General features: G+C 64.5%; 50 protein-coding genes, 2 tRNA genes and 1 pseudogene (1 of these 53 running past the window's edge). 34 read left to right on the top strand and 19 right to left on the bottom strand.

Annotation, left to right across the window (positions count from 1 at the left end):
- Positions 1–4: 4 nt before the first annotated feature.
- On the bottom strand, positions 5–961 hold the full coding sequence (locus tag ING15_RS07850; protein WP_269812738.1) for a zinc ABC transporter substrate-binding protein: 957 nt from the start codon (positions 959–961) through the stop codon (positions 5–7).
- Between the two features lie 137 nt (positions 962–1,098).
- On the opposite strand from ING15_RS07850, the gene ING15_RS07855 reads away from it, so the two are divergent.
- From ING15_RS07855 to ING15_RS07885, 7 genes are all read left to right on the top strand, one after another.
- Entirely contained in the window at positions 1,099–1,992 is an 894-nt protein-coding gene (locus ING15_RS07855; RefSeq protein ID WP_206454238.1) for an ATP-binding cassette domain-containing protein, read from the top strand.
- On the top strand, positions 1,982–2,809 hold the full coding sequence (locus ING15_RS07860; protein WP_206454239.1) for a metal ABC transporter permease: 828 nt from the start codon (positions 1,982–1,984) through the stop codon (positions 2,807–2,809). Before ING15_RS07855 ends, ING15_RS07860 begins: the two co-directional genes overlap by 11 nt.
- Complete coding sequence (locus ING15_RS07865) at positions 2,806–3,216, top strand: Fur family transcriptional regulator (protein ID WP_206454240.1); 411 nt, start codon at positions 2,806–2,808, stop codon at positions 3,214–3,216. The genes ING15_RS07860 and ING15_RS07865 overlap by 4 nt, the downstream gene beginning before the upstream one ends.
- A 166-nt stretch (positions 3,217–3,382) precedes the next feature.
- The gene (locus ING15_RS07870; protein WP_206454241.1) at positions 3,383–4,363 is read left to right on the top strand and encodes a TRAP transporter substrate-binding protein; all 981 of its coding nucleotides are present in this window, start codon (positions 3,383–3,385) and stop codon (positions 4,361–4,363) included.
- A gap of 80 nt (positions 4,364–4,443) precedes the next feature.
- A complete protein-coding gene (locus ING15_RS07875) occupies positions 4,444–4,977 on the top strand; it encodes a TRAP transporter small permease (protein WP_206454242.1) in 534 nt (177 codons plus the stop codon).
- Between the two features lie 9 nt (positions 4,978–4,986).
- On the top strand, positions 4,987–6,258 hold the full coding sequence (locus tag ING15_RS07880) for a TRAP transporter large permease (RefSeq protein ID WP_206454243.1): 1,272 nt from the start codon (positions 4,987–4,989) through the stop codon (positions 6,256–6,258).
- 129 nt (positions 6,259–6,387) lie between these two features.
- A tRNA-Pro gene (locus ING15_RS07885) sits at positions 6,388–6,464 on the top strand.
- Between the two features lie 273 nt (positions 6,465–6,737).
- Here the strand turns inward: ING15_RS07885 and ING15_RS07890 are convergent.
- The 14 genes and pseudogenes from ING15_RS07890 to ING15_RS07955 all read right to left on the bottom strand — a co-directional run bounded on the left by ING15_RS07890 (position 6,738) and on the right by ING15_RS07955 (position 20,842).
- Positions 6,738–8,333: a gamma-glutamyltransferase family protein gene (locus tag ING15_RS07890; protein WP_206454244.1), complete on the bottom strand. Its 1,596-nt coding sequence runs from the start codon at positions 8,331–8,333 to the stop codon at positions 6,738–6,740.
- 33 nt (positions 8,334–8,366) lie between these two features.
- Positions 8,367–9,875 (bottom strand): tripartite tricarboxylate transporter permease, encoded by a 1,509-nt coding sequence (locus ING15_RS07895; protein ID WP_206454245.1) that lies wholly within the window; start codon positions 9,873–9,875, stop codon positions 8,367–8,369.
- 18 nt (positions 9,876–9,893) lie between these two features.
- Positions 9,894–10,415, bottom strand: a complete 522-nt coding sequence (locus ING15_RS07900) for a tripartite tricarboxylate transporter TctB family protein (protein WP_206454246.1) — start codon at positions 10,413–10,415, stop codon at positions 9,894–9,896.
- A 35-nt stretch (positions 10,416–10,450) separates the two neighbouring features.
- Positions 10,451–11,413: a Bug family tripartite tricarboxylate transporter substrate binding protein gene (locus tag ING15_RS07905; protein WP_206454247.1), complete on the bottom strand. Its 963-nt coding sequence runs from the start codon at positions 11,411–11,413 to the stop codon at positions 10,451–10,453.
- Positions 11,414–12,070: 657 nt separating this feature from the next.
- The gene (gene phnN / locus ING15_RS07910; protein ID WP_206454248.1) at positions 12,071–12,751 is read right to left on the bottom strand and encodes a phosphonate metabolism protein/1,5-bisphosphokinase (PRPP-forming) PhnN; all 681 of its coding nucleotides are present in this window, start codon (positions 12,749–12,751) and stop codon (positions 12,071–12,073) included.
- Entirely contained in the window at positions 12,741–13,868 is a 1,128-nt protein-coding gene (locus tag ING15_RS07915; RefSeq protein WP_206454249.1) for an alpha-D-ribose 1-methylphosphonate 5-triphosphate diphosphatase, read from the bottom strand. The genes phnN and ING15_RS07915 overlap by 11 nt, the downstream gene beginning before the upstream one ends.
- Before the next feature lies 1 nt (position 13,869).
- On the bottom strand, positions 13,870–14,553 hold the full coding sequence (locus tag ING15_RS07920; RefSeq protein ID WP_206454250.1) for a DUF1045 domain-containing protein: 684 nt from the start codon (positions 14,551–14,553) through the stop codon (positions 13,870–13,872).
- A gap of 2 nt (positions 14,554–14,555) precedes the next feature.
- The gene (locus ING15_RS07925; protein WP_232845630.1) at positions 14,556–14,756 is read right to left on the bottom strand and encodes a PhnE/PtxC family ABC transporter permease; all 201 of its coding nucleotides are present in this window, start codon (positions 14,754–14,756) and stop codon (positions 14,556–14,558) included.
- Positions 14,757–14,902: 146 nt separating this feature from the next.
- Positions 14,903–15,097: pseudogene (locus ING15_RS19445) on the bottom strand (phosphonate C-P lyase system protein PhnG); the annotation flags it as partial.
- Between the two features lie 157 nt (positions 15,098–15,254).
- Positions 15,255–15,551, bottom strand: a complete 297-nt coding sequence (locus ING15_RS07935; protein WP_206454251.1) for a hypothetical protein — start codon at positions 15,549–15,551, stop codon at positions 15,255–15,257.
- A complete protein-coding gene (gene nrfD / locus ING15_RS07940) occupies positions 15,548–16,597 on the bottom strand; it encodes an NrfD/PsrC family molybdoenzyme membrane anchor subunit (protein ID WP_206454252.1) in 1,050 nt (349 codons plus the stop codon). The genes ING15_RS07935 and nrfD overlap by 4 nt, the downstream gene beginning before the upstream one ends.
- Complete coding sequence (locus tag ING15_RS07945; protein WP_206454253.1) at positions 16,594–17,442, bottom strand: 4Fe-4S dicluster domain-containing protein; 849 nt, start codon at positions 17,440–17,442, stop codon at positions 16,594–16,596. Before ING15_RS07945 ends, nrfD begins: the two co-directional genes overlap by 4 nt.
- Complete coding sequence (gene fdh / locus ING15_RS07950) at positions 17,439–20,624, bottom strand: formate dehydrogenase (protein WP_206454254.1); 3,186 nt, start codon at positions 20,622–20,624, stop codon at positions 17,439–17,441. Before fdh ends, ING15_RS07945 begins: the two co-directional genes overlap by 4 nt.
- On the bottom strand, positions 20,621–20,842 hold the full coding sequence (locus ING15_RS07955; protein ID WP_206454255.1) for a hypothetical protein: 222 nt from the start codon (positions 20,840–20,842) through the stop codon (positions 20,621–20,623). The genes fdh and ING15_RS07955 overlap by 4 nt, the downstream gene beginning before the upstream one ends.
- Before the next feature lie 509 nt (positions 20,843–21,351).
- Here ING15_RS07955 and ING15_RS07960 point away from each other — a divergent pair.
- Positions 21,352–21,615 carry a cyclic nucleotide-binding domain-containing protein gene (locus ING15_RS07960; RefSeq protein ID WP_206454256.1) on the top strand — a complete coding sequence of 88 codons (264 nt, stop codon included), beginning with the start codon at positions 21,352–21,354 and terminating at the stop codon, positions 21,613–21,615.
- A gap of 243 nt (positions 21,616–21,858) precedes the next feature.
- Here the strand turns inward: ING15_RS07960 and ING15_RS07965 are convergent.
- Positions 21,859–21,932 (bottom strand) — tRNA-Cys (locus tag ING15_RS07965).
- 364 nt (positions 21,933–22,296) lie between these two features.
- On the opposite strand from ING15_RS07965, the gene ING15_RS07970 reads away from it, so the two are divergent.
- From ING15_RS07970 to ING15_RS08010, 9 genes are all read left to right on the top strand, one after another.
- Complete coding sequence (locus ING15_RS07970) at positions 22,297–23,469, top strand: peptidase C39 family protein (protein WP_206454257.1); 1,173 nt, start codon at positions 22,297–22,299, stop codon at positions 23,467–23,469.
- An 11-nt stretch (positions 23,470–23,480) separates the two neighbouring features.
- Positions 23,481–24,935: a RimK family protein gene (locus ING15_RS07975; RefSeq protein WP_206454258.1), complete on the top strand. Its 1,455-nt coding sequence runs from the start codon at positions 23,481–23,483 to the stop codon at positions 24,933–24,935.
- Between the two features lie 118 nt (positions 24,936–25,053).
- Complete coding sequence (locus ING15_RS07980; protein ID WP_206454259.1) at positions 25,054–25,710, top strand: protein-L-isoaspartate O-methyltransferase family protein; 657 nt, start codon at positions 25,054–25,056, stop codon at positions 25,708–25,710.
- 162 nt (positions 25,711–25,872) lie between these two features.
- Positions 25,873–27,327 carry a TolC family outer membrane protein gene (locus ING15_RS07985; protein WP_456298352.1) on the top strand — a complete coding sequence of 485 codons (1,455 nt, stop codon included), beginning with the start codon at positions 25,873–25,875 and terminating at the stop codon, positions 27,325–27,327.
- Between the two features lie 177 nt (positions 27,328–27,504).
- On the top strand, positions 27,505–28,536 hold the full coding sequence (locus tag ING15_RS07990; RefSeq protein WP_206454261.1) for a PopZ family protein: 1,032 nt from the start codon (positions 27,505–27,507) through the stop codon (positions 28,534–28,536).
- A gap of 145 nt (positions 28,537–28,681) precedes the next feature.
- A complete protein-coding gene (locus tag ING15_RS07995) occupies positions 28,682–31,522 on the top strand; it encodes a valine--tRNA ligase (protein ID WP_206454262.1) in 2,841 nt (946 codons plus the stop codon).
- A 424-nt stretch (positions 31,523–31,946) separates the two neighbouring features.
- Positions 31,947–33,176: a long-chain fatty acid transporter gene (locus ING15_RS08000; RefSeq protein WP_232845631.1), complete on the top strand. Its 1,230-nt coding sequence runs from the start codon at positions 31,947–31,949 to the stop codon at positions 33,174–33,176.
- A gap of 260 nt (positions 33,177–33,436) precedes the next feature.
- Positions 33,437–35,161 carry a dihydroxy-acid dehydratase gene (gene ilvD, locus ING15_RS08005; RefSeq protein ID WP_206454264.1) on the top strand — a complete coding sequence of 575 codons (1,725 nt, stop codon included), beginning with the start codon at positions 33,437–33,439 and terminating at the stop codon, positions 35,159–35,161.
- Positions 35,148–35,981: a tetratricopeptide repeat protein gene (locus tag ING15_RS08010; protein ID WP_206454265.1), complete on the top strand. Its 834-nt coding sequence runs from the start codon at positions 35,148–35,150 to the stop codon at positions 35,979–35,981. The genes ilvD and ING15_RS08010 overlap by 14 nt, the downstream gene beginning before the upstream one ends.
- 36 nt (positions 35,982–36,017) lie before the next feature.
- Here the strand turns inward: ING15_RS08010 and xth are convergent, their stop codons facing one another.
- Together xth and erpA are read right to left on the bottom strand one after the other, a co-directional pair.
- The gene (xth, locus tag ING15_RS08015; protein WP_206454266.1) at positions 36,018–36,812 is read right to left on the bottom strand and encodes an exodeoxyribonuclease III; all 795 of its coding nucleotides are present in this window, start codon (positions 36,810–36,812) and stop codon (positions 36,018–36,020) included.
- 9 nt (positions 36,813–36,821) lie between these two features.
- A complete protein-coding gene (gene erpA, locus ING15_RS08020) occupies positions 36,822–37,163 on the bottom strand; it encodes an iron-sulfur cluster insertion protein ErpA (protein ID WP_206454267.1) in 342 nt (113 codons plus the stop codon).
- Positions 37,164–37,269: 106 nt separating this feature from the next.
- Here erpA and ING15_RS08025 point away from each other — a divergent pair, with 106 nt between their 5' ends.
- From ING15_RS08025 to ING15_RS08080, 12 genes are all read left to right on the top strand, one after another.
- Positions 37,270–38,484 carry a deoxyguanosinetriphosphate triphosphohydrolase gene (locus ING15_RS08025; protein WP_206454268.1) on the top strand — a complete coding sequence of 405 codons (1,215 nt, stop codon included), beginning with the start codon at positions 37,270–37,272 and terminating at the stop codon, positions 38,482–38,484.
- 104 nt (positions 38,485–38,588) lie between these two features.
- Positions 38,589–40,340 (top strand): arginine--tRNA ligase, encoded by a 1,752-nt coding sequence (argS, locus tag ING15_RS08030; RefSeq protein ID WP_206454269.1) that lies wholly within the window; start codon positions 38,589–38,591, stop codon positions 40,338–40,340.
- A 90-nt stretch (positions 40,341–40,430) separates the two neighbouring features.
- Positions 40,431–42,329, top strand: coding sequence for an SPOR domain-containing protein (locus ING15_RS08035; RefSeq protein ID WP_206454270.1), 1,899 nt, complete (start codon positions 40,431–40,433; stop codon positions 42,327–42,329).
- A 119-nt stretch (positions 42,330–42,448) separates the two neighbouring features.
- A complete protein-coding gene (gene nagZ / locus ING15_RS08040) occupies positions 42,449–43,471 on the top strand; it encodes a beta-N-acetylhexosaminidase (RefSeq protein ID WP_232845632.1) in 1,023 nt (340 codons plus the stop codon).
- Between the two features lie 238 nt (positions 43,472–43,709).
- Positions 43,710–44,834, top strand: a complete 1,125-nt coding sequence (locus ING15_RS08045; RefSeq protein WP_206454272.1) for an ABC transporter ATP-binding protein — start codon at positions 43,710–43,712, stop codon at positions 44,832–44,834.
- A 44-nt stretch (positions 44,835–44,878) separates the two neighbouring features.
- Positions 44,879–45,121 carry a twin-arginine translocase TatA/TatE family subunit gene (locus ING15_RS08050; RefSeq protein ID WP_206454273.1) on the top strand — a complete coding sequence of 81 codons (243 nt, stop codon included), beginning with the start codon at positions 44,879–44,881 and terminating at the stop codon, positions 45,119–45,121.
- An 86-nt stretch (positions 45,122–45,207) separates the two neighbouring features.
- Positions 45,208–45,783: a Sec-independent protein translocase protein TatB gene (tatB, locus tag ING15_RS08055; protein WP_206454274.1), complete on the top strand. Its 576-nt coding sequence runs from the start codon at positions 45,208–45,210 to the stop codon at positions 45,781–45,783.
- Positions 45,780–46,586: a twin-arginine translocase subunit TatC gene (gene tatC, locus ING15_RS08060; RefSeq protein WP_206454275.1), complete on the top strand. Its 807-nt coding sequence runs from the start codon at positions 45,780–45,782 to the stop codon at positions 46,584–46,586. Before tatB ends, tatC begins: the two co-directional genes overlap by 4 nt.
- Positions 46,587–46,646: 60 nt before the next feature.
- Entirely contained in the window at positions 46,647–47,930 is a 1,284-nt protein-coding gene (gene serS, locus ING15_RS08065; RefSeq protein ID WP_206454276.1) for a serine--tRNA ligase, read from the top strand.
- Positions 47,930–48,685, top strand: coding sequence for a 5'/3'-nucleotidase SurE (surE, locus tag ING15_RS08070; protein WP_206454277.1), 756 nt, complete (start codon positions 47,930–47,932; stop codon positions 48,683–48,685). Before serS ends, surE begins: the two co-directional genes overlap by 1 nt.
- Complete coding sequence (locus ING15_RS08075) at positions 48,682–49,332, top strand: protein-L-isoaspartate(D-aspartate) O-methyltransferase (RefSeq protein ID WP_206454278.1); 651 nt, start codon at positions 48,682–48,684, stop codon at positions 49,330–49,332. The genes surE and ING15_RS08075 overlap by 4 nt, the downstream gene beginning before the upstream one ends.
- Before the next feature lie 173 nt (positions 49,333–49,505).
- Positions 49,506–50,651, top strand: coding sequence for a M23 family metallopeptidase (locus ING15_RS08080; protein ID WP_232845634.1), 1,146 nt, complete (start codon positions 49,506–49,508; stop codon positions 50,649–50,651).
- Between the two features lie 377 nt (positions 50,652–51,028).
- Here the strand turns inward: ING15_RS08080 and ING15_RS08085 are convergent, their stop codons facing one another.
- Positions 51,029–51,916 carry an ATP-binding protein gene (locus ING15_RS08085; RefSeq protein ID WP_206454280.1) on the bottom strand — a complete coding sequence of 296 codons (888 nt, stop codon included), beginning with the start codon at positions 51,914–51,916 and terminating at the stop codon, positions 51,029–51,031.
- A 130-nt stretch (positions 51,917–52,046) separates the two neighbouring features.
- Between ING15_RS08085 and yajC the strand changes: the two genes are divergently transcribed.
- The 5 genes from yajC to ING15_RS08110 form a co-directional block, all read left to right on the top strand.
- Positions 52,047–52,388, top strand: coding sequence for a preprotein translocase subunit YajC (gene yajC / locus ING15_RS08090; RefSeq protein ID WP_206454281.1), 342 nt, complete (start codon positions 52,047–52,049; stop codon positions 52,386–52,388).
- Positions 52,389–52,527: 139 nt separating this feature from the next.
- On the top strand, positions 52,528–55,107 hold the full coding sequence (gene secDF / locus ING15_RS08095; RefSeq protein WP_206454282.1) for a protein translocase subunit SecDF: 2,580 nt from the start codon (positions 52,528–52,530) through the stop codon (positions 55,105–55,107).
- Positions 55,108–55,114: 7 nt separating this feature from the next.
- Complete coding sequence (locus ING15_RS08100) at positions 55,115–55,504, top strand: Mth938-like domain-containing protein (protein ID WP_206454283.1); 390 nt, start codon at positions 55,115–55,117, stop codon at positions 55,502–55,504.
- Positions 55,505–55,510: 6 nt separating this feature from the next.
- Positions 55,511–56,341: a phytoene/squalene synthase family protein gene (locus ING15_RS08105; RefSeq protein WP_206454284.1), complete on the top strand. Its 831-nt coding sequence runs from the start codon at positions 55,511–55,513 to the stop codon at positions 56,339–56,341.
- Between the two features lie 68 nt (positions 56,342–56,409).
- Positions 56,410–57,671, top strand: partial view of a DUF4153 domain-containing protein gene (locus ING15_RS08110; RefSeq protein WP_206454285.1) — the 5' portion only. Its footprint extends 658 nt past the window's final position; the window shows 1,262 of its 1,920 coding nt (coding positions 1–1,262); it begins with the start codon at positions 56,410–56,412; its stop codon lies beyond the right edge, outside the window.

Below are 57,671 nucleotides of genomic sequence, written 5' to 3' on the forward strand. Positions count from 1 at the left end.
CGTCTCAATTTTCCGACGAAAGACAGTCTGTCAGCGACGCCGCGAGGTTGCCGATCAGTTCGAAATAGAGCTCCGGCCCATCCTTCAGCGCCGCGCCTTCCGGGTCGAGCATGCCGGCCTTCGCCTCGGTGCCCTCGATGACCACATCGACAAGCGCCGGCTCAAATTGCGGCTCGGCGAAGACGCAGGTCGCGCCGACCGCCTTCACCTTGGCCTGAAGTTCGGCGATCCGTCGCGCGCCCGGGGGCGTCTCCGGGCTGACGGTGATCGATCCGGCGGCCGGCATCGCGAAGCGGCGCTCGAAATACTGATAGGCGTCGTGGAAGACGATGAAGGGCCGACCCCTCACGCCGGCGAGGTCGGCCTTGATCGTCGCGATCAGCGCGTCGAGCCGCACCTCGAGCTTGTCGGCGTTGGCCGTATAGGTCTCGGCATGGACCGGGTCGGTGGCGATGAGCGCCGTCTCGATCGCGCCGACCATCGCCTTTGCATTGACCGGGTCGAGCCAGACGTGCGTGTCGAAGGCGCCGCCATCGTCTTCGTGCGCGGCCGCGCTGGCGGTTTCGCCCTCGTGCGCGTCGGCCTCGAACGGTCCGCCCTCGCGCAGCGGCAGCCTCTCGACGCCCGGTGCATCGACCAGCTCAACGCTTTTCGCTGTCGCCCCGAGCGTTGCGAGCGGCTTGACCAGAAACGCCTCCAGATAAGCGCCGGCCCAGAAGACGACATCGGCGGACTGAAGCGCCGCGGCCTCCGACGGCTTCATCCGATAGGTATGCGGCGAGCCGGCCCCCTGAACGATCAGCATCGGTTCGCCGACACCCTCCATGACACCGGCGACGAGCGAATGGATCGGCTTGATCGAGGCGACCACGGCGGGCGCGGAGCCAGAGTCGCCCGCCTGGGCGGCGGGTGTGAGGGTAGACAGGGCAGCGGTGAGGAGGAGCAGGCGGAGCATCGGCATGGCGGGGTCTTTCTGGACGATACACATTTCGGCGCGCTCGGGCACCGGTGTTGATATGTTATGTCATTACATATCGATTGTGTAATGCTATAACGTTTGGCATAAGTCTCCGCAAGCCATCGTTTTTCGGGCATCGAATGACCACTCGTTCCTCTTTTGACGACTCGACCCTGGTCGCAATGCGCGGCGTCGGCGTGCGCCGCTCCGGCGGCTGGATGGTGCGCGGCGTCGACCTGACGCTACGCCGAGGCGAGATCGTGACGCTGATCGGCCCAAATGGCTCCGGCAAATCAACGACCGCCAAGACCGCGATCGGGATCTTGAAGCCCGACGAGGGCACGGTCCGTAGGGCGAGCCGGCTGACGGTCGGCTACGTGCCGCAGCAGCTGAGCATCGACTGGACGCTGCCGCTCAGCGTCGAGCGGCTGATGACGCTGACCGTCCGGGCGTCGCGCGCGGCGATCGCCGATGCGCTGCACCGCGTCGGCATCGCCCATCTCGCCAAGGCCGAGGTGCATCGTCTGTCCGGCGGCGAGTTCCAGCGGGCGCTGCTTGCCCGCGCGATGATCCGCAAGCCGGATCTTCTGGTCCTCGACGAGCCGGTCCAGGGCGTCGATTTCAGTGGCGAGATCGCGCTTTACGATCTGATCTCCGACTTACGCGATGCGGCGGGCTGCGCGGTATTGTTGATCTCGCACGATCTGCATGTGGTGATGGCCAAGACCGATACGGTGATCTGTCTCAACGGCCATGTCTGCTGTGAGGGGACGCCGCAATCGGTTGCCAATTCGCCGGCGTATCAGCGCATGTTCGGCCCGCGTGCGGCGGAGACGCTGGCGATCTATTCGCACCATCACGATCACACCCATCTGCCGGATGGGCGGGTGCGTTTCGCAGACGGCACGATCGGCGACGAATGCAGCACCCCGAAAGGCGGTGACGGGTCCGATCATGCTCACGATCAGGGCCATGACCATGACGAGCCCGCATCCCATCGTCCGAAGGATCGGGAGCCAGCCGATGTTCGATGATTTCTTCGTCCGCGCCGTGGTGGCCGGCATCGGCATCGCGCTGGTCGCCGGCCCACTCGGCTGCTTCGTCGTCTGGCGGCGCATGGCCTATTTCGGTGATACCATGGCTCACTCGGCGCTGCTCGGCGTGGCCCTGTCGACGGCCTTCGAGATCGACCTGATGCTCGGCGTCTTCGCGGTCGCTGCTGTGGTCGCCGTTGCCCTCGTGCTGCTCGAGCGGCGCGGCGCGCTGTCGACCGACGCGCTGCTCGGCATCCTCTCCCATTCCACGCTGGCGCTGGGGCTGGTCATCATTGCCTTCATGACCTGGGTGCGGATCGACCTGATGGGTTTCCTGTTCGGCGATATCCTGGCGGTCTCGCGCTTCGACCTGGCCGCGATCTTCGGCGGCGGCGCCATTGTCCTCGCCGGTCTGGCGATGCTTTGGCGCCCGCTGCTCGCCGCTACCGTCAGCACCGAACTCGCCGAAGCCGAGGGGCTTCGGCCGGAACGCGCGCGATTTCTCTTCATGCTGCTGATGGCGGTGGTCATCGCCATCGCCATGAAGATCGTCGGCATCCTCTTGATCACCGCGCTGTTGATCATCCCGGCAGCGACCGCGCGGCGCTTCGCTTCGACGCCGGAGATGATGGCGCTCCTTGCGGCGTTCATCGGCGCGGCTGCCTCGACCGGTGGCCTCTTCGCCTCGCTGAATTTCGACACGCCGTCCGGCCCGTCGATCGTCGTCGCCGCGCTTGCGCTGTTTCTTGTCAGCCTGCTGCCGGTACCGGCATTTGCCGACCGCCGGGCGGAACCCGCCGGAAAGGCGCCACAGTGACCGCAGCGTCGAAACTGACGCGGAACCAGAGCCTCGTCTTCGACGCGCTGAGGGCGGCGGACGAGCCGCTGAGCGCCTATACGATTCTTGACCGACTCCGCGACGACGGATTTCGCGCGCCGCTGCAGGTTTATCGCGCCCTCGATACGCTTCTCGATCGCGGACTCGTCCACCGGCTCGACAGCCTCAAGGCGTTCGTGCCCTGCGCCCATCCCCACGATCATCACGAGAGCGCGACGATCGCCTTCGGCATCTGCGGGCGATGCGCGCGGGTCTGGGAGTTTTCCGACGCGATCGTCGAGGAGCGACTGCGCGGCTGGGCCAAGGCCGAGGGGTTCTGCCCGCAGCGCACCGCGATCGAGATCAGCGGCCTGTGCGCAGATTGCGCCCGCGCCGGCATGGCTTGATATAGCATTTCTTGCCGCTTCCATTCTGCCTTGACCCTTCGCGGCAACGGCCACGGCGGATCGCCTTGACAGGGTAAGGTCTTCTCCCGCAAATCCGCTCCATCACGCGGCCCTACGGACAAGGGAGGAGCCCTGTTCGGCATTTGCCGCCACGACGGGAGGAATCATGACGATCAGAACGCTAACCGCCGCCGGACTAGCCGCGCTTGCCGCCGTCTGGACAGTAACGACCGTCGATGCCGTCGAGCTGAAGCTCGGCTATTCGCTGTCCGAAACCTCGCATTATGGCGTTGGCGCCACGGCGATGGCCGAAGAACTCGAAAAACTCACCGACGGCAAATTCACCGTCAAGCAATTTCCGGCGAATGCCCTCGGCGGTGAGCGCGAGATGGTCGAGGGAGCCCAACTCGGCACGGTCGACCTGGTCATCACCTCGACCGGTCCTGTCGGCAATTTCGTGCCGGAGACGTTGATCACCGACATTCCGTTCCTGTTTCGCGACTACGACCACGCCCATGCCGTCCTCGACGGGCCGATCGGCCAGGAATTGCTGGACAAGTTCCCCGACAACGGCCTGATCGCGCTTGCTTGGGGCGAGAACGGCTTCCGCAATCTGACCAATTCCAAGCGGGCGGTGACAACGCCCGAGGACGCCGAGGGCCTGAAGATCCGCACCATGGAGAACCAGGTGCACATGGAGGCCTTTTCCGAACTCGGCGTGCTGCCGACGCCGATGGCCTTTCCTGAGCTGTTCACCGCGCTACAACAGGGCACCGTCGATGGCCAGGAAAACCCGATCGGCGTGATACTCTCGGCCAAGTTCGCGGAGGTTCAAAAGTACCTGTCGCTGACCAACCACGTCTATTCGCCGGCCCTCATTCTGATGTCGCCGACGGTCTGGGACGGCTTGAGCGACGAGGAGAAAGAGGCCTTCCGCGAAGCCGCCAAGGCGGGCGCCGCCGCGATGCGCGAGAAGGTTCGCTCCGACGCCGATTCGGGCGTGGCCACGCTGAAGGAGGCGGGCATGGAGGTGACCGAAGGCGTCGATCGCGCCGCCTTCGAGAAGGCGCTCGAGCCTTTGATGGCCAAATACGCCGAGCGGTTCGGCCAGGACAAGCTCGACGCCATCCGCGGCACCGGCAAGTGACGGATTTGTAAGACCACGACAGTGGCCGGACGGCGACGTCCGGCCACTGTCGTCTTCGACACCAGCAACAAGGGCCGTCGATGCTTACTGTTCTGCGCGCCATCGATCGCTGGGTCCTGCGTCTGTCGTTATGGACAGCCATGGCGCTGCTCGCGCTCATGTCGGTGATCACCTTCTGGCAGGTTCTGACCCGCTTCGTGCTGGAGCGACCGTCGACCTGGTCCGAGGTAACGGCGCGCTCGCTGATGATCTGGATGGTCTATCTCGGCCTGGTGGCGTGTCTGCGCGCCGGCTCGCTGATCTCGGTGGATCTTTTGATCGCGCGCGTGCCGCCGGCGTTTCGCAAATTTCTCGCGATTGCTATTGCCGGTGTCACGCTCGGTGTCCTCGGTGTCATGGTCTGGTACGGTTGGGCGATGACCGAGCGCACCGCGCGCCAGACGATCGCGGGCGTCAGCGATCCGTTCTTCGGCCAGAAGATATCCATCGGCTTCGTCTACGCGGCGATACCGGTCGGGGCGGCGCTGTCGATCGTCGCGACGCTCGCCCGCCTCGCCGAGGAACTCACAGGTACCCTGGTTCATCGGCAGGGTCCTGCCACGCACGACGTCTGAGAGACATCGATGTCCAGCTTCATGCTTCTCGCCCTCGTCGGCTTCTTCGCGCTCGGCCTGCCGATCGCGATCGCGATCGCCGCCGCCTCCATCGGCGGCATCGCCATCTTCACCAGCCTACCGCTGCTCGTCGTCGCGCAGAAGCTGATGACGACGCTGGATTCCTTTCCGCTGATGGCGGTGCCGTTCTTCATTCTCGCCGGCAACCTGATGGAAGCCGCCGGCATTTCCGGCCGCCTCGTCGAATTCGCCAAGACCATGGTCGGTGGCATCAGGGGTGGGCTCGCCGCATCCTGCGTGCTGACCTGCATGATCTTCGCCGCGGTCTCGGGCTCCTCCGTCGCCACGACCTTCGCGATCGGCGCGATCGTTATCCCGGCAATGACCAAACACGGCTATCCGACCGGCTTTGCCGCCGCGCTGCAGGCGACGTCGGCCGAACTTGGCGTGATCATCCCGCCGTCGATCCCGTTGATCCTCTACGGCGTCAGCGCCGAGGTCTCGATCGGCGATCTGTTCATCGCCGGTCTCGGGCCCGGTCTGCTGATCGGGCTCGCGCTCATTCTCTTCGTCTATTTGTGGTGCCGCAAGAACGGTTGGGGCGAGCGCGATCACGAAGGCCGGCTGCCGTTCTGGCAATCGCTGAAGGCGGCGTTCCTGGCCCTGCTGATGCCGATCGTCATCATCGGCGGCATCTATGACGGTATCTTCACGCCGACCGAGGCCTCGGTCATCGCGGTGTTCTACGCCCTGTTCATCGGCATGGCGGTCTACCGCACGATCAGCCCGCGCGATCTTCTGCCGGTTCTGCACCGCTCGGTGATCTCCTCGACGATCATCCTGTTCGTCATCGCCGCCGCCGGGCTGTTCTCGTTCTTGATCACCAGGGCCGGCGTGCCCGCCGCGATCGGCGAATGGCTCGGCACCGTCATGGACGAGCCGGTCTATTTCCTGCTCGCGGTCAACGCGTTCCTGTTCGTCGCGGGGATGTTCATCGAGACCTCCGCGGCGATCATCGTGCTGGCGCCGATCCTCGCCCCGGTGGCGATCTCCTTTGGCATCGATCCGGTGCATTTCGGCCTGATCATGGTCGTCAACCTCGCGCTCGGCATGATCACGCCGCCCTTCGGCGTCAATCTCTTCGCCGCCTGCCAGGTCGCCGGCATTCCATTCGAGCAGATCGTGCCGCGGCTCTTGCCCTTCGTTCTCGTCATCATCGCCTGTCTGCTGGTGATCAGCTACGTGCCGGCGATCTCCGTCGGGCTGCTGACGCTGTTGTGAGGGCCGGGATGCCGGCGCGGGCGTGCAATGCGCCAGCGCGCGTTGGGGCAAATGTCGATCGGGCCGACGAAATCGCAATGATCGCTTGCGGCGCGGAGGCGGCCCCGTTATATACCGCGCCGCAGGTCACGGAGTGTAGCGCAGCCTGGTAGCGCACCTCGTTCGGGACGAGGGGGTCGCAGGTTCGAATCCTGCCACTCCGACCAGCATTTCCCCGTATACGGCCCGGAGACATGGGTAAAAGCCTGTATCTGAGGCAAGAGCGACAGGCTGTTACCGAAAGGGTTGCGAGGCTTCGATTCCTGGTCAATTGATCCGGGCTCGCGAGCCATGACACTGGCGAGTCCGGTTCTCGAACGCCTTGCCGGCGATCCCGGGCCCTAGGTCGAGACGCGGATGTTTTCCGATGCATGCCGACGCGGCCGCGGGCTATATTGCTCGGCGGATTGCCGCACCATCGGACACAGGGATCAAGCGCCTTAATAGCCGACCGCCTGGCCGTCTTTGCGCGGGTCGGAGCCGGCCACATAGCCGCCGTCGATACGATGGACGATCTGTGCGCCGCCAAAACCGAACGCGACGGCGTCGCCTGTGTCGCGGACCACGCGATGCCCTTTCTTCTCAAGGGCCGAAAGCACGGCGTCTCCCGCCGCTGCCTCGACCGCCACTTCGAGCCCCTCCATCGCCCGCCAGCGTGGCGCATCGATCGCCGTCTGCGGGTCCTGTCCCCAGAGCTGAGTGCGCAACACCATCTGCACATGCCCTTGCGCCTGGATCGGCCCGCCCATGACACCGAAGCTCATCAATGGCTGACCATCCTTCATCACGAAGCCCGGAATGATCGTATGGAACGGCCGCTTGCCGCCGGCCACCTCGTTCGGATGCCCCTTGGCCAAGGAGAAACCATGTCCGCGGTTCTGCAGGCTGATCCCGGTTCTGGGGACGACGACGCCGGAGCCGAAGCCGGAATAATTCGACTGGATAAACGAGACCATCATGCCGCTCTCGTCACCCACCGACAGATAAACCGTACCGCCATGCTTCGGAGCGCCGGCCTTGAAATCCTGGGCCCGAGCGGGGTCGACCAGCTTTGCTCGCTCGGCGAGATAGTCTTGATTCAGAAGATGGGCCTCTTCGACCTCGCGCATGTGCCCGCGATCGGCGACGAACGCCCACATATCGCGGAAGGCGAGCTTCATCGCCTCGATCTGCAAGTGCAATGCCTCGACGCTGTCGGGATCGAACCGCTCGATGCGGAGATGCTTCAAAATGCCGAGCGCCATCAGAGCGGCGATGCCCTGACCGTTCGGCGGAATCTCGTGCAGATCGACCTCGCCGAAGCGCTGCTGAATCGTTCCGCACCAGTCGTTCTCGTGCGCGGCAAGGTCCTCCTCGGTCACGGCGCCGCCATGCTCTTTCGCGAATGCCGCGATCCGGGCCGCAAGTTCCCCGCGATAGAAGGCCTCGCCCTTGGTCTCGGCGATCAGCCGCAGGGAACGCGCGAGATCGTCGCTGCGAAAGAGCGTGCCGGCGGCGGGCGTATGTCCACCTGGCATGAAGTGCTCGGCGAAGCCCGGCTGCTTGTGGAGAATTTCGCCACCCCTCGCCCAGAGCTCGGCGATGATCGGCGAAACCAGAAAGCCGTTCTCGGCATAGCCGATCGCCGGCTCCAGTAGGGCCTCGAACGGCAGTTTGCCGAACCGCGCCGACAGGTCCCGCCAGGCGGAGACGGCACCGGGAATGGTGACGCTTTCCCAGCCGCGCATCGGCATCGCATCATGGCCGGCGAAGCGATTGGGCGTCCACGCCGCCGGGCTGCGGCCGGAGGCATTGAGGCCATGCAATTCCGCGCCATCCCACAGGATCGCAAAGGCGTCGCTGCCGAGTCCGTTGCCGGTCGGCTCCACGACGACCAGCACGGCTGCTGCCGCGATTGCCGCGTCGACGGCGTTGCCGCCCCTGGCGAGCATCGAAAGCCCGGCTTGCGAGGCGAGAGGCTGCGAGGTCGAGACGACATTGCGGGCGAAGATGGGCGAACGGCGGGACGCATAAAGCGCGTCATGGCGATAATGCATGGGTGAGGTTTCCTCGCGGTGATATTGCCGACGTCAGGACTGACTCGGCGCCAGCATGCTCTTGCGGCCCTTCACGTAGGCGCGTGCGCTCCAGACGATCGACAGAACCGCTGCGACCAAAAGAAGGGCCGAGATCGGGCGGGTGAAGAAGGTCGTCCAATCGGCGTCGCTCATCAGGGCGCGGCGCAAATTGGTTTCCGCGATCGGACCGAGGATCACGCCAAGCACCAGCGGGGCCAACGGGTAGTCCAGCTTCTTCAGGACATAGCCCAGCAATCCGACGAAGCCGAGCAGATAGACATCGGTGATGCGATTGTTGAGCGCAAACGCGCCGACCACACAGAAGACGGTGACCACGGGGACGATCACAAATTTCGGAATTTCCGTGACACGCAGGAAGAAGCGCATCGTGGTGAGGCAGATGATCAGCATCATCAGGCTCGCCACCACCATAGCAATGAACATGCCGTAGACGAGGTCGCCATGTTCCATGATCAGACGCGGACCGACACTGATCCCATGCACCATTAGCGAGCCCATCAAGATGGCGTCTACCGCCGACCCGGGGATGCCGAGCGCGATCAGCGGGATCAGGCCGCCGCCGGAGGTCGCGGAATTGCCGGCCTCCGAAGCAACGACGCCGTCTGCGATTCCGGTACCGAATTTTTCCGGAGTCTTCGATGCCCGCTTGGCCTGGTCGTAGGTCAACAGGTTGGCGATCGAGCCGCCGGCCCCAGGAACGGCGCCGACGAAAACGCCGAGAAGCGAAGATCTCACGAGGTTGCCGGGGCGCGCCAGGACTTCCTTCATGACGGTCCATGTGTGGAAATCGATCCGGCCCGAGATCAACGCGGTATCCTCCTTGACCGCCGCGGGATTCTCGAGCTCGCTCATCAACTGGCTGATCGCGAAGATCCCGATCAGCACCACGATGAACGGCAGGCCGGGCGCCAGCATCTCGATATCGAAGGTGAAGCGCGGCCGCCCCATCATCGGGTCCGGCCCGATCACCGCAATCGCAAGACCGATGACGCCGGCGATCAATCCGCGCAGCAGCGACGCGCCGACCAGACTGGCGACGATCGTTAGGGCGAAGACGATCAGCGAAAAATATTCCCAAGGTCCCAGCCGAACGGCAACGATCGCTAGCGGCGGGGCGGCGACGATCAGCACGAGCGTCGACACGATCGTCCCGAAGAAAGAGGCCCAGATGCCGAGCGAGAGGGCGCGGCCGGGCTCTCCATTGCGCGCCATTGGAAAGGCGTCGAAGGTCGTGGCGACCGACGAGGGCGTGCCGGGAATGCCGAGCAGCGCCGCCGAGATGAGCCCTCCGGTGTAGCCGCCGACATATACCGACAGCATCACCGAGATGCCCTGCAGCGGCGGCATGGTGAAAGTCAGCGGCAGCGTCAGGACGATCGCCATGGTGACGGTGAAACCGGGAATCGCGGCCGCTATGATACCCGCCAGCGAGCCGAGCGCCATGTAGAGAAGCGTGTCGGGGGCCAATACCTGGACAAGCCCGAGCAGAAAATCGTCCATCTACGAAGTGCCTCGCGCTCAGCCCAACAGGCCGCGGGGGAGAAAAACGGTAAAGCCTTCGGCAAACAGCCAGTTCAGACCGAAGGAAAAGATGACGGCCACCACGAGCCCGGTCACGATTGTCCGCCGGTCGCGCGGCGCAACGATCAATTGCGCGACGAGCAGGAAGAGGAAGGTCGCGATCGAGAAGCCGAGCGTCCGCAGGCCGGCGAGGTAGAGGCCGAAAGCCAGGAAGACGAGGAGCACCAGCCGGTGCGCCACGATGAAGGCGCGGATGCGGGCGGCCAGGCCATGCGGCCTTCCCCAACGCGACAAACGTCGAGCCGACAGGGCGATCGCGATCACGCACAAGGCGGCTAGTAAACCCATGACGAGCTTCGGGAACGCGCCCGCGCCAAGCGGCTCCCATCGCGAGACCGGCAGGCCGATAGCTGCGACATACAATCCGGCGGCCGCGATCAGGAAGATGACGTAGGAGACGAGCTTGGCGACCTCGCTGGCGACGTCATCGTCCGAAATCTTCGGGGACGCCGCAAACACGGCATCCCCGTCAGAGGTTTTCTCGTCCGGAACGATCATCCCGCGAGACGGCCCACCAGGCGATCGATCGTCGCATCGAGTTTTTCCAGGTATGTCCGATACTTTTCCTGGCCGCGGAAATCGACCTCGGCGCCGGCATTGTTGATCTGTTCGACGAAGGCCGGGTCCTGCGACAGCTTCTCGAGCGCCGATTCAAGCGTATCGCGCGCCTCTTTCGGCACCCCCTTCGGCATCACGATACCGCGGGTGATCGTCAGTTCGAGATCATGGCCGAGTTCCTTCAGCGTCGGAACGTCGGGAGTGGCGTCCAGGCGCTCGGCCGCGCCGGTCGCCAGGAACCGCAGATCGCCGTTTTTGACGAATTCCAACGACGAGGAGATGTCGCCGATGGCCGCGTCGAGATTGCCGCCGACAAGGGCCCGAATACGCTCACCGGTTCCCTCGTAGCCAACATAGGACAGCTCGATGCCCGCCGCGTCCTCGATCATCGCCGCGTGCAGATGCGGGACGCCGCCGAGCGTGACGCCGGTCTTGATCGCGCCGGGATTTTCCTTGGCGTAGGCCACGAACTCCTCGAATGTCTTCCAAGGGCTGTCGGCGCGCACGACCAGATATTGCGGCGACGACGTCATCAGCGCGATCGGGTCGAACGTATCCCAGTTGATATCCGTCAGGCCCGTCTTGTTCGCGACCGGCAGGCCTTCATGGATCTGGCTGATCGTATAGCCGTCGGCGTCGCGCTTGCTGGCTTCGGTCAGGCCGACGGTCCCGCCGACGCCCGGCATGTTGATTACCGCCAGGGGCTGGCCGAGATATTGCTCGGCATTGTTGGCGACGATCCGCATCAAGGTGTCGCTGCCGCCGCCGGGACCCCAGGGGACGATGAACTCGATAGCCCGCTCAGGATAGTCCTGAGCCTGCGTGGCTGTGACCAGACCTGTCAGCGTCGAAAGCGATACCGCGCCCGCGATAACCAGATTCTTCAGATTGACCAGCATGATTGTATCTAACTTTCTCTCTCCGGAAGGCCCGCCGGCCGTTGTGCGCCGGCGACGTCCAGTGATCTCTGTGGGAATGGGCGACTGGCTGCATGGTCAGCACCGTCCCGGCTACAGGTGACAAGAAGCCTAAGTGGTATACCTGATATTGGCAAGCCATGCTTGCTGGACTCCAGGCTCTCGATGTCTCGCCAATGCAGCCGTTCGCTTTCGATGTCGACCATGCTTTCCGGCTCGCAGAGTCAGATTCAAGAATTCGCGAACAGGTCGAATATCTTGCGATGCGTCTCGTTAGCTTGCGGATGCTGGAACGGGGGCCCAAGCCGCTTTCGGTGGATCGCTCCCATCTATATCATTGTGCCGCCGTCACGGTTCTGTAAGTCGGCCCATGGATGAACACGATCGGTATCGGGTCAGGTGAATCTGGTACCAGGGGATGCTGCGTCCTTTGGTCGTTTCCCGGGGAAGCGCAGCCCGTTTCGCGCACTACGGATTCCGGTGCCTTCATCATCGTTGAATGCCCAGCCGAAAAGGCTATGGGTGCAATTGCTGTTTCCCAACGAGCCGGTTCTGAGCAAGCAGATCGTTTGCGCGACCCGGAATGGCCGTGCGCCTCGGCCCGATCATATATCCCGTAAGCCGATCCAGTCAGGTGCTTCATAGATCGTCGATTTTTGGAACGGGCGAACTGGCGACCACTGACCCGGGCAGCGTGGCCGGCGCGTTGTCGCCGACCCGTCGCAGGATGGCAACAAAGGCGGCGGCCGCCGCGTCGATCGCCCCGGCATTGTCAATGCGATGGATCGCTTCGACCCCGAGGGGCACGTCGAGCGTCGTCTGGCGTCGTAGTCGCCGGTCGATCTCCTCCGGGGACTCCCGGCCTCGCGCGGCGATCCGCTCGACGAGCAGGTGGCGCGGGGCGGTGATTTCGATGACGTAAAGGCGGGGGAAGCGTTCCGCCGCGTTTCGCAAAGCGCCGCGCGAGATGTTGGCGACGACGGCTTCGCCGGCCTCCAGGCGTTTCGAAATCTCGGTCGGCAGGCCATAGGAGAGGCCGTGCGCCGACCACGTCAGGCAGAAGGCACCTTCTGCCTCGGCCATGGCGAACGCCGCTGGCGTCAGGCTGTCATGATCTTCCGCCTCCGCGAGCGCAATGCGGGTGACGACGCGGCGGGGGAAGAAGAAGCCGGTGTCCGGAGCGAGCGTCGCGGCGGCGATCGCCAGCAGCGAATCCTTGCCGACGCCGCTTGGTCCGACTACCGCGACGAACGGCCCGGGCAAACCGTTTTCGACAGGAGCCACCGCGCCGCGTTGGCCGGCGCCGGTGTCAGGCGACACGGTGATCCTCCCGCCAGACCGAGCGGACCACCGGCGTCGCGCGGATGCGCACGAGATCGGCGCGCAGGCCCTCGGCGATCGCGCCGCGATCGGTAAGGCCGACGGCTTCGGCCGGGTTTTGGCTCACCAATCGGATGGCATCCGGCAGATCGGCCGCGCCCTGATCGGCGAGATGAAAGACCGCCTGGAGCATCGAAAATGGCACATAGTCGGACGACAGCACGTCGAGGACGCCGAGGCGCAGGAGTTCGATCGCCGAGACATTTCCCGAATGCGAGCCGCCGCGCACGATGTTCGGCGCGCCCATCAGCACATGCAGGCCGGCCTCGCGCGAAGCCCTGGCGGCCGCGACCGTCGTCGGAAACTCGGCGACGCTTGTGCCGAGCGCGATCGCTTCGTCCACATGGGCGGACGTCGCGTCATCATGGGAGGCGACCGCGATGCCGCGCACGCGGCAGCGGTCGGCGATCGCAAGGCGGCTTTGCGGCGCGAATTTCGCCGATTCGGCCCGCCGCCTGGCACTGAAGGCCGCGAACTCGCGGTCCGACAGTCCCAGCTTGCCCTGATAGTAGATGCGATAGGCGTTCAGATCGGCGAACTGCCGCTGGCCCGGTGCGTGATCCATCAGCGAGACCAGTTTGAGCCGCGGATTCGTTTCGATCTTGTTGAAGCCCTCGACCACGTCGCTCGCCGATACCTCGCATCTGAGATGAATGTGATGGTCGGCGCGCACGCGGCCCTCCACGACCGCCCGGTCGATCGCGTCCGCCATCTCGGCCATGTCGCCGGAGGTCAGCGTGGCGTTCTCGTCGGTGCCGACCCGCAGCGCGTCGAAGACGGTGGTGATGCCGGAGGCGGCGATCTGCGCGTCATGGGCCTGGATCGCCGCCATCTTGTTCCACAAGACCTTCGGGCGCGGGATGTAATGACCCTCGATATGATCGGTGTGCAATTCGACGAGGCCGGGGATGACCGTGTCCCCGTCCATGTCCTCGCCGGATGCCGCCGGACCGTCGCAGATTGCTGCGATGCGGCCGTCGCGGATGACGACATGGCCGTCGATCACCCTGTCCGGAAGGACGATGCGGGCGTTCGTGAGAATTGTTTCGTCGGGCATGTCAGCGGTCTTCGATGGGAGGGCGGAACGGATGGAGAGAATGCAGGTGGAAGGGGCCGCCGGGCTCCGGCTCGATAAAGATGCCCAGCCGGTCGACCGAAAGCGGCGCGCCGTCGACATCGGCGAAGCGCTCGCGCAGCCTGGCCTCGACGCTGGCCCTTTCGTTTGCTTCGACCGGACCCGTCAGGGTCATATGGAAGCGGAAATCCTTCAGGACATTGGGATAACCCCATTCCGTCAGGTTCTCACGCTGGCGCTCGCTCAACCGGTCCGGCCGGCGCCTGCGGTATTCCTCGTCCGTCAGCGGCGCCCGCCATGGGTCGAAGGTCCGCACGACAGTCTCGGCGAGTTCGCTGAGCGCCGGGGGAGAGCGTTCGGGGACGAAGGCGAAGAACGGCCCGAGGGCGGCGATGACGAGGCGGTCGATCGCCACCGGCTCGCGCGAGGCGCAGAAGTCGGCGAGGCTGGCGTCGAGGTCGGCGAGATCGGCGCCGTCGGCGAAACGGAAGGGCGCCTTCATGGTCGCATGGAAGCCATAGCGGGCCGGCTCCGCGACCAGCCTGTCGATCGCCGGATCGCTATCTCGGGTCGGCTCGCCGTCGAAGGCGCCACGGCCAAGCCACTGGACGGCGGCGCGTGTCAGCGCGGCGTCGGCCGGCGGGGTGAAGAAGATCGCCGCGCGCATGGTCAGGTGACGAACCGGCGCAGCTGCTGGGACAGAAGATCGGTCAAGATGACGGTCGCAACCACGATGATGAGAATGGCGGCGGATTGCGGATAATAGAAGCCGCGGATCGATTCGAACAACACCTGGCCAATGCCGCCGGCACCGATGACCCCCAGCACCGTCGCCGCCCGCACGTTGCCGGCGGTCCTTTCCTCGCGCATCAGTCGTCTCCCCGCACCATGATGAAGAAATCGACGCGGGTCGCCTCGGTCTCCTCGGCGGATTTCAGATCGGCCTCAGCTTTTCGGCGCAAGGTCGGTTCGAACACCTCGGCCGCGATCGCGGCGTGCCAGTCGGCGCGCTGTCAGCCGGCGTCGAAGAACGCGGCCAGCCGCGCATGGTCGGTGTCGCGGCCGAGCACCATCGCGTGGCCGACTTCGCCGGACGCGAGGCGCACGCTCGCCCTGGCAACGCACGCCTCGCCCAGATTGAAAGGCGCGCCGCCGCCAATCCGGCCGCGCCGCATGACCAACCCGGCTTCCGGCGCGCGCAGCGTCGTCGCCGGCTGCGACGACCTTCGCGAGCATTTCGGGAAGGAGGTCAAGCACGAGGACGAAACGAGCAATAAGCCGTCGGTACGATGACGGGCTGGGTCCGGCTGGTGGCGACGGTGTGGTCGCTGTTTCCAGTGGTGACGACGTCGTCCTGCCAGTAGCAGCCTACGCGCCGTCCAGCATCTGCCGCAGGCCGTCGCGCGTTTGTTCGAAGCGGTTGTGGTGCAGGCCGCTCAGCGGGAACTCTCCGCCGTAGGCGAGGCTCAGGAGCACATTCGCCTTGTCGAGGTAAGTCTTAGAGGCGGTCCCCTCGCGGTGCATCTTCAGCGCGCGGTCGCGAAAAGCAAGGATCGAGAGCGTGGCGGCCTGGATCTCGGCGTGGGATGCGTCGGCTCCGCGCTCGAGCACGTGATCGAGCCGGGCAATCGCCTCGTGAACATGCCGCTGCAGCTCGGCGTTCATTTCGAGCGTCCCGTGAGGCGGCGGCGCTGCGTCCCCGGCAGGTGCCGCGGTTGCGCCAGCGAAAAGGCCGCCTCGGGTCGACTTGCCGCGCGCTTGCCGGTGTCGAGGATGCTGTGGCGCATCACGAAGCTGCCGGCGAGGACCGCGAGCGATCCCGCGACCGCGGCGGCCGGTGCCCGGCGCCCGGCAGCGTAGCTCAGCGCGTAAGCCGCGAGCGGGATGGCGCCGGCGATAACCAGGTCGGCCGCCTCCGACTTGCGCGCGGAATCGGCAACGGCCGGCTCGACGCCCGTTTGGCGGCGGCGGCGGCCGGCGGCGAGGGTGGCGCCGATATGGGCGAGAGTTGCTGTGACGGCGACGTCCTCCAGCCGCTCCGCAATGCGCTTTCGCCCGCCCGCCCGCTCACCCAGCGCCAGTGCCGCCGCCCCGGCTGCGACGGCGGAGGTCGCGAACTGCGCGCCGAGGCCGCCCGGCGCGGCGGCCCAGTACGGGTTAGACGTGGCCGACATCAGCGCCGCCGTATAAGTGGCGGCCCCTGCACCACTCACCGCCGCGCCGACTTGTGCCCCATCGGCGACGCGGCGCAGCGGGGGGTGACGGCGCACGGCGGGAAGGTCGCCGAGGGCGGAGATTGTCGTGGCGAGGCCGAACGCGCCGAGGATATAGGTGCCGAAGGACATGGGCGAGGTGGGGCGCAGGATACGCAGCATGTTGTACCAGCGTCGCGGCGTCTTCAAGTCCGCGACCAGTAGCGCCGAGCCGGTGGCCATCCCGGCGAGACCGAGGAGGTTGGCATTGCGCCGGGCGGCGCGGAACGCCCTGCGGTCTCGGAGCGCGCCAAGGAAGGCGAGCGCCTGCGCCGCCCCAGCGGTGCCCGCGACGGCGATGTAGCCGCTGACCTTCCAGTCCCATTGCGGGTTCTTGAGCGGCGGCTGGCCGTAATAGTTTTCGCCGCGCCAGCCCCGCGGAAGGGCGCGTGCGGGATCGTCCTCCTCCGGGCCGGATCCTTGGCGGGAATTCGTGGAGTGCAACGAACGGCCGGTCATCTGCGGTCTCCGAGAAGGACGGTGGCAACGAGGGCGAGACCGGCGAAGGCGGCGAGGCCGGTGCCGAGGGCGGTGCCGATGCGCTCGGCGGGGCGCGTCGGCGCGGCGGGGAAGTTGTAGACCTCCGGCCGGTCGAGGAGCAGGAAGAAGGCGTTCAGCTTCTCGATGCCGCCGGTGGCCCCGGGGTGGCCGGGGGCGCCGTAGAGGTAGGCGTCGGTCGTGCCGCGCTCGTGCAGGGCGGCGACGCGGCCCTCGGCGCGGGGGATCAACTGGTCGATTGGGCCGAACTGGATCGAGTCGGTGGGGCAGACCTTGGAGCAGGCAGGCTCCAGACCCCCCTTCAGTCGGTCGTAGCACATGGTGCACTTGTGTGCCTTGCCGTCGATCTCGTCGAGGTCGACCACGCCGAACGGACAGGCCGGCACGCAGTAACCGCAGCCGTTGCAGATGTCCTGCTGCACGACGACGGTGTCGAACTCGGTGCGGAAGATCGCGCCCGTCGGGCAGGCCTCGAGGCATGGCGCGGGGTCGCAGTGCTTGCAGACGTCGGACGACATCAGCCAGCGGCTCTGGAACTCGGGCGTCTCGCCGTCGGGGCGGTGGTCCATCTGCTCGATGAAGGCGACGTGGCGCCAGGTGGTGGCGGAGAGGTCAACGGTGTTGTCGTAGCTCATCCCCGAGAGGCCGCCCTCCTCGGCGGGGAGCTGGTTCCATTCCTTGCAGGCGACCTCGCAGGCCTTGCAGCCGATGCAGACCGAGGTGTCGGTGAAGAAGCCGTAGGCGCGGCCAGGCTCGATCCGTGTGTCGGCGGTCTGTTCGGCCTCGTGGGGCGCATCAAAGCTCATTCGGCGGCCACTCCTCGTGTCAGGCGTCCGGCGCGGACGGCGCAGGTGAGCGACTTGTTCTCGTGCATCGACGTATTCGGGTCGCCGACCGCGGCGGTCAGGACGTTGGCGATGTCGCCCGTCGCCTCGCCCTCCCAGCCGAAATGCCAGGGCATGCCGACCTGGTAGATCCACCGGCCGTCGAACCGCAGCGGCCGCAGGCGTTCCGTCACCATGGCGCGGGTCTCGATGGCGCCGCGGGCCGTCGAGATCACGATCCAGTCGAGCGTCCGCACGCCGAGCTCATCCGCAAGCTCGGGCGGCAGCTCGGCAAACCCCTCGGGCTGAAGCTCGGCGGTGTGGGGCACGCCGCGCGTGGGCGTGCCGCCGCAATGGTGCTCGGTCAGGCGGTAGGTGGTGAGGACGTGCGGGTAGCGCGGATCGCCCGGCTCGTGCAGCGGGTTGTCATCACGGGGGAACATCTTGGCGACCGGGCTCTGCCGCTGCGCGTAGAGCGGATTGCGGCCAGGGCTCTCCACCGGCTCGTAATGCGTCGGCAGCGGCCCGTCCTTGAGGCCGGAGGGCGAGTAGATCGCGGCGCGGCCGTCCGGCATCATGATGAACGGCTCGGCGCCGCCGATCGCGTCCATGCCGGTGGCGCCCTTCTCCCAGTCCGGACGGTAGTCGGGGCGCTTCGTCGGCTCGAAGTCAATGGCGTCGGTACCCTGCCACTCGCCTTTTGTCTCGTCCCACCAGACGAGGCGCTTCTTTTCCGACCACGGCTTGCCCTCCGGGTCGGCGGAGGCGCGGTTGTAGAGGTTGCGGCGGTTGTCGGGCCAGGCGAACGCCCAGCCGAGATGGCTCCCGGGGCCGTCGGGCCCGTCGGCCTTGCGCTCACGGGTCTTGTTGAAGCCGGGATAGGCGCCGGAGTAGAGCCACGAGCCGCAGGCGGTCGAACCGTCGTCCTTCAGCTCGTTGAAGTCCTCGAGTAGGCGCTTTTCGGGCCAGGTGTAGCCGTTGATCTCCTTCAGCACCGCCTCGCCGTCGATGTCGCCCCGCTCGTTCACCAGCGGGTAGTCGAGCGTCAGCGCCTGAATCGGGCGGTCGTGCTCCTGCTTGCTGTCCGCGTAGAGCGCCTTCATCCGGCGGCCGAGGTGGTACATGAACCAGAGTTCTGAGCGGCTGTCGCCCGGACCGTCGACCACCTTGTCGTGCCATTGCACCAGACGGTGCGTGTTGGTGAAGGTCCCGCCCTTCTCGCCGGCGAGTTCGGCCGGCATCAAGAAGACCTCGGTGCCGATCTCCTCGGGGCGGATCTCGCCGTTGCGGACGGGGTGGCCCTTCTCCCAGAAGTTCGCCGCCTCGACCATGTCGGTGTCGCGCACCACCAGCCAATCGAGCTTGGCGAGCCCGCGCTGGATCATCTGGCTGTTCGAGCCGCCCATGACGACGTTCTGGCCCATCAGGAACAGGCCCTTCACAACGCCGTCGTTCATGGCCAACGTCAGCGCCAGCTGGCTGTGGTCGCCGACGATCTTGGGCAGCCAGTGAAAGCCCCACTCGTTCTCGGGCGAGACCGCGTCGCCGTAATAGGCGCGCAGGAGGCTGGTCATGTACTTGGGAAAGTTGTTCCACCAGCCGGTCGGCATGGTCTCGTCGTCGAGGAACTGGTCGTAGTGCTGCGCCTGTGGCTTGAATGCGTTTGGCTGCGGCAGGTAGCTCGGCAGCATGTTGTAGAGCGTCGGGATGTCGGTCGAGCCCTGGATCGAGCAGTGGCCGCGGAGCGCGATGATCCCCGCGCCGGGCCGCCCGACGTTGCCTAGGAGAGACTGCACGAGACCGGCCGAGCGGATCATCTGCACGCCGACGGTGTGATGGTTCCAGCCGACGGCGTAGGCAATGGCGCCGGTTTTATCTGGGCCAGAGGCTTCGGCGAGGGTGTCGGCTATCTTCAGGAACAGATCCCGCGGGCAGCCGGTCACCTCCTCGACCATCTCGGGCGTGTAGGGCGCGTAGTGCCGGCGGAGGATCTGGTAGACGCACATCGGGTGCTGCAGCGTCGGGTCCTGCCGGGGCGGCTTGTCGGTGAGGCGGCTGGTCATCTCCGAGAAGGACTCGGCGGTGTTGAGGTAATGCTCGGAGAGGGCCGAGGGGACGACCATCCCCTCGTACTGCCAGCTGTCGTAGTCGTAGGCGCCCTTCTTGGCGTTCCAGCCCGAGAAGCGGCCGTCCTCGCGCTCGGACGGGCTCTGGAAGCCGTCCTCGATGATCGTGGCGAGGTTGGTGTAGGGGATCGCCCAGTCGCGCCACCAGAGATCGTTCTCGAGCAAGTGCCGGATCACGCCGCCGAGGAACGCGATGTCGGTCCCTGTCCGGATCGAGGCGTGGATGTCGGCCAGGGCCGAGGTGCGGGTGAAGCGGGGGTCGACGTGGATGACCTTGGCGCCACGCTCCTTGGCCTGCATCACGAAGCGGAACGCGATCGGGTGCGCCTCGGCCATGTTGGAGCCCATGACCAGCACGCAGTCCGAATTGGCGAGGTCCCATTGCGGCATCGTCGCCGCGCCCCGCCCGAACGACGCGCCGAGGCCGGGGACGGAATTCGAGTGGCAGACCCGCGCCTGGTTCTCGATGAAGACCATGCCGAGGCCCGCGCCGAACACCTTCTTGATGAGGTAGTTTTCTTCGTTATCGAGGGTCGCGCCACCGAGCGAGGCAATGCCGAGGGTATGGTTCACCCGGACGCCGTTCGGCAACGCCTCGACGAAGGTCTCGTCGCGGGTCCGCTTCGTCAACTGCGCGATCCGCTCCATCGCCCAGTTCAATGGCCGCTCTTCCCACTCGGTGGAGTAAGGGGCGCGGTATTTCACCTTTGTCAGGCGCGTCGGGCTGGCGTGGAGGCTGAAGAGCGTTGCGCCCTTCGGGCAGAGCGTGCCCTCGTTGATCGGGCTTTGCGGGTTGCCCTCAACGTGGATCAGCCGACCGTCACGCGCGTACATCAGAGTCGAGCAACCGACGGCACAGTAGGGGCAGACACTGACGCCGACCCTGTCGGCCTGTTCGAGGCGCGGGCGCAGGCCGTCCGACATCTCGCTGCGGGCGGCATCGGAACGGTGGCTCTCTCCCCGGACCTGCCGCGGCAGGGACCAATTGCGCAGAAAGTGCCTTGCCCTCTGCCCCGTCCGGGGAGCTGCGCGCCTCATGGGCCTGCCTCCCTGATACAGTGGGCTGTCATCGCCTTGCGGCCGCTTTGGGCGCTGAAGATGATCTCCACCTCCGGTCCAGAAACCAGTGACTGCAGATCTTGCGGCTCCAGAGTCGCATCGCCGGCGAGGGTAAAGATGATCGACCGTCCATCACCAGTGGAGAGCCGGAACCGACTTTCCTGCACGACCGAAATTATGCCTGAGATGCGCGCCACGAGGCCTCCCTGATATCGCTTCGAAACGCACCGCCGGCCGGTGAGGTTCCGCCCCGGACGTCTGGTGCGCAATTGCGGCTCTCCCTCTGCTACGCAGTCCACCTTCGCGGGCGCGGCGCCTGGCGTCGCCACGCCAGCCGCTCCGCCGCCCTTCATGGTGCGGCTGTCGGCCAGCACTTCCCGCGCGGGCGGGGCCTTGGTGGCGGAGGCAGTCTCCCCGATCGGGAACCGCTCGCCCACTGGCACACGGGGTCAGCGAGCCGGCGCGACGCAGGGTTCTCAGCAAGGGTTGGATCATCGCGGCATCTTCGGCAACGGTCGGATCGTAACTCACCCTTATCGAGCAGCACCGGCGCCGGAAAGTCCCGGATTTCAAGGGTCAGCTAGCGTACAAAGGCGCACGAGCCGTATCTTTCCGCTGCGGGATGCCATAGGTCCAACGACCGCGTGCAGGGTCGACCAGGCGCACGCGGCTGTGAGCGCATCGGCTTCCGCCCCAGGAGCGGGCGATGCCATGCGGAATACTCCCATCGAGCCAGACAACCGTCTCTTGCGTCAGATGCCGGCGGCTGCTGCCATGGCTGTATATTTTCAACCTGCAGACGGCGCAGACGACGTTGTCCAACGCCGGCTACAATGTCGAGGCCCGGCTCACCCGCTGGCTGCTGATGTGCCACGACCGCATCGACGGCGACAGGATCCCGCTGACCCACGAATTCCTCGGAATCATGCTAGCGGTGCGCCGTTCTCCGGCCCCAGTGACGAACGCGTGACGGCGCCAACCTTTCTCGGACGGGTCGGGAGCGTCGCCGGCGCCACGATCAGCGTGTGCCAGGCGGATTCGGTTGCTTCGGGCATCGCAATCATCGGCGGGCGCAGCTACCGCGTCGGCCAGGTCGGCAGCTGCGTGCGCATTCCCCAAGGCTATCACGACCTCTACGGCGTAGTCTCTGAAGTCGGCGCCCAGGCTACGCCCAAGACGGCAACGACATCTTTAAGGGGTGCGTACAGAGGAATGGAGGCCTCGGAGGGAATCGAACCCCCGTACAAGGATTTGCAGTCCTCTGCGTAACCACTCCGCCACGAGGCCTCATCGGCGCCGTACCTACGGATTTCGTTGGGTTTCCGCAAGGCCGGAAAATTTCATCCGGAAAATCCGGTCCTTCCGCCGTCCTGACCGAGCGATCGCGGCACATTGGCGCCGCTCAGCGCGTGATTTCATAGACGCGGCATCCTGCGCCATCTCGTTGCGTGCCGGCCGTCGTCGTATCGCCAACCGACACCCGTTCCTCAGCTGGCATCCGGTCCTTTGTCGCATTCGTCTGAAATCTTCCGCAGGCTTGCATCGCCTTGTCGGCTAGGGGGCGGGAAGGGCGCGCGTCATGTCTTGCCAACCGTCGGGATTGGGCGCACGCCTAGTCAAATTCGCAGCTGAGCGTCCCGACAGACAGAAGATGATTCGAAGCCATTCGCGAGCGCATTCCGCGCCTGCCAGCCCCAACGCCGCCGATAGCCTCATTCGTGCGGCTCGGACGGATGATGTCGATCGGCTGGTCGAGATCGAGGTGGCTGCTTTCGATGTCGATCGCATCTCACGCCGCTCGTTTCGTAATCTCGTCGGCGCTGACAGTGCGATCGTGCTCGTCGCCGAGGATGGCGGACTTGATGCACAAGCCTGCCGGGTCGTCGGCTACGCGGCCATCCTGCTGCGTCGCGGCACGGGGCTTGCGCGGCTCTACTCCCTTGCCATCGCACCGGATGCGTCGGGGCGTGGGATCGGTCGAAAGCTGCTCGAAGCGGCTGAATCCGCAGCCTTCGATCGCGACCGCATCGCCCTTCGACTTGAGGTTCGCGAGGACAATGCCGCGGCGATCGCGCTCTATCGCTCCCGCCATTTTCGTTCGATCGGACGCTATCTCGATTATTATGCCGATCACATGCCGGCGTTGCGCTTTGAAAAGACCTTGCGGGGCGACCAGGCGATCGAGACGGGTGTTCCCTATTACGAGCAGACGACGGACTTCACCTGCGGCGCCTGCTGCCTGATGATGGCGCTGGCGCGGGATGTTCCCGGTTTTGTGCTGGAGCCGGTGGCGGAGATCCGCCTCTGGCGCGAGGCAACCACGATCTTCATGATGTCCGGCCCCGGCGGCTGTGAGCCCTATGGCCTGGCGGTGGCGTCGCATGAAGCCGGACTCGACGCCGAAATTCATGTGTCGGAGCCCGGCGACCTGTTCCTGGAAGGCGTCCGCAGCGCGGAGAAGCAGCGAGTGATGGCGCTGGCCCAGGAAGATTTTCGCCGCCGCGCCGACGCCTACGGGATTCCCGTCGTCATCCGTCCGTTCACTCTGGTCGAACTACGCGCGGCCATCTCCGCCGGCAAGACGGCGGTGGTCCTGATCTCGGGCTATCACATGTTCGACAAGAAGGTGCCGCATTGGGTGCTTGCCCACGGCGATGACGGACGGCACATCGTCATCCATGATCCCTGGGTGGCGGACGAACGTGGCGAGTCGATCGCCGACGCAGCCAGCCTTCCAATTCCTTACGAAACGTTTGACCGGATCGCGCGTTTCGGCAAGGTCGGCCTCCGCGCCGCCGTCTTCCTCTCTCGGCGCGAGTCATAAGAAGTCGTCCAATGTCTCAATGGGTCGTCCTCGTCGGGCGCGCGTCCGATCTCGACAACGGCGCGACGCCGCACAAGATCATGACCAGTCGCGAGTATCTCGCGCGACCGGGCCTCTTCCGAGGGCAACGGCCCAAGGTCATCAACCTGTCGCGCTCCTACGCGTACCAGAGCCGCGGCTACTACGCGTCGCTGCTGGCCGAAGCCCGCGGCCACCGCATCGTCCCGTCGGTCGAGACGATGATCGACCTGTCGGAAAAGAAGCTTTACGAAAACGCCTTGCCCGAACTCGATGCCGCGCTCGCCAAGGCGTTCGACAAGAGCGATGCGCCGGCCCCGCCGATCCGCATCTATTTTGGTACTGCCGAGGATGTTCGCCTCGACCGCTTCGCCAAACTGATCTTCGACTGGTTTCGGGCGCCGGCCCTCGAGGTCCATCTGGAGCCGAAGAACGGGCGGTCGCGGATCCGCCGGATCGGCTTTGCCTCGATCGGCAAGCTCGACGATGTCGAGACCGCGCGCCTGTTGGCCGCGATGGAACGATACACCGCCCGCCAATGGCGTGTCGCGAAGGCGAAGACGCCGGCGAAATACGCCTTCGCGACGCTCTACGATCCCAAGGAAGCGATGCCACCATCGTCGGTCGGTACATTGCGGCACTGGGCACGCATCGCCGCCCGGCTCGGTGTCGATGTCGAACCGATCGGTCGCAAGGATCTGCCGCGGCTGGCGAATTTCGATGCCTTGTTCATCCGCGAGACGACCTCGATCTCCAATCACACCTACCGTTTCGCTCGCCGCGCCATGCAGGAGGGCATGCCGGTCATCGACGATCCGATCTCGATGATCCGCTGCACGAACAAGGTCTATCTCAACGAACTGATGGCCGCCAACGGTGTCGCCACGCCGTCGTCGGTGATGATCGGGGGCAAGGAGGACCTCGCCCGGGCGGCGGACGAACTGGGCTTTCCGATGGTGCTGAAGATCCCCGACGGGTCGTTCTCGCGCGGGGTAAAGAAGGTCGACGACGTCGCCGGTCTCGCAGCGCTGGCCAATGCCTGGCTGGAAGACAGCGATCTTCTGATTGCACAGAAGTTCATGCCGACCAGCTTCGACTGGCGAATTGGCGTGCTCGGTGGTGAGCCCTTGTTCTCGGTTCAGTATCTGATGGCCAAGAGTCACTGGCAGATCATCAACCATGACAATGGCGGGCGGCCATTGGAAGGTGGGTTCAAGGCTTTCTCGCTAGGCGATGCGCCGCCGCATGTGCTGGATGCCGGACTGAGGGCGGCCCGCTGCATCGGCGAGGGACTCTACGGTGTCGATCTCAAGGAGACGGACGATGGGGTGTTCCTGATCGAGGTCAACGACAATCCGAACCTCGAGCATGGGATCGAGGATATTGCGGAGAAGGACGAGGTCTGGACCCGTCTCACCCGGTGGTTCATCGACCGCATCGAGCGCTGAAACGTCGTGGATCGGGCCGTCGTGAACGGCCGTCGCGCCTTGCGTGCGACCGGAGCCGCGACTATGGAAAACGGGCAGCCGCAAGGCGACGATGCGGCAAGACACGAGGACTTTGGCCATGGATTTCGAGACTGCCCGCACGAAAATGGTGGACAACCAGATCCGCACCACGGACGTGACCCGTCATGACATCCTGCGGGCGTTCTTGCAGGTGCCGCGGGAAGAATTCGTGCCCGCCTCGTCGCGCAAGCCGCTGGCCTATATCGACGAGGATCTGCCGCTCGGCCACGGTCGCTATCTGATGGAAGCGTCGCCCTTCGCCAAGCTCCTGCAACTTGCCGCGGTCACGCCCGAGGACGTCGTCCTCGATGTCGGATGCGGGACGGGCTACTCATCCGCAGTCCTGTCGCATCTCGCTGGCTCGGTGGTCGCGCTGGAAGAGGACGTCGAACTCGCCGCGTTCGCCAGCGAGAATCTGATGCGACTCGACTACGTCACCTGCGTCGTCGTCGAGGGAAAGCTGGAGGATGGCTACCCGTCCGAGGCGCCTTACGACGTGATTGTCTTCGAAGGGGCGGTCGGGTGCTTGCCGGACACCTTCTTGGAGCAGTTGCGCGAAGGCGGGCGTCTCGTGGTCGTTGAGGGCGTCGGCAACGCCGCCTCGGCCAAGCTTTACTTCAAGGACGAGAATGGCATCGTCTCGGACCGGTTCGGCTTCAACTGCAGCGTCAAGCCGCTTCCGGGATTCGAGAAGAGGCGGGAGTTCGTTTTCTGAGCGGCCGGTCGTTGCAGATATGTGTCGTTGCCGCGCAAAGCATTCCAGGTGCCGGCTTGCCTCTTGATCCAGGGGGCGGGAAACTGATCAGATAGTCCCCCTATGGGACGGACAAGCCGAATGGTCGCTGTGGTGGCATTGCTCCATTGTGATACGCGTTGTCTGCGGTTTGGAGTCATCGGGTTGCGTAGTAGAATTTGGATTACCGCCGCTCTTGTAGTCGGTGTGGTCGCATCGGTCCCCGCCACCGCGGCGGCCGAAACCCTGACCGGAGCGCTGGCTAAAGCCTATGCCAACAGTCAGGGGCTGAATTCGGCGCGAGCGCAATTGCGCGCCACTGACGAGAATGTTCCGCAGGCGCGGGCGGGTCTCAGGCCGTTCGTCAGCGGGGTAGGCTCAGCCAACGCCACCCGGAGTCGGACGACCTTCGGCGACGATATCTCGTCCCAGACTGCACGGACGGAATCAATCGGCTTCGGCATCCAGCTCAACCAGACGCTGTTCGACGGGTTCCAGACACCCAACAACGTCGCCGCCGCGCAGGCACAGGTCCGCGCCTCGCGGGAAAACCTCGCCAATACCGAGCAGAATACGCTGTTCGATGCGGCGACCGCCTATATGGACGTGCTACGCGATAGGCAGATCGCCGCGCTGCGCCGCCAGAATCTTGGCTTCCTGCAGGAGCAGGTACGCGCGTCGCGGGCGCGCTTCGAGGTGGGTGAGGGGACGCGCACCGACGTGGCCCAAGCCGAGTCCCAGCAGGCGCTTGCCACAGCGCTGCTCAACAGCGCGCTGGCGCAGGTGGCCTCCAGCGAGGCGACCTATTTCGATGTCGTGGGTAATCCGCCAAGGAATCTCCAGCCGGGCAGAGCTCCTTCGGCTTACATCCCGAAGTCGCTCGATTCGGCGTTTGCCATCTCTCAGCGCGAGCATCCGGCCATTCTGGCGACGCTGGCCGCCGTTGACGCCGCGGCTTTTCAAGTCAAGTCGGCCGAAGGCGCGCTGCTGCCGACACTGAGCCTGACCGGCCGCGTCGACGATACCTATGCACTGAGCGAGAGCCGAGGAGGCGACCTGCCCGGCGTCAATAGTTCGCTCGGGCGGCCCAGCGTCAATACCCAGAACCAGGTGTCGGCGACGATCGGAGCGCAACTTACCATCCCTATCTATCAAGGCGGGCGCGCGAGTTCCCAGGTGCGCCAGTCCAAGGAAGTGCTCGGCCAGCGCCGGATCGAGGTCGACGGAACACGCGATCAGGTGAGAACTGCGGTGGCCAGCGCCTGGGCACAATTGCAGGCGGCGCGCGCCAATATTACCGGCTTTCAGGCGCAGGCGCGGGCCGCTCGCCTGGCACTTGATGGCGTGATCGAGGAGCGCAACGTCGGCCAGCGAACCACGCTCGACGTGCTCGATGCCCAGGCCGAGGTGATCTCGGCGCAAATCCTACTCGTCGGATCGCAACGCGACGAGGTGGTCGCCGGCTATGCCGTGGTCTCGGCCACCGGCCGTCTGTCGGCTGAGCGGCTCGGATTGGCCGGCAAGACCTACAAGCCGGAAGAGCATTACGAACAGGTCCACGACAAGTGGTACGGCCTGAGAACGCCGGACGGGCGCTGAGCGCTCCGCTTGAGGATCGCGGGCGAGACGGCCATCGCGACAGCCTCGCCCAAGAAGCTGGTGATAGTTTCAGCCAAAGAGCTTGCGGGATTCACGCCGGGGTTCTTTCCATTTAGGCTTCGCGCATGATTCGATCGATAGGGTCGGCCCCTGTCGCGGAATTTGCGGGAGCGTCCCATGAGCAATGCCCTTCCGGCCCATGAGCCGTCGATGGACGAAATCTTGGCCTCGATCAGGCGGATTATCGAGAGTGGCGATGAGACGGTCGCCGCGACAAAAGCGCGTGACCTCGAGCCTTTGCATGGCGAGCCGGCAAACACCGCCGGCAAGGCCGCGGATCTGGCGGCCGATGCGGTGGTCTGGAGAGCCGAAACCCCATCGAAATCAGAGCGCGCCAATGCGCCCGAGCGTCCCAGACTGGGGATCGTGCCGCCCGTCGAACCGGTCGATGCCGCGTTTGCCGACCAGCCAGACGAGGCTTTCGACGATCGGTCGGGACGAGGCCTGAACGCTGAGCCTGTTGCCGAGGCGAGCCGTTTGCCGGATGGGCAAGCGGCCGGAATGGCGCAGGACGAGGTCGGATTGGGTGAATCCGGCGACGGGTCAGTGCCGTCGGCCGCGCGTCTGCGGGCGGTCTCGCCGGCGTTTGCATCCGAGAGCGACGAGGACGAAACCGCGGACTTATCGCCGGATAGCGACCAGCTGGCCGGCGGGAGCGATCCGGGCGGCGGGAGCGATGAAGCGGACGCCATCGGCGAATTCGACGAAGACGAATTTACGTGGGAGCTGAACGAGAACGCAAGCTTGATCGCGTCCGAATCGCAAATGGAAGAACGCCGAGATGCAGCGGATGCAGGTCCGGCCGAGGCGGCGTTGCCGCCGGCTGCCACCGCCACCGAGGCGGTCCAGCACGATCTACCGGCAGACCTGCAAGAGCCGGATTCAGAGGCGGCGGAGACCGTTCATGGAAACGCGACCAACGCTCCGATCCACGAATTGATTTCACAAGAGACGGGGAGCCGTGTGGCGGCATCCTTCGACAATCTCGCACGCGTCATTCGTGAGGAGCATCTGAACTCCATCGACGAGACGGTCGGCGAGATTCTGCGGCCAATGCTGCAGGAATGGCTGGACGACAATCTGCCGAGCCTGGTCGAAAAGCTCGTCCGCGAGGAAATCGAGCGGGTCGCGCGCGGCGGCCGCCGCTGATCGCGCCGACGAGGGTTGTTCTACGGGACTTTGGGCGCCTGTCGCGAACCGCTCTTCGTTGACAGCCGCGAAAGCGAGGCTGTAACCGGAAGGCACGCTTCAACGCCCTCGGGCAATGCCCCGTGCCGGGGCCACCGGACATGTGATGATCGAAAAGACCTACGACGCCGCGGCGATCGAGCCGCGCATTGCCGAACGCTGGGAGAAGGCCGGCGCCTTTCGGGCCGGGGCGGGAGCGGCCGAGGACGCCGAAGCTTTCTCGATCGTGATACCACCCCCCAACGTCACCGGCTCGCTCCATATGGGGCACGCCCTGAACGATACGTTGCAGGACATCCTGATCCGCTTCGAACGGATGCGGGGCAAGAACGTTCTATGGCAACCGGGCCTCGACCACGCCGGCATCGCCACGCAGATGGTCGTCGAGCGGCAGCTCATGGAGCGGCAGGAGCCGAATCGCCGCGCCATGGGGCGCGACGCGTTCGTCGACCGGGTCTGGCAGTGGAAGGGCGAATCCGGGGGCGCGATCCTCGACCAGTTGCGCCGGCTCGGCGCGTCCTGCGACTGGTCGCGCGAACGCTTCACCATGGACGAGGGCCTGTCGAAGGCGGTTCTCCATGTGTTCGTCGAGCTTTACCGCAAGGGGCTGATCTACAAGGACAAGCGGCTGGTCAACTGGGACCCGAAGCTGCTGACGGCGATCTCGGACCTCGAGGTCGAGCAGAAGGAGGTGGCGGGCCATCTCTGGCATTTCCGCTATCCGTTGGCCGACGGTGTCACCTATGAGCATCCTTACAATCTGGACGAGGAGGGCAACCGCACCGCTTGGAAACCTTCGGACGGCGAACCAGCGGGATACGAAACCCGCGACCATCTGGTGGTGGCGACGACGCGGCCCGAGACCATGCTGGGCGATACCGGCGTCGCCGTTCATCCGGATGATCCGCGTTACAAGAATCTCGTCGGCAAGCATGTCATCCTGCCGCTGGTCGGCCGCCGCATTCCTATCATCGCCGATGACTATCCGGATCCTGAGGCAGGCACCGGCGCGGTGAAGATGACGCCGGCGCATGATTTCAACGATTTCGAGGTCGGCAAGCGCCACGACCTGCCGCAGATCAACATCCTGACGGTTGGTGCGGTGATCACGCTGGCCGAGAATCCGGATTTTCTCGACGGTGTCGAGCCGTCGGGCGACCTCGATCGCACGATCGCCGAGCTCGATGGCAAGGATCGCTTTGCCGCGCGGGATATGATCGTGACGATGATGGAGGATCGCGGCTATCTCGACCGGGTCGAAAACCACGCTCATACGGTGCCGCATGGCGACCGCGGCGGGGTTCCGATCGAACCGTTTCTCACCGACCAGTGGTATGTCGATGCCAAGACCCTGGCCGAGCCGGCGATCGCCAGCGTGCGCGAGGGCCGGACCAAATTCGTGCCGAAGAACTGGGAAAAGACCTATTTCGACTGGATGGAAAACATCCAGCCCTGGTGCATCTCGCGCCAGCTCTGGTGGGGGCACCAGATTCCGGCGTGGTACGGGCCGGACGGCGAAATCTTCGTCGAAAAGAGCGAGGAGGAAGCGGTCGCCGCTGCGCTCGCCCATTACGTGATGAACGGCACGATCTCTGATGACGAAGCCAAGGCGATGGCGGCCGATCCGGCTCGCCGCGACGGCTTCCTGCATCGCGATAAAGACGTTCTCGACACCTGGTTCTCGTCGGCGCTGTGGCCGTTTTCGACGCTGGGCTGGCCGGACGAGACGGCGGAGCTTGCCACCTATTATCCGACCAGCGTGCTGGTCACCGGCTTCGACATCATCTTCTTCTGGGTCGCCCGGATGATGATGATGGGGCTGGAGTTCATGGACGAGGAGCCGTTCCATACCGTCTATGTCCATGCGCTGGTCCGCGACAAGACCGGCGCCAAGATGTCGAAGTCGAAGGGCAACGTCGTCGACCCGCTCGATCTGATCGACGAATACGGTGCCGACGCGCTGCGCTTTACGCTGGCGATCATGGCGGCCCAGGGCCGCGACGTGAAGCTCGATCCGCAGCGCATTGCCGGCTACCGCAATTTCGGCACCAAGCTCTGGAACGCCACCCGTTTCGCCGAGATGAACGGCGCGCTCCATGGCGCCGCGCTCAATCCGGCACCGTTGACGCTGCCGTTGAATCGCTGGATCGTCACCGAACTCGGCCGCACCATTGCCGACACCGAAGCGGCGATCTGCGCCTACCGCTTCAACGACGCGGCGGCAACGCTCTATCGCTTCGTGTGGAACCTGTTCTGCGACTGGTACGTGGAGCTCGCCAAGCCGACCCTTGGCGGCAGCGACGAGGCGGCGGCGAACGAAACGCGGATCGTCATGGGATCGGTGCTCGACCGCATCTATGCGCTGTTGCATCCCTTCATGCCGTTCATGACCGAGGAATTGTGGGCGACGACGACCGAGAGCCGACCCTCGCTCCTGTGTCATGCGGCGTGGCCGTCGCTCGATTTCGCCGATCCGGACGCCGCCGACGACATCAACTGGCTGATCGCGGTGGTGTCTGAGATCCGTTCGGTTCGCGCCGAGACGAACGTGCCGCCGGGGGCGCAAGCGGCGCTGCTGGCGATCGCGCCCGACGCGGCGACGGCGGCGCGACTCGAGCGACACGGCACGGCGCTGAAGCGATTGGCCCGGCTTGCCTCGATCGAGACCAGCGATGGCGCGCCCGACCAGTCGGCCCAGATCATCGCGGGGGGCGCCACCTTCGCCCTGCCGCTGGCCGGCATGATCGACATCGCGGCGGAGCGGAGCCGGTTGGAAAAGTCGCAGGCAAAGGCATTGGCCGAGATCGAGCGGATCGACCGCAAGCTGTCGAACCAGAAATTCGTAGCCAATGCGCCGGAAGAGGTCGTCGAGCAGGAGCGGGAAAAGCGCGAGGCTTATCGGCTCGAAGCCGAGAAACTTGCCGCCGGACTCGAGCGGCTGCGATAGCGGCCACAAGGGAGTTCCATCGCCCTCTCGGCGACGGCGAATCACCTTCGCCGTCACCTGGCTCACACGGACGGCGAGCCTTGTCACATTTTTGGCACGCTAGCGGTGCGAAAGCTCGCCGCCGGCGGACCGAGGCGATGATGCGCACTATGTCAGGTCGCATCGAGACCGTCGTCGATCTGCGGATTTTGTAGGAAATACAAAATCTCCGCGACGATTTCTAAGGTTATGAATGATCTTCCTTTATCCTGTTGCGCCGCTGCCGCAAGTTGGTCCCAGTTTCAGCAGGGCCGTTCCGCCGATCGAATTTCTCGTTTACGTTTGCGTCAACTCCCTGGGCATAAGCTCTTTCGATACGGGAGCTTGAAACGGGGGGGCCATGACGAAATCTCGAAACCTGATTGCCTGCGCATCGATTGCGAGTATGGCGCTGACGACGACGGCGCTCGCGGGGGGCTTCCAGCGCGGTACGGCCGACACCGACATTCTGTATGAGTCGGGACCGGTCTCAATGCGGACAAGCTTGATTTATGTGAATCCGATGCGCGGCTTCGATTCGATCAATGGCCAGAGCGGCGATTTCGGCGACTACACCCAAGCCTACAACATTCCGACCTATGCGATCGGCTTCGGCGGCGAAAATTTCGGTTGCGCCGGTACCTACATCATCTCCTTCGCGGCGGAATCGGACTACACGGGCTCGCCCGGTGGGGCACTGCCGCCCGGACCGACTGCCAGATCGCGCACGCTCGTCAATGAGTTCGATTCCAACGAGTTCGGCATGACGTGCCGCGCCAGCTACAGCAGCGACATGGGCCGGTTCAGTCTGCTGGGCGGTGCGTTTGCCGAAGACTTCAATTTCACGGGCACAAGCGCCTCCAATACTCCGATCGGGGTACTGGGTGGGCAACCGATCTTGCTGCCGGTCCAGACCTCCGTCGATACCCGGAGTGATTACAGTCTCGGCTATCGCATCGGTGCTGCCTATGAGAAGCCGGAGATCGCGCTGCGCGCCCAGGTGCTTTATCGTTCGGAAGTGACCCACGACACGTTTACCGGCACCGGTACAGTAGCTGCTGCGGGCGACGCCTATGTGATCGGCGGGGGCGGTCAACAGGTGGTCATCCCCAACGCCGCGCCGCCGGTCGGCACGCCGGTGGCTGTCGGAACGTCGAGCTTCAACGAGGTTACCAGCCCACAGAGCCTCTACATCAACGCGCAGACTGGCATCGCCGAGGGCACGCTGCTGCTCGCGTCCTTCCGCTGGACGGACTGGAGCACCAACAAGTCCGCGATCAGTTCGATTACAACCACGCGCGGGACCTCTTCGAGCGTCTCTCCTTACAACTGGCGCGACGGCTACACCGCCTCTATCGGCATCGGCCGCGCCTTCAACGAGGAAATCGCCGGTGCGATCTCGATCGGCTACGATCGTGGCGTGTCGACGGGGTCGGAGACGACCTACACCGACTTGTATACAGTTGCTGGCGGACTCTCGTTCAAGGCCAACAAGTGGAGCGAAATCCGCGTCGGTGGCCTCGTCGGCTACTGGACTGATGGCGAACAGTCGATCAGCGACGGGGCCTATTTCAACGCCACCGTCGGCGACGATATCGTGCTGGCCGGAAATGCTTCGATCAAGCTGAACTTCTGATCGGCAAGTTCCCGGACTTCAAAGTCCGAGGCTTGCGAGAACGACGATAAGGCGCGCCGAATGGGCGCGCCTTTTCGCGTTTGGCATTTGCCATTCGCTGCGCGAAATCGGCGCTGTGGGATCGCGGCAACACTATTGCAGGAGAGCATCGATTATAGTCGCCGGTGACACACGACGCCCCGTTGCCGCCACAAAACGCCGTCACCTCAAGGGCGCGGCTTGGGTCCGGTCGCGCGGCGGGTAAAGAGTACGAGGGGACGATGGACGCGCACGCAATCAACAAGAACAAGCTGCCCAGCCGACATGTAACCGAAGGTCCGTCACGGGCGCCGCATCGATCCTATCTTTATGCGATGGGCCTGACCAAAGAGGAAATTCATCAGCCGCTGGTAGGCGTTGCCTCGTGCTGGAACGAAGCCGCGCCCTGTAACATCTCGCTGATGCGCCAGGCGCAAGTGGTCAAGAAGGGCGTTACGGCCGCGAAGGGCACGCCGCGCGAATTCTGCACCATCACCGTCACCGACGGCATCGCCATGGGCCATCAGGGCATGAAGGCGTCGCTGGTCTCGCGCGACCTGATCGCCGACTCAGTGGAACTGACCATGCGTGGCCACGCCTATGACGCGCTCGTCGGGCTGGCCGGTTGCGACAAGTCGCTACCGGGGATGATGATGGCGATGGTGCGTCTGAACGTGCCGTCCGTCTTCATCTATGGTGGCTCCATCCTGCCGGGCAATTTCCGTGGTCAGCAGGTGACGGTGCAGGACATGTTCGAGGCGGTTGGCAAGCATTCGGTCGGTGAAATGTCCGATGCCGATCTCGACGAAATCGAGCAGGTTGCCTGTCCCTCGGCCGGTTCCTGCGGCGCACAGTTCACCGCCAATACAATGGCGACCGTGGCCGAGGCGATCGGCCTGGCGCTGCCCTATTCCTGCGGCGCCCCGGCGCCTTACGAAATCCGCGACAAGTTCTGCTACGCCTCCGGCGAGATCGTCATGGAACTCCTCGCTCGCAACATCCGGCCGCGCGACATCGTGACGCGGCAGTCGCTGGAGAACGCCGCGGCGGTGGTCGCTGCTTCCGGTGGTTCCACCAATGCAGCGCTGCATTTGCCGGCGATCGCCCATGAATGCGGCATCGAATTCGATCTGTTCGACGTCGCCGAGATCTTCAAGCAGACCCCCTATGTGGCCGACCTGAAGCCGGGCGGCCGCTATGTCGCCAAGGACATGTTCGAGGCCGGCGGTATTCCACTGTTGATGAAAACGCTGCTGGAGCACGGCTATCTGCACGGCGATTGCCTGACCGTCACCGGCCGCACCATCGCCGAGAACATGGCGAAGGTCGCATGGAATTCGGATCAGGATGTCGTGCGTCCGGCTGACAAGCCGATTACGGTGACCGGCGGCGTGGTGGGTCTCAAGGGCAATCTCGCGCCCGATGGCGCAATCGTGAAGGTTGCCGGCATGAAGAACCTCAAGTTCTCGGGCCCGGCGCGCTGCTTCGATTCGGAGGAGGCCGCCTTCGAGGCCGTCTCGAAGCGACAATACAAGGAAGGCGAGGTCCTTGTCATCCGCTATGAAGGGCCAAAGGGTGGCCCGGGAATGCGCGAGATGCTGTCGACGACGGCGGCCTTGTACGGGCAGGGGATGGGCGACAAGGTCGCGCTGATCACCGATGGGCGGTTTTCCGGGGCGACTCGCGGCTTCTGCGTCGGCCATGTCGGGCCGGAGGCGGCCGTCTGTGGTCCGATCGCGCTTCTGCGTGACGGCGACATCATCACCATCGATGCAGTCGAAGGTACGCTGGACGTCGGCCTGTCGGATGACGATATGAAACAACGGGCGGAGGGCTGGCAACCACGGGAGACCGACTTCCAGTCCGGCGCCATCTGGAAATATGCGGAGCTGGTGGGAACGGCGCGCCATGGCGCGGTGACCCATCCTGGCGGAGCCGCGGAAAAACATTGCTATGCGGACGTCTAGACTGATCCTTTCGGTTGCGCTTGTCGCCATGGCTCTGGCCGGGGGCGGGGGGCGAAGCTTTGCCCTCGATCCGGAGGCGAAGGTCGATCCGGACGCGGGCTCGCTGGAGCTGTTCTCCTTTGGCTTTAAGGCCTATCAGCGCGGCGAGAAGCTGGAGGCGTTCGAGGCTCTGCGCTTCGCCGCCGACAAGGGACATCCGGGCGCGCGCTGGAAGCTCGGCAAGATGTATGCCGAGGGCGACGGCGTTCCAGAGAATGATTACGAGGCCTACAAGATTTTCGAGCAGATCGTCCGCGAACAGGACGAGGATGGCGGGGGCTTCTCCAACGCCGCATATGTCTCGAGCGCTGTCGTGGCGCTGGCCGACTACCTTCGGCGAGGGATCGCCAACAGCCCGGTCGCAGTGGATTTGCCGCGCGCCCGCCAGTTCTATTTTCACGCCGCCTCGTTCTTTGGCGACGCCCGGGCGCAGTTCGAACTCGGCCGCATGACCCTTCATGGCGAGGGCGGCAAAGCCAATCCACGGCAGGCGGCGCGCTGGCTGAAGCTGTCGGCCGACAAAGGGCACGTCGGTGCGCAAGCCCTGCTCGGGTATTTACTCTTCGACGGCCAGAAGATATCGCTGCCGGCCGCACCCGTCCGTGGGCTCGCCATGCTGACCATGGCGCTCAGGAAGGCATCGATGCAGGATCAGGATTGGATCCGCGGGCTTCAGGAAGAGGCGTTCTCGCTGGCTTCGGAGGCCGACAGGCGCACGGCGCTGGCCTATGCCGAGCAGCAGATGGCATCTGCCGCCGAGGTCGTCAGCACCAAGAACTGAGCGTTCCCGCGCAACCGATTGGGATCGCTGGCGCTTTTACGACCCAGCCTGATCGACGAGTTCAATGACGACCGGAACGTGGTCGGAAGGTTTTTCCCAAGCCCTTACATGCTTGTCGATGCCGACGGAAACGAGACGCTCCTGTGCCTCCGGCGACAGTAGCAGATGGTCAATCCGGATACCGTTGTTCTTTTGCCAGGCGCCGGCCTGATAATCCCAGAACGTGTAGGTGCCGTCCGCGTCTGTCGAGGCGCGCAGAGCATCGACCAGGCCCAGATTCATCAGGCGCCGGAAGGCGGCACGGCTTTCCGGCTGGAACAGCGCGTCGCCGAGCCAATTGTCCGGAAACGCCGCGTCGGCTCGCTGCGGAATCACATTGTAGTCACCGGCGAGCACCAGCGGCTCCTCGCGCTCCAGCGCGGCCCGCGCTTGGACGATCAGCCGCTCCATCCAGGCGAGCTTGTAGGCGAATTTCGGCGTGTCGATCGGGTTTCCGTTCGGCAGGTAGAGTGAGGCCACACGGAGCGGGCCGCTGTCGGTTTCCCAGACGCCTTCGATGTAGCGGGCATGCTCGTCGCTATCGTCGCCCGGCAGGCCGCGATCAACCGCGGTCGGCGCCGTCTTCGAGACCAGGGCAACACCGTTGAAACCCTTTTGGCCGTGGGTTTCGACATGGTAGCCGCGCTCCTCTATCGCCTGACGCGGGAAATTCTCGTCGACGCTCTTGATCTCCTGCAGGCAGGCGACGTCCGGCGAACGCTCGTCGAGCCAAGCGAGGAGGGCGTCGAGGCGGGCCTTGACGCCGTTGATGTTCCAGGTGGCGATCAGCATCCCGCGACGTCAGACCGAGAAGCTGGTGCCGCAGCCGCAGGATGCGACGGCGTTGGGGTTGCGGATCTGGAAGGACTGGCCCATCAGATCGTCGACGAAATCGACCACCGCTCCCTCCATATAGGCGAGCGAGACCTGATCGATCAGAACGCGCGCGCCATCCCGCTCCAGAAGCAGGTCGTCGTCTTCGCGCCCGCTGGTGAGGTCGTATTTATAGGAAAAGCCCGAACAGCCGCCGCCTTCCACTGAAATACGCAACGAGTCGGCATCGTCGGTCTTCGAGAGGATTGCCGCGATGCGCTGGGCTGCGGCTTCGGAGACGGTGACGGAATGGGTCGCTGTTTCGCTCATCTTGGCGTCCGGCGCGGGTCAATTGGCCACGCCGCTCCTTGTTCGAGAACTGCCACTTAAGTATGGACCGGGACGAAGCCGGTCAATCGGGACGGATCGTTTCCGCATGGATGAGACAGATTTCGCGCAGATCGGAATGGGTGGCCTGGGGCGCGCCGTCTATGCTGTGCGGCCGGAACGTTCGCGTGGCAGGCTCTTCGTCGAGCCCTCAAGCCCCACCCGAACACCCTACCAGCGTGACCGCGACCGAATCGTCCACTCCACGGCGTTTCGTCGGCTGAGCCACAAGACGCAGGTTTTCGTCGCCGATGAGGGCGACCATTTCCGCACCCGGCTGACCCATACGATCGAGGTGTCGCAGATCGCCCGCGCCTTTGCCCGCGCGCTGCGGCTCGATGAGGATTTGACCGAGGCGATCGCGCTGGTTCACGATTTCGGCCATACGCCCTTTGGCCATGCTGGCGAGCGAGCGCTTGATCGCCGGATGCGGGCCTATGGCGGCTTCGACCACAACGCCCAGTCGCTCAGGGTCGTCACGGCGCTCGAACGTCGTTATGCCGAATTCGACGGGCTGAACCTTGCATGGGAAACGCTCGAAGGGCTGGTCAAGCACAACGGCCCGCTGGTGGGGCCGAACGCTCCGAAGCCAGCGCCGGTGCCCAAGCCGATCGCCGATTTCGACGCGCTGTTTCCGCTCGATCTCGGCGGTTTCGCGAGCCTCGAGGCGCAGGCGGCGGCGATCTCCGACGACATCGCCTATAACACCCACGATCTGGACGATGGGTTGCGGGCCGGTCTCATCGACATTGCCGATCTGGGTGAACTGGAACTGGCGGGATCGATCCTCGACGATGTCCAGGCAGCCTATCCCGGGCTCGACCATGGCCGAATGGCGCACGAAATCCTGCGCCGCCATATCACGCGGATGGTCGAGGACGTGATCGGAACCACGCTCGCGGGCATTGCGGATCTCGCGCCGGCCGATGTCGATGCGGTGCGCGCGGCCGAGCGGCCGCTCGTGGCCTTTTCGCTGTCGATGGACCGGGCGGTGAAGCAGACCAGGGAGTTTCTGTTCCAGCGCGTCTACCGCAACGATCACGTCATGCGCGTCATGCAGACTGCCGAGGGTATCGTCGAGGATCTGTTCGCGCTTCTGTTCGAACGACCTGACCTGATGCCGGGCGAGTGGAGCCGAAATGTTGACCGTCTACCGGAGGAGAAGCGCGCGCGCCGGGTCGCGGATTATTTGTCCGGGATGACCGACACATACGCCTTGAGCGCGCATCGGCGCCTGTTTGACGCGACGCCGCAATTGCGTTAGCCGGCCATTCCTCTTTACACAGCAGACGGTAAGACGTCCGGACCGCGAATGCAGTCACCGGGCGCGCGGCCATGTCGGCCCGCCGGAACCAGTCGAGGCCAAGCATGAACATCTTCGCCGATTTCGAAGATCGGGTGAGAAAAGCAGTGGAAGCGATTCTGTCGGAACGCGAAAACGCTTTGCCCGACCTGTCGCGGGTCACGGTCGAGCCGCCGCGCGACGCAAGCCATGGCGATCTTGCCACCAATGCGGCGATGGTCCTGGCCAAGCCCCTCGGCGTCAAGCCGCGCGGGTTGGCGACTGAGATCGCGGCGCGTCTCGTCCGCGATCCGGACGTCGCGACCGCCGAGGTCGCCGGACCGGGCTTTATCAATCTCAGGCTGGAGCCGGGGTTCTGGACTGGGCACCTGGCGGCCATTCTGAAGGCCGGCGGCGATTACGGGCGGGGACGGCGCACAGGCCATAAGGTCAATGTCGAATATGTCTCGGCCAACCCGACCGGTCCCATGCATGTCGGCCATTGCCGCGGCGCCGTGGTCGGCGACACCATCGCCAACATCATGGCTTTTGCCGGCGACACCGTCACGCGCGAATACTACATCAACGACGCCGGCGAGCAGGTGAACGTGCTCGCCCGGTCCGCCTTCTTGCGCTACCGCGAGGCGCTGGGCGAGACGATCGGCGAGATCCCGGCGGGATTGTATCCTGGCGAGTATCTCACGCCGGTCGGCGAAGCCTTGAAGGCCGAATTCTCGGACCGGTTGTTGGCGATGGACGAGGCCGAGTGGCTGCCGCTCGTCCGCGACCGCGCCATCGACGCGATGATGGCGATGATCCGGGACGATCTGAAACTGCTCGGCATCGAACATGAGGAGTTCTTTTCCGAGCGAACGCTTCATGCCGACAATGGCGGAAAGATCGCCTCGGCGATCGATGATCTGCGGGCCAAGGGCTACATCTACCAAGGCGCCTTGCCACCACCCAAGGGGCAGGCGCCGGAGGATTGGGAGGACCGCGAGCAGACCTTGCTTCGCTCCACGGAGGTCGGCGACGATCAGGACCGGCCGTTGGTGAAGTCCGACGGCCGCTACACCTATTTCGCCGCCGACGTCGCCTATTTCCGCGAAAAGTTCGAGCGCGGCTTCGAGGAGATGGTCTACATTCTGGGCGCCGACCACGGCGGCTACGTCAAGCGCCTGGAGGCGGTCGCGAAAGCGATTTCCGGCGGAACGGCTGAGATCGACGTGGTGTTGTGCCAGCTCGTGAAGCTGTTCCGCGACGGTGAGCCGGTGCGCATGTCGAAGCGCTCGGGCGACTTCGTGACGCTCGCCGAAGTGGTCGAGGAGGTCGGCCGCGACCCGGTGCGTTTCATGATGCTGTTTAGAAAGAGCGACGCGCCGCTCGACTTCGATTTCCAGAAGGTGACCGAGCAGTCCAAGGACAACCCGGTCTTCTACGTGCAGTATGCCCACGCCCGCTCGGCGGCGATCTTTCGCCAGGCGGCGGAGGTCGGCGTACAGCTCCCCGATTTCCCGAGGCTCGATGCTAGCGTTCTCGTGGGACTTTCGGATGAGGGTGAGCTAGCGCTGATCCGCAAGCTGGCGGAGTTTCCGCGGCTCGTCAAAGCCGCGGCTGAGGCGAAGGAACCACACCGCCTGGCCTTTTATCTCTACGATCTCGCCTCGGCTTTCCACAGCCAGTACAATCGCGGCAAGGACTTTCCGGCCTTACGCTTTGTTAACTCTGAGGACGGCATGATAACGCAAGCGCGACTGGCGCTGGTCAAGGCTGTAGCGGTTGTTCTCCAAACCGGACTCGGCTTGATTGGTGCCGACGCACCGGAAGAAATGCGCTGATTCATCACGCTTTGGTCAAGTTCCTCTCCTAGCGGTTGATGACAGGGGCCGGCAGCCTCCGGAATGAGGGGAAGGGCAGGGGATATGTCGATGGCGGATACGACGAGTTCCAATCAGTGGAGCGATCAGCAGGTCGACAATATCGAGGATGATCCTTTCGCCGAACTGTCACGGCTGATCGATGAGCCATGGGGCTTGGAGCCGGTCATTGACCGGCCGGACCTGATGGACGCGGCGCCGCAAGGTGGTGAAAATCCCGTGTTCCTGGGCGATGAGGGTGGCGTCTCCGCACCCGAGGCCTCCGAAGCGCTGGGCCGTCCGGCCGATGAGGCGGCGAATTCGCTCGGTGTCGACGTGGAAGACCTGGTCGGCGCACTCGATGCGGAATTGAGCGTATCATTCCTGGAGGAAGAAGCGCGCGAATCGACGCAGCACTTCGGCCAGCCCGCCGCCGCTATTTCCGATCCGGAAGTCATCGCGCCGCAGGCGGCGAATTGGGGTGTGGGAGCCAGCGCTAGCGCTTTGGCGATGCAGCCGATCGATGCGGTGCCGGTCAGCGACCTGGAGATCGCGTTGCGCGGTCTCTCGGCGCCGGTCAACCCGCGCGAAATCGGTTTGCAGCACAGTGAAGCCTTTGCACCGGCGCGTCACGATACGTCGCCGGCGCCGGACGTCGCCGACAAGCCCTTCGACGATTTCGACGAATTGATCGCCAGCGAACTCGCCGCGATGAATCCGGCGCCTCGGGCGGTCGCGGCGACGCCTACCCCAGTCGAAGGGGCGGGCGCTAACGCTGGCGCGCCCACGGGTCACGCAGCTGCGCCGGCCCTGCATTCGAAGGCAGGCGAGGATGCTCCCGCCGCCAAGGTGCCCGTCGCCAAGGTGGCAGGCCGGCCTGCCGTCGCGGATACGATTTCACCCGCATTCGCACCGGCTACGGCAAGCCGGGTCCGCTTTTCGCCCCGCATGTCCAGCCTCGCCGCCAGCGTTCTGGCGATCACCGTAGTTGGTGCCGCGACGGCCTATTGGGTCTCGGGCGATGTTGCCGGGGGCTCGGGCGATCTGCTGATTGTGCGGGCCGATACCGATCCGGTCAAAGTGGCTCCGAAGGATCCCGGCGGCCGGGCGATCCCGAACCAGAACAAGGCGGTCTACGAACGCGTGCAAAGCGCCGACGCCGACATCGTCCCGGCGCAGCAGACCCTCGTCACGGCAGCCGAGGAGCCGGTCGATCTTCCTGGCGTCGATCTGAACCCGATCAGCAGTGCGCGCGCAGCGGAGCCGGTGCGGATCGCCGATGCCGCCAATGACGGCTCGCCGATCGCGGTGCTGACGCCCCGCCGCGTGCGCACCATGACGGTTCGACCGGATGGAACGCTCGTCATGGCTGATACGGTTCCCGAGACCTCCATGGACGATATGCGCGGCAATGGGGCGGCGCTGATCGAAGTGTCATCCCGGTCGGTGGTTCCCGGTGAGAATGCCGCGCCATCGGCTGCCGAGGCGAACGCCAGCGTTCTCGGTCAGTCGTCGTCGGGTGTGCCGGTGCCGGCCTTGCGACCGGGAAGCGACAATGCCGCCCCGGTCAGGGTTGCGGCGGTAGCGACGCCGGAACCGATCTCGGATGCGGGCGGCTCGACCGCCGTTGCCGCGGTGAAGACAACATCGCCTGAGACGGTGGGATCGATCGCAGCCGCTCTCGCCGCGACGCCGGCCCCTGTTTCCGCAGCCCAGACGCCGGTCGCCGACGGCTATTTCGTGCAGATATCATCGCAGCCGAACGAGGCCGCCGCCAAGCAGACGTCGCAGACGCTCGGGCAGCGCTATGCCGAGGTTATCGGCCAGCGTGATCTCGTGATCCAGTCGGCGGACATCCCCGGTAAGGGGACCTACTATCGCGTGCGGATCGCCACCGGCTCGAAGGCCGAGGCATCGACCCTATGCACCGAGTTGAAATCAGCCGGCGGCAGCTGCTTCGTGGCGCGCTGAGCGCCAGCGCTGTCACGCTTGTCGGCGGGGCGTCCAGCCCGGCCACTTTTACCCATGACCATATCGAAGGACGGATCGGCCGCACAGCCGCGCCGTCCGCTCTTGCATCGGAGATACGGATGAGCGGATCGAAGGCCTGGATCGCCGCCCCGGCGGCGCCTCGACTGAGCGCGGACGAGCGCAGGTTCTTCGCCGACGAGCGCCCGTGGGGTTTTATCCTCTTTGCGCGAAATGTCTCGGAGGCATCCCAGCTTGAGGATCTGGTCGCGGAACTGATCGAGCTTGGCGGCCGAGCTACAACGCCGATCTTCATCGATCAGGAGGGCGGGCGGATTCAGCGGTTGAAGCCGCCGCTCGCGCCACAATATCCGCCGGCGGCCACGATCGGAGAGGTTTATGCCTCCGATCCGGAGGCCGGGCAACGGGCCGCCTGGCTGCAAGGCCGCCTGCTTGCCGATGACCTGATGGCCTACGGCATCAACGCCGATTGCATTCCATGCATCGACGTGCCGACGACAGATGCGCACTCGGTGATCGGCGATCGTGCCTATGCGACGAATCCGGAAGCGGTGGCGACGCTTGGCGGGGCCGCCGCAGACGGCCTTCTCGCCGGTGGCGTGTTGCCGGTGATGAAGCATATTCCCGGCCACGGCCGCGGCAATGCCGACAGCCACCTCGCGCTGCCGGTGGTCGCGACGCCGCGCGACGAGTTGTCACGCACCGATTTCGCCCCATTCCAAGCGCTTCGGACACTGCCGGCGGCGATGACCGCGCACATCCTCTACAGCGCCATCGATCCGGCCCATCCGGCGACCTTGTCGGCGACGGTCATCGAAAGCGTTATCCGCGAGGAGATCGGGTTCGACGGACTGTTGATGAGCGATGACATCTCGATGAAGGCGCTAGTGGGCGATCTGACTGAACTCAGCCGCAGGGCCCTCGAAGCCGGCTGCGACGTGGTCCTTCATTGCAATGGCGATTTCGACGAAATGCGAAAAGTAGCGCGTGCGGCGCGGCCGTTGTCTGGCGACGCGGAGCGGCGTGCCGAAGATGCCGAATCGGCCATTTCGGCCCGCGCGGCGAGCGGCGAAATGCCGGCGCTGCGAGCCGAATACGACGAATTGGTGGGCGCGTCTGTCTGACGCGGCATCACCGCGGTCGCCGCAATTCTAGGGCGGAGACCTTACCACAAAAGAGAATCGATCCCGCATATGAATCGGATCGGATCGATCCTATTTGAGCGGAATATGGGCGGCAAACGTCGTGAGCGTGTCGGGTTGACCGTCCAACGCAGTTGCCGTTCCAGTGGCGAGCGGGTACCGAGGTCGCGAATTGGCGGGCCTCAAGGCTTCGCCGGCGAACCGACGGACAGGCCGAAGCGTGCAGGACCACCAGAGCACAGCCACCGCTCCATCGACGAAGGGCTCCGGACGCACCAGTGCCGGCGTCAGCTTCGCCGCGCGCCTGGTGTTCGAGGACGTTGTCCACACCGTTGGCTCGACTACGATCCTGTCGGGAATCAGCCTGACGGCCGAGCCTGGCGAAATTCTCTGTCTGCTCGGGCCGTCCGGTTCCGGCAAGACGACGATGCTGCGTATCGCCGCTGGAATCGAGCGTCAGACCGCCGGCCGCCTGGTGCTCAACGGTCAGGAGATCGCCGGTCCCAATGCGTTCGTGCCGCCGGAAAAACGCGGCATCGGCCTGATGTTTCAGGATTTCGCTCTGTTCCCGCACATGAGCATCGCTGAGAATGTCCGCTTCGGCCTGACGGCGCTTTCCGGCGCGGCGGCGAAGAAGGAGGCGATGGTGGCGCTCGAGCGGGTAGGGCTCGCCGACGTTGCCCGCCAATACCCGCACACCCTGTCCGGCGGCGAGCAGCAGCGGGTTGCGCTGGCGCGGGCACTGACTCCGCGGCCGACGGTTCTGTTGATGGACGAACCGTTTTCCGGTCTCGACAGCCGTCTCAAGGACGTGGTGCGGACCGACACACTGCAAATTCTGCGTGAAAGCCGGGCGACGGCGATCATCGTGACTCACGATGCCGAGGAGGCGATGCGGATGGGCGACCGAATTGCGCTTCTGCGCGATGGTCGGCTTGTGCAGGTGGGGACCGCCGCGGAACTCTACAGCCGCCCGGCCGATCTTTTCACGGCCGGCTTTTTTTCCGAGCTCAACGTCATCGACGGGGAAGTACGCGGCGGCCGCGTCGTCACGGCGCTGGGTCCGGTCGCGGATTCGCCTTTGTCCGACGGTACGCCGATGACAGTGGCGTTGCGCCTCATGGGCTTGCGCCTGGAGGAGCAGACCAGCGGCGTCCTCGGGCGTATCGTCGCCCGCCGTTTCCTCGGCGGCGTCGACCTTATGACCGTTGCGATCGAGGGGCTCGATTATCCGCTCCGATCGCGCATGCGCGCCAGAATCGTACCAGACGGTAAACGCGATGTCGTTGTTTCCGTTGATTTGCAAGACGTTATCGTGTTTGAAAAGATCCCAGATCATCGTTAGCTTGGCGGGAGCGAACGGCTCACGCGTTCCATGGAGAATTTGTTATGGGTAGCTTCAGCATTTGGCATTGGCTCATCGTCCTTGCGGTCGTGCTGCTCCTGTTCGGTCGCGGTAAGATTCCCGAGTTGATGGGCGACGTCGCCAAGGGCATCAAGAGCTTCAAGAAGGGCATGTCGGACGAGGACGCGGAAAAGACTGAGGCCACCGCGCAGGAGCGCCGGACTCTCGATCACAACGAGGCCGACGTGGTACGGCACGACGTGGCGACGAAGAAGACGGTCAACTGATCGTCTGATCGCCCTGCCGTCTGGCGACCGAGCCATGTTCGTGCCCGCTCGCCATTTTTCCTGGTTGTCGCTCTCGAGGCCTTGCGATGTTTGATATTGGTTGGGCCGAACTGATGATGGTCGCCGTGATCCTTGTGGTCGTGGTTGGCCCCAAAGACCTGCCACGCATGCTGCGCACCTTCGGGCGCACGACCAAGCAGTTGCGCTCGATGGCCGGGGACTTTCGCCGGCAGTTTGACGACGCGTTGCGCGAAGCCGAACTCGACGATGTGCGTTCGACGGTGAGCGATATTCGCAAGCTCGATCCCACGAAGGACGTGCGCGCGGCGATGAACCCGATGAAGGCGGTCGGGGATGAGATTCGATCGTCGCTCAAGGCAGCGGCCAGCGCGCCGGAACCAAAGCTCCCAAGCTCGACGGCCGACGCGAATACGGACAAGCCTGACAAGATCGGCGCGACCGCGAAAGGCGGTGGTTCCTCGGCAACGCCGGCGCCAGCCGCAAGTGCGACGCCGGCCGCTGCCTCCGGAAACGGAAAGGCTGCCCCCGTCAAGCGTGCGACAAAAGCCAAGCCGGCCGTCAAGGCCAAGCCTGCTGCCAAGGCCAAGGTTCCACCCAAGGCCAAGCCCACGGCGAAAAAGACAACCGAGGACGTCGCGTGACACGCACTGACAGCGATATCGACGCCTCTTCGGCACCACTGATCGATCATCTCATCGAATTGCGGACCCGACTGATCTGGAGCATTGCCGGATTCCTGGTGGCGTTCATCTTCTGCTTCTTTTTCGCCAAGCAGATCTTCAATTTCCTGGTCGTGCCGTATCAGACGGCCACGATCTGGGCCGGGATCGACGACCGTCAGGTCGAACTGATCTACACTGCGCCGCAGGAATTCTTTTTTACCCAGGTCAAGATCGCTGCCTTCGGCGGCTTCTTCATCGCGTTCCCGCTGATCGCGGCACAGATCTACAAGTTCGTGGCGCCCGGCCTTTACAAGGAGGAGAGGGGAGCGTTCCTGCCGTTTCTGGTGGCCACACCGCTCCTGTTCCTGCTAGGCGCGGCGCTGGTCTATTACTTCTTCACCCCGATGGTCATGTGGTTCTTCCTGTCGATGGAGCAGTCTGGCACCAAGGAGGGGCAGGCGGCCATTCAATTGCTGCCACGGGTTTCGGAATATCTGTCGCTGATCATGACGCTGATCTTCGCGTTCGGTCTGGTGTTCCAGCTTCCGGTCGTCGCCACCTTGCTGGTCAGAGCCGGCATCACCTCAGCCGAGGGTCTCGCCTCGAAACGAAAATACGCCATCGTGCTGGCGTTCATCGCGGCGGCGATTTTGACGCCCCCCGATCCGATGTCGCAGATCGGTCTTGCCCTGCCGACGATCCTTCTCTACGAGGTGTCGATCTTTGCGGCGCGGATGATCGAGAAAAAGCGGGCTGAAAAACTCGGCGCGAACGAGACGTAAGACCGAACGCGACGTCTTGGAACCGTATCCCGTCGCATATCGGTCGGGAACGGGGATTACATGCTCGACATCAGATGGATACGCGAGAATCCGGAAAAACTGGATGATGCGCTTGCGCGCCGCGGCGCCGCGCCCGCATCCGCCGAACTCATCCGGCTCGACGAGACGCGTCGCGAACATCTAACCCGGCTTCAACAGCTTCAGGGCCGGCGCAACGACGCCTCGAAGGCCATTGGCAAGGCCAAGGGCTCGGGCGATGCCGGCAAGGCCGACGAACTCATCCGCGAGGTGGCCGAGATCAAGGCGGCGATCCAGGAGGGCGAGGAGACCGAGCGGCGTATCGACCAGTCCCTCGAAGACGCGCTGGCGCGCATTCCGAACCTGCCGGCCGACGATGTTCCGGCTGGCCTGGACGAGAGCGCCAATGTGGAGATTCGCCGGGTTGGCGACAGGCCTGACTTCGGCTTCGAGCCGAGGGAGCATGACGAGCTCGGCGAAGCGCTGGGCATGATGGATTTTGAACAGGCCGCGAAGATTTCTGGTGCGCGCTTCACGATCCTGCGCGGCAGTCTGGCCCGTCTTGAACGGGCGCTCGGGCAATTCATGCTTGATCTTCATACCGGCGAGCACGGTTACGAGGAGGTGGCGACACCGTTGCTGGTGCGCGACGAGGCGCTGTTCGGTACCGGCCAGCTGCCGAAATTTTCCGAAGACCTCTTCCATACGACCGCCGGGCAATGGCTGATCCCGACCGCCGAGGTGCCGTTGACCAATCTCGTGCGGGAACAGGTTCTCAACGCGGCCGATCTTCCGATGCGGGTGACAGCGCTGACGCCCTGTTTTCGCTCTGAAGCAGGCTCGGCCGGACGCGATACGCGCGGCATGTTGCGCCAGCATCAGTTCTATAAGGTCGAGCTGGTATCGATCACGGCTCCCGAGACATCCGTCGAGGAGCACGAGCGCATGACGGCCTCAGCCGAGGAGGTGCTGAAACGCCTCGGCCTGTCATACCGCGTCGTCACGCTGTGCGCCGGCGACATGGGGTTCTCGGCGCGCAAGACCTACGATATCGAGGTCTGGCTGCCGGGGCAGGGCGCCTATCGCGAAATTTCCAGCTGCTCGGTCTGCGGTGACTTCCAGGCGCGGCGCATGGGCGTCCGCTACCGTCAGGACGGCGAGAAATCCCCCCGCTTCGTCCACACGCTGAACGGCTCCGGTGTCGCCCTCGGGCGCGCCCTGATCGCCGTGATGGAGAACTATCAGAACGCCGATGGAAGCATCACCATGCCCGAAGTGCTCCGACCCTATATGGGCGGGATCGAACGGATCGAGAGGCCGGCCTGATGCGACTCCTGCTCACCAATGACGATGGCATTCACGCCGAGGGCCTCCAAGTCCTGGAACGGATTGCCCGAACGCTGAGCGACGATGTCTGGGTCGTCGCGCCCGAGACCGACCAGAGCGGCCTGTCGCACTCGCTGACGCTTTCCTCACCCCTGCGTTTGCGCAAGATCTCGGAAAAGCGGTTCGCGCTGTCGGGCACGCCGACCGACTGCGTCATCATGGCAGTCAAGCGGCTGATGGAGTCGCCACCGGACATGGTGCTGTCGGGGGTCAATGCTGGCCAGAACATTTGCGACGACGTTACTTATTCGGGCACGGTGGCCGGCGCCATGGAGGGCACGATGCTCGGGCTGAAGTCGGTGGCGCTAAGTCAGCAATTTACCCGTGGCAGCGACCGGGAGGCTCTATGGGAGACGGCCGAAAAGCATGCCCCGGCCGTCCTCGAAGCGCTTGCCGGCTATGAAATTCCGGCTGGCCATCTCGTCAATATCAACTTTCCGGCTGTGCCCGCTGGTGCGGTCACCGGTGTGGAGGTCACCCGCCAGGGCAAGCTCGACTATTCCCTCGGCATGGAAGAGCGGCGCGACGGCCGGGGCTTTCCGTATTTCTGGCTGACCTTCGGTCGCCAGGCGGGGGAGGAAGTCGAGAGTTCCGATATCGCCGCTTTGTCGGCCGGACGGATTTCGGTGACACCGCTGCATCTCGATCTGACCGCTCATGCGCTGCGAGAGGGTCTTGGAGACCTGTTCCGGTGAGGCCCGAGGGCCAGGACCGCGAGGACCTCGCGGCATTTCTCCTGAGCCTGCGAACCCGGCGGATCGGCGATCCCAAGCTGCTCGATGCGATCGAGACAGTGCCGCGTCGTTTCTTCCTGCCTGACGGCATCGACAACGCGTATGAGGATCGGTCCGCGCCGATCGATTGCGGGGAAACCATGCCTGGCGCGCTGTTCGCGGTCCGGCTGGTGTCGGCACTGGAGATCGAGGCGGACAATCGGATTCTCGAAATCGGCACCGGCAGCGGCTACGTCACCGCGCTGATGGCGCGTCTTTGCGCCCATGTCACTTCGTTCGATCGCTATCGACGCCTGGTGGAGGCGGCGAGCCGGCGATTGAAACTGGTTGGCGTGAGCAACGTCTCCCTCTTTCTCGAAGACGGCAGCGACGGCTTCGCCGCCGGGGCGCCCTTCGATCGGGTCATCGTTCACGCTGCCTTTCCGACCGTGCCGCGCCTGTTTCTCGACCAGATCCGTCCGCACGGGGTGCTGATTTGCGCGCTCGGCGAGGAAGGCGGAGAACAGGCGCTGGTGCGCCTGCGCAAGGTGGGCAGCCGCTTCGAGCGCGAAGATCTCGGTCCAGTCCGCTACCAGCCGCTGGCGTTCGGCACGGCCGAGATGCTGTAGCTGGGCCGTTACTTTCAAGCCGCTCGCTTGGGCTGCTCCACAAGAAATAACGTCGGCCGCCCGGTGATTTAACCGGGTAGTAAGATTAACGCGCTTCAATGGTTCCGAGAGTAATCCGGCGTGCTCAAGGGACGACGATGCCTATCAATGTGCTGAAATCTCTGCGACTCCCTATGGCTCGCTCCGTTGCGGTGGTCGCCCTGGTGGGGTTTGCCGCTGGATGTAGCTCCGATGTGGCGCGCTTCGATGACGGCTTCTACACTGGAGCCGTCCCGCAGACGCCCACCCGCACGGCGGCTGTCAGCCAGCCCTATCCGGGTGATGTCGATCGGATGAATACCGCCGGTATCAGCCGCTCATCGGGATATGCGCCCTCGTCCGGCCGCGCGCCCACCGCTTCTGTGCAGCGCAACACGCTGCCGCCGCCACCGCCGCCCGCCTATCAGGCCTCCGCTCCCGCCGCCGTGGCGCCCTCTGCGTCCCAGCCGACGGCACGGGGCATGCCAGCATCGACATTGGGAGACCAGGCGGCGCGAATCGCCAAGCCCGCGCCACGGCAGTCCGAGGGCGGTCCGAAAGTGACGGTCGAAAGCGGCGACACGCTGTTGTCGATCGCCCGGCGAACCGGCGCTTCGGTTTCCGACATCAAGCGTGCGAACGGTCTCGACGACAGCACCATTCGCATCGGTCAGACGCTCACCGTCCCCGGCGGAAAAGTCGCTGCGACGAAAGTCGCCAGCGTGGAAACCAAAGTTGCGCCGACCAAGGAGATCACCAAGCCGCGTCCCGAGAGCGCGGCACCGGAGCCTTACACGCCGCCGGCGACGGCCGAGAAGGCTGCCCGCCCGTCTGCCGAGACTGCCTCGAAGCAATCGCAGCCAACGACCACCGTCAGCCAGGAAGTGGAATCCAAGGTCGCGGCCATCGCGCCCGACGCTACCGGCATCAGCCAGTTTCGCTGGCCGGTCCAGGGTCGGGTGATCAGTCGTTTCGGCGAAAAGGTGGGGTCGCGGCGCAATGACGGCCTCAACATCTCGGTGCCCCGCGGTACCCCGGTCAAAGCAGCCGAGAACGGTGTGGTGATCTATGCCGGCGATGGCCTCAAGGAGTTCGGGAACACCGTTCTTGTAAAACACGACGACGGCCTCGTTACCGTCTATGGCCATGCTGATTCGATCTCCGTCGAGCGCGGCGCGAAGGTGCGCCGTGGCCAGGAGGTTGCCAAGTCCGGCATGAGCGGTGACACCGATGTTCCGGTCCTGCATTTCGAAGTGCGCAAGAATTCCGCGCCGGTCGATCCGACCAAGTACCTGCAATAAACGCCGACCTCCAGGCGTTACGGCCCGGCCATGCGTTGCGGCGCGTGGCCGGGTCTTTCCCTCTCCAATCGCCTGGCATGCCACAACCGGCGAGGGTCGAGCTGGTCAAAAGGTGCTGTTCGCAAGCTGAACCATTTGCGACGGGTGGTTGCCGCCGGCTTTCTCCGTCTGCAGGTTGATCTCAATTCTTGCTCATGAGTCAAAGGATGCTCTGGCACTTTAATCGAGAATCGGCATCATCCAAAAATCGGATTCCGCTTCCGGGTCTCATTCCCTTACGCAGGACGAATTGGCTTTGATTTCAATTTATGGGTGGAGACCTGTTTCTTGGGGTTAACCCGACAATCTTCAGTCCTGCCTACGGGTGAGTTATGGTGTCACACAACGCCAATCGCGGTCAGGGGCCGCTCCTTCCGTCCGGCCAGATCCTGGACAAATTGGTAGGCGACGCGCCCCGATCGGCTGCCCCGGGTCGTCGCCCATTCGAGGGCTTCGCGCCGAACAACCTCGGAATCGGCGGCAATGTCATAGGCAGCTAGATAACCGTCTATCATCGCCAGGTATTCGTCCTGGCTGCAGCGATGGAAGCCCAGCCAGAGGCCGAATCGATCCGATAGCGAGACCTTTTCTTCGACCGCTTCACCGGGATTGATTGCGGTCGAACGCTCGTTTTCGATCATGTCGCGGGGCAAAAGATGGCGGCGGTTCGATGTGGCATAGAACAGCACATTGGGCGGCCGACCCTCGACGCCGCCCTCCAGTGCCGCCTTCAGCGATTTATAGGCGCTGTCACCCATGTCGAAGGAGAGATCGTCGCAGTAGAGAAGGAACGGGCAGGACACTTCGCGCACCAGACTCATCAGCTGCGGCAAATGATCGATATCCTCACGGTGAATTTCGATCAGCTTGAGTCGCGGGGTCCCGGCGGGAAGCGCCGCGTTCACCGCGGCGTGCGCGGCCTTGACCAAGGACGATTTGCCCATGCCGCGGGCGCCCCACAAAAGCGCGTTGTTGGCGGGAAGGCCGCGGGCAAAGCGCTCGGTGTTTTCCAAGAGAATGTCGCGCGAGCGGTCGATGCCCCTGAGCAGTTCGATGGGGACGCGGTTCACGATTCGTACCGGCACCAGGGCGGCTGGAGGCTCGAAGACGAAGCAGTCGGCGGCGGTGAAATCCGGCGCGGGCGCTGGCGGCGGCGCAAGCCGTTCGAGACCTTGCGCGATCCGTTCCATGGTCTGTATCAAGCGGGTGAACTCAGCGGAATCCATAAGGAAATCTCATCTCTTTCGTTGCGGTCCGCCGGGTCTTTCGCCGGCTTGTTGCATTCGAGGCGACCGATCGTATATTCCGCGCTCATCGTAAAGGCCTTATGCCGACCCATTTCCTGAGAGGTTCCTGATGTTCGTGTCCGAGGCTTTCGCCCAGACGGCTTTGCCCACTGGTGGCGGAAGCGATATCCTGATCAGTGTGCTGCCATTCGTCGCGGTTTTCGCGATCATGTATTTCCTGATCATTCGGCCGCAGCGCACCACGATGAAGAAGCGTCAGGAAATGCTCAGCAACATCCGCCGCGGCGATACGGTCGTCACCGGCGGCGGCATCGTCGCGAAGGTGACCAAGGTGCTGGATAATGGGGAACTCGAGGTGCAGATTTCCGAGCAGGTGCGCGTGCGGCTGGTACAGGCGATGGTCGCCGAGGTGCGCGTCAAGGGTGAACCGGCTGCGGCGAACACCAAATAGCCGCTTTGCTTGAGCAAACGAGGCCACTGACTTAAAATCGTCCGCGACACAACACTCACGTGTCGCCGGCTGCGTTGATCGAACGCTGAATACGGATTGCGCCCCCCCTGGAGCGACCGTCGACCCTTTCGGGACCCACATGCTCTATTTTTCGCGCTGGAAGACGTTCCTAATCTGGCTGACGGTCGCTCTCGGGGTCGTCTACGCCGCCCCGAACCTGTTTTCCTCCCAGACGCTCGATGGACTGCCGTCATTCGTGCCTGACAACAAAATCACGCTCGGGCTCGATCTACAGGGCGGGTCCTACATCCTGCTCGAGATCGACAGTCCGTCGCTGACCGGCGAGCGACTGCAGACCTTGCGCGACGACGCGCGCCAGATATTGCGGACCGAGCGCGTCGGCTATTCGGGCCTGAGTGATTCTGGCACGACAGTGACGGTGCGGCTCCGCGATCCCGCGCAGGCCGATGCCGCGCGCGAGGCATTGCAGCCGCTGACTCAGCCGCTTTCAAGCGGATTGCTGAGCGGGGGTACGGTCACGGAAGTAGCGATCGCCGAACCCCAGCCGGGCGTGCTGACCCTGTCGCTGACCGACCAGGGAATCGCGTACCGAACATCGACCGCCGTCGCGCAATCGATCGAGGTGGTACGTCGACGCGTCGACGAGCTCGGCACGACCGAGCCGCTGATCCAACGCCAGGGCGATGACCGGATCATGGTGCAGGTGCCGGGCCTCCAGGACCCGCAACGTTTGAAGGCGTTGCTCAATCAGACCGCGAAGCTGACCTTCCGTCTCGTAGATCAAAGCGCTTCTGCTGAAGAGGTCGCCAGGGGCGCCCGCCCTCCCGCCGGCTCGGAACTACGCTATACGAATGACCAACCCCCTCAACCGATCCTGGTCCAGCGACAGGTGATGGTCTCCGGCGAAAATCTCACCGACGCGCAGGCCGGATTCGACAGCCAGACCAACCAGCCTGTCGTCAATATCCGCTTCGACACGCAGGGCGCGCAACGATTCGGTGCGGTGACACAGCAGAATGTAGGCCGTCCCTTCGCCATCGTTCTCGACGACGAAGTGTTGTCGGCGCCGAATATCCGCGAGGCGATCCTTGGCGGCCAGGCCCAGATCAGCGGTAATTTCACCGTCGAGAGCGCCAACGATCTGGCGGTTCTGCTGCGTGCCGGCGCGCTCCCCGCGACATTGAACATCATCGAGGAGCGGACGGTCGGCCCGGGATTGGGCGCCGATTCGATCGCCGCCGGGGAGATCGCCGGCATCATCGGATCGATCCTCGTCGTCGCCTTCATGTTGGCGGCCTACGGGTTCCTTGGCATCATCGCCAACATCGCGCTTGTCGCCAACATCGTCATGATCGTGGCGCTCTTGTCGGTCGTCGGTTCGACTCTGACGCTGCCCGGGATTGCCGGCATTGTGCTGACCGTCGGCATGGCGGTCGATTCGAACGTGCTGATCTACGAACGCATCCGCGAGGAGCGACGCGGTGGACGATCCATTGTGCAGGCGATCGACGTCGGGTTCCAGAAGGCGCTGGGGACGATCATCGATGCCAACATCACCACGCTGATCGCGGCGGTCGTGCTGTTCTCGCTCGGTTCCGGCCCGGTCCGCGGCTTCGCGGTGACACTTGCCTTCGGTATCGTCACGACGGTCTTTACCGCTTTCACGCTGACCCGTTGGCTCGTGGCTGAATGGGTTCGCCGCAAGCGCCCGAAGGAGCTTCCGAAAGGATTCCTCCATCTGGTTCCGGACGTGACGAAAATTCCGTTCATGGCCATTCGCAAATGGACCTTTGCGGCCAGTCTCGCGGCCTCGGTCGCGGCGCTGGTCGGCTTTGCGACCCTCAGCATGAATTACGGCATCGATTTTACCGGCGGGACGCTGATCGAGGTGCAGGCCAAGGCAGAGGCTGCCGACATTGGCGGCATCCGCTCGGCTTTGACCGGGCGTCCGGTCGGCGACGTGTCGGTGCAGGAATTCGGCTCCCCGAAAGAAGCGCTGATCCGGATCGGTTCGCAGAATGCGGATGGGCAAAGCGGCGACGCTGCCCAGCAGGCGACGGTCAACGAAGTGCGCGACGCGCTCTCGGCGGACTATGAGTTCCGGCGGGTGGAGGTGGTCGGGCCGACGGTTTCCGGCGAATTGGCTCTGGCCGGCACGATCGCGGTCCTCGCGGCCATGCTGGCGATCCTCGTCTATGTCTGGATCCGCTTCGAGTGGCAGTTCGCAATCGGGGCGATCGTCGCCACCTTGCACGACGTCATCATGACGATCGGTTTCCTGGTCGTGACGCAGATCGAATTCAACCTGTCCAGTATCGCGGCAATCCTGACCATCGTCGGCTACTCGCTGAACGACACCGTCGTCGTCTACGACCGCGTGCGCGAGAATTTGCGTCGCTACAAGAAGCTGTCGCTGATCGAACTGTTCGACAAGTCGATCAACGACACCTTGTCGCGAACCACTCTCACGGCGTTGACGACCTTGCTGGCGCTGGCAGCCTTGGCGATTTTCGGCGGCGAGGTCATCCGCTCCTTCGTGCTGGCGATGTTGTTCGGCGTGGTAATCGGCACCTATTCGTCAATTTTCGTAGCGGGTCCGATTCTCATCCTGTTCAAGTTGCGCCCCGCCGATTTCCAGGCGGATCGCGAAGAGAACGCAGCCGCGCGGACAGGTATCCCGGCACCGCGCGAAAGCTGACCGGACCATGGCGAAGGGTATCGAAATCCGCGCGGCGCATTTTCCCGGCCGCGCCCCGATCGAAGCCTATGGCAATGGCGGATTTCGGTTTGCCGACATGTCCCATCGCGGCTCGATCCTGTGTCTTCCCTCCGGCATTTACGGTTGGGACGCGACTGTCGAGACGCCATTCGCGGGGGATCGGCTGGCCAAGGTCTTCGAGGAAGCGGACGATATCCGCTTTCTTCTGTTCGGAACCGGCCGCGAAATTCGGCGCCTGCCGCCAGCGCTGGCCGATCGAATGAGGCAGGCGGGCATCTCGTGTGATCCGATGTCGACCGGGGCTGCCGTGCGGACCTTCAATGTCATGTTGGCCGAGAGCCGTCCGGTGGCCGCGGCGCTTGTGGCGGTCGACTGATATCGCATGAGCGAGAACGCCAACGAATGCATTCGTTTGGTCGAGGCGGAGGATCGCGACCGTGCGATCTCGCTGGCCTTCGCGCCAGCGGAGAAGCGGCCGGACCTTGCGGCGCTCTATGCCTTCGATGTCGAGACCACCCGGATTCGCGATAGGGTTAGCCAGCCGATGCCGGGCGAGATCCGGCTGCAATGGTGGCGCGATGTGCTCTCGGGAGAGGGCGAGGGGGCGGCCGCACACCCGGTCGCGGCGGCCGTTTCGGAGACGATCGAACGCCATCAATTGCCCCGTTCCGCCTTTGATCGCCTGCTCGAGGCTCGGATATTCGATCTTTATGATGACCCGATGCCGTCGCGCGATGCGTTCGAGGCCTATGCCGGCGAAACCGCTTCGACGCTGATCATGCTGGCGGCGATGATCCTGTCGCGGGGCGAGGTGGATCGTTTCAGCGACGCCGCGGGCCATGCCGGCGTCGCAACGATGGTCGCGGGCGTCCTGCGGTCGCTGCCGGTGCATCGTGCGCGGGGACAGGTCTATCTTCCGGCCGATCTGCTGGCGGCGGCGGGATGCACGGCCGGCGATCTCGTCAAGGGCGAGGACGAACCATCAAGTCGGGTCCTAGCCGCAATGGTCGCCTTCGGTCGTGACCATGATCGCGCTTGGCGGCAAGATCTGGCGGACATGCCACGAGCGGTCCGCCCTGCCTTCCTGCCAGCGGCGCTGGCGGCTTCGTATCTCGACCGGATCGAACAGGCGGGGCTCGCGACGCTCGACAAACCCGTCGAGATCGGTTCGCTGAGAAAGACCTTCCTGTGCTGGCGGACCATGCGTATCTAATTGTGTGAGACGGCTGTCCGGTCCGTTGCAATATGGAAACGAGCGACTGGGACGCAACGGGGATCGTCATGATCGGCAGATTGAAACGCGTCCCGGGCCGGTTCGGCCGATTTACGCAATCGCTTGCCGAAGGGGCCGGCTCCGCAGCGATTCGCTTCCCGGTCGCGACGCTGCTGGTCGTCGCGATCGCAATTGTCTCCAACCTCGCCGTTCGGAACGTCTATCTGCCGAACGAACCCGATTTCGTCTGGCTCCTCGCCGCACTTTACGGGGCGGCTGCGAGTTCCGTCGTTGCGGCGATCTTCGCCGAGACTCGGCGCTTGCCCGTGTCAGTACGGGTTGTCTCGCCGATCGCGGCCGCATTGATCGTCGGACTCGTGATCTGGTTCGGGCCTGACCTTGGTGTCACCGCACCACCCTTGATCCTCGCCGCAACTCTTGCCGTTCCGCTGGCACCTTATATCGGACGTCACGACGCGTGCCGCTTCTGGGTCTTCTCCCTGGGGACCATCGTCGGCGTCGCGCTGGCGTTTCTGTCGGTGCTGCTTTTCGTGCTCGGCCTGTCCGCAATTCTGGAAATGATTCGGTTTCTGCTCGATGTCGGACTGCCGAATGACGCCTACGAGCACATCTATGTGACCGCCTTCGCCCTGATCGGACCGCTGTTTTCCCTCGGACGTATCCCGCGGGATTTCGACGAGGCAATGCCGGTACCGGGCGATGACCGGCTGATTGCCGGTGTGCGGATCCTGGTCGACTGGGTGGCGGCACCGCTGGTGTTGGCCACGGCGGTCGTTCTGCATCTCTACGCCGCCAAGATTCTCGTTACGATCGAGGTGCCGAAAAACGAGATTGGCTGGATCGTCGCCACATTTGCATTTCTCCTGCTGTCGCTTCGGATCGCAAGCGATCCCTTCATCGCGGGCGGGGCGTGGCCCACGCGGTTTCTGGCGCGAATCTGGGCGTTCGTCTTGCTCGTCCCACTCGCGCTCCTCTTTTACGCAGTCTCGCTGCGGGTCGCAGCCGAGGGTGTGACGCTGGAGCGCTACTACCTGGCCCTGGCTGCGGTCGCAGCAGTGATCGTGATCGTGCTGGAGGCCGTGCCACGCGCTCGCGGTGATATCCGTTGGATGGCCGCGGTTCCGATCGTGCTACTGGCACTGTCGTCATTCGGGCCCTGGGGCGCGGCGAGCACTGTAGGGCGAAGCCAGACCAGCCTGATCGTGACCGAATTCGGCTGGAGCGGCGCAGCGGTCGGAGCGGGAATCTCAGCGGCCGATCGCCCCGCGAATGCACAGGTCCGGTTGCGCTCGCGTCTTTATGCGCTGGA

The sequence above is a fragment of the Aurantimonas marina genome (genome assembly GCF_017183135.1).
Classification (GTDB): domain Bacteria; phylum Pseudomonadota; class Alphaproteobacteria; order Rhizobiales; family Rhizobiaceae; genus Aurantimonas; species Aurantimonas marina.

Bases quoted from the DNA above. Each gene is read 5' to 3' on its own strand.
- ING15_RS07860 (WP_206454239.1), top strand. From the start codon at position 1,982: ATGTTCGATGATTTCTTCGTCCGCGCCGTGGTGGCCGGCATCGGCATC.
- nrfD (WP_206454252.1), bottom strand. From the start codon at position 16,597: ATGACCGGCCGTTCGTTGCACTCCACGAATTCCCGCCAAGGATCCGGC.
- ING15_RS07975 (WP_206454258.1), top strand. From the start codon at position 23,481: ATGTCTCAATGGGTCGTCCTCGTCGGGCGCGCGTCCGATCTCGACAAC.
- ING15_RS08080 (WP_232845634.1), top strand. From the start codon at position 49,506: ATGGCTCGCTCCGTTGCGGTGGTCGCCCTGGTGGGGTTTGCCGCTGGA.
- ING15_RS08010 (WP_206454265.1), top strand. From the start codon at position 35,148: ATGCGGACGTCTAGACTGATCCTTTCGGTTGCGCTTGTCGCCATGGCT.
- ING15_RS07970 (WP_206454257.1), top strand. From the start codon at position 22,297: ATGATTCGAAGCCATTCGCGAGCGCATTCCGCGCCTGCCAGCCCCAAC.
- surE (WP_206454277.1), top strand. From the start codon at position 47,930: ATGCGACTCCTGCTCACCAATGACGATGGCATTCACGCCGAGGGCCTC.
- ING15_RS07895 (WP_206454245.1), bottom strand. From the start codon at position 9,875: ATGGACGATTTTCTGCTCGGGCTTGTCCAGGTATTGGCCCCCGACACG.
- serS (WP_206454276.1), top strand. From the start codon at position 46,647: ATGCTCGACATCAGATGGATACGCGAGAATCCGGAAAAACTGGATGAT.
- ING15_RS07920 (WP_206454250.1), bottom strand. From the start codon at position 14,553: ATGCGCGCGGCGATCTTCTTCACCCCGCCGGCCGACGCCGCGCTGACA.
- ING15_RS07875 (WP_206454242.1), top strand. From the start codon at position 4,444: ATGCTTACTGTTCTGCGCGCCATCGATCGCTGGGTCCTGCGTCTGTCG.
- ING15_RS07980 (WP_206454259.1), top strand. From the start codon at position 25,054: ATGGATTTCGAGACTGCCCGCACGAAAATGGTGGACAACCAGATCCGC.
- ING15_RS08100 (WP_206454283.1), top strand. From the start codon at position 55,115: ATGGCGAAGGGTATCGAAATCCGCGCGGCGCATTTTCCCGGCCGCGCC.
- ING15_RS07850 (WP_269812738.1), bottom strand. From the start codon at position 961: ATGCCGATGCTCCGCCTGCTCCTCCTCACCGCTGCCCTGTCTACCCTC.
- ING15_RS07925 (WP_232845630.1), bottom strand. From the start codon at position 14,756: ATGCGCGAGGAAAGGACCGCCGGCAACGTGCGGGCGGCGACGGTGCTG.
- ING15_RS07905 (WP_206454247.1), bottom strand. From the start codon at position 11,413: ATGCTGGTCAATCTGAAGAATCTGGTTATCGCGGGCGCGGTATCGCTT.
- ING15_RS07960 (WP_206454256.1), top strand. From the start codon at position 21,352: ATGCCATGCGGAATACTCCCATCGAGCCAGACAACCGTCTCTTGCGTC.
- ING15_RS07880 (WP_206454243.1), top strand. From the start codon at position 4,987: ATGTCCAGCTTCATGCTTCTCGCCCTCGTCGGCTTCTTCGCGCTCGGC.
- ING15_RS08085 (WP_206454280.1), bottom strand. From the start codon at position 51,916: ATGGATTCCGCTGAGTTCACCCGCTTGATACAGACCATGGAACGGATC.
- argS (WP_206454269.1), top strand. From the start codon at position 38,589: ATGAACATCTTCGCCGATTTCGAAGATCGGGTGAGAAAAGCAGTGGAA.
- nagZ (WP_232845632.1), top strand. From the start codon at position 42,449: ATGAGCGGATCGAAGGCCTGGATCGCCGCCCCGGCGGCGCCTCGACTG.
- secDF (WP_206454282.1), top strand. From the start codon at position 52,528: ATGCTCTATTTTTCGCGCTGGAAGACGTTCCTAATCTGGCTGACGGTC.
- ilvD (WP_206454264.1), top strand. From the start codon at position 33,437: ATGGACGCGCACGCAATCAACAAGAACAAGCTGCCCAGCCGACATGTA.
- yajC (WP_206454281.1), top strand. From the start codon at position 52,047: ATGTTCGTGTCCGAGGCTTTCGCCCAGACGGCTTTGCCCACTGGTGGC.
- ING15_RS08025 (WP_206454268.1), top strand. From the start codon at position 37,270: ATGGATGAGACAGATTTCGCGCAGATCGGAATGGGTGGCCTGGGGCGC.
- ING15_RS07890 (WP_206454244.1), bottom strand. From the start codon at position 8,333: ATGCATTATCGCCATGACGCGCTTTATGCGTCCCGCCGTTCGCCCATC.
- ING15_RS07995 (WP_206454262.1), top strand. From the start codon at position 28,682: ATGATCGAAAAGACCTACGACGCCGCGGCGATCGAGCCGCGCATTGCC.
- ING15_RS08105 (WP_206454284.1), top strand. From the start codon at position 55,511: ATGAGCGAGAACGCCAACGAATGCATTCGTTTGGTCGAGGCGGAGGAT.
- xth (WP_206454266.1), bottom strand. From the start codon at position 36,812: ATGCTGATCGCCACCTGGAACATCAACGGCGTCAAGGCCCGCCTCGAC.
- ING15_RS07935 (WP_206454251.1), bottom strand. From the start codon at position 15,551: ATGAACGCCGAGCTGCAGCGGCATGTTCACGAGGCGATTGCCCGGCTC.
- ING15_RS07915 (WP_206454249.1), bottom strand. From the start codon at position 13,868: ATGCCCGACGAAACAATTCTCACGAACGCCCGCATCGTCCTTCCGGAC.
- ING15_RS08050 (WP_206454273.1), top strand. From the start codon at position 44,879: ATGGGTAGCTTCAGCATTTGGCATTGGCTCATCGTCCTTGCGGTCGTG.
- fdh (WP_206454254.1), bottom strand. From the start codon at position 20,624: ATGAGGCGCGCAGCTCCCCGGACGGGGCAGAGGGCAAGGCACTTTCTG.
- tatB (WP_206454274.1), top strand. From the start codon at position 45,208: ATGTTTGATATTGGTTGGGCCGAACTGATGATGGTCGCCGTGATCCTT.
- ING15_RS08000 (WP_232845631.1), top strand. From the start codon at position 31,947: ATGGCGCTGACGACGACGGCGCTCGCGGGGGGCTTCCAGCGCGGTACG.
- ING15_RS07855 (WP_206454238.1), top strand. From the start codon at position 1,099: ATGACCACTCGTTCCTCTTTTGACGACTCGACCCTGGTCGCAATGCGC.
- ING15_RS07945 (WP_206454253.1), bottom strand. From the start codon at position 17,442: ATGAGCTTTGATGCGCCCCACGAGGCCGAACAGACCGCCGACACACGG.
- erpA (WP_206454267.1), bottom strand. From the start codon at position 37,163: ATGAGCGAAACAGCGACCCATTCCGTCACCGTCTCCGAAGCCGCAGCC.
- ING15_RS07990 (WP_206454261.1), top strand. From the start codon at position 27,505: ATGAGCAATGCCCTTCCGGCCCATGAGCCGTCGATGGACGAAATCTTG.
- ING15_RS08035 (WP_206454270.1), top strand. From the start codon at position 40,431: ATGGCGGATACGACGAGTTCCAATCAGTGGAGCGATCAGCAGGTCGAC.
- ING15_RS07870 (WP_206454241.1), top strand. From the start codon at position 3,383: ATGACGATCAGAACGCTAACCGCCGCCGGACTAGCCGCGCTTGCCGCC.